Annotated in this window: 43 protein-coding genes and 3 tRNA genes (1 of these 46 running past the window's edge); 28 read left to right on the top strand and 18 right to left on the bottom strand. The window is 60.4% G+C overall.

Annotated features, from left to right (window positions below; all coding sequences use genetic code 11):
• From ftsH to C1X29_RS15690, 16 genes are all read left to right on the top strand, one after another.
• Positions 1–1,565 carry the 3' portion of an ATP-dependent zinc metalloprotease FtsH gene (ftsH, locus tag C1X29_RS15765; protein WP_011332403.1) on the top strand. Its footprint begins 343 nt before the window's first position, so the window shows 1,565 of its 1,908 coding nt (coding positions 344–1,908); its start codon lies beyond the left edge, outside the window; the stop codon is at positions 1,563–1,565.
• An 8-nt stretch (positions 1,566–1,573) separates the two neighbouring features.
• Entirely contained in the window at positions 1,574–2,425 is an 852-nt protein-coding gene (gene folP, locus C1X29_RS15760; RefSeq protein WP_102717854.1) for a dihydropteroate synthase, read from the top strand.
• Between the two features lie 16 nt (positions 2,426–2,441).
• A complete protein-coding gene (gene glmM / locus C1X29_RS15755) occupies positions 2,442–3,779 on the top strand; it encodes a phosphoglucosamine mutase (RefSeq protein ID WP_085746884.1) in 1,338 nt (445 codons plus the stop codon).
• 65 nt (positions 3,780–3,844) lie between these two features.
• Positions 3,845–4,600 carry a triose-phosphate isomerase gene (gene tpiA / locus C1X29_RS15750; protein ID WP_102687346.1) on the top strand — a complete coding sequence of 252 codons (756 nt, stop codon included), beginning with the start codon at positions 3,845–3,847 and terminating at the stop codon, positions 4,598–4,600.
• Between the two features lie 4 nt (positions 4,601–4,604).
• A complete protein-coding gene (gene secG / locus C1X29_RS15745; RefSeq protein WP_102717853.1) occupies positions 4,605–4,988 on the top strand; it encodes a preprotein translocase subunit SecG in 384 nt (127 codons plus the stop codon).
• 22 nt (positions 4,989–5,010) lie between these two features.
• Positions 5,011–5,096, top strand: a tRNA-Leu gene (locus C1X29_RS15740).
• A gap of 97 nt (positions 5,097–5,193) precedes the next feature.
• A tRNA-Met gene (locus tag C1X29_RS15735) sits at positions 5,194–5,270 on the top strand.
• 138 nt (positions 5,271–5,408) lie between these two features.
• Entirely contained in the window at positions 5,409–5,867 is a 459-nt protein-coding gene (rimP, locus tag C1X29_RS15730; protein WP_039769696.1) for a ribosome maturation factor RimP, read from the top strand.
• A 47-nt stretch (positions 5,868–5,914) separates the two neighbouring features.
• Positions 5,915–7,396, top strand: coding sequence for a transcription termination factor NusA (nusA, locus tag C1X29_RS15725; RefSeq protein WP_003221546.1), 1,482 nt, complete (start codon positions 5,915–5,917; stop codon positions 7,394–7,396).
• A 27-nt stretch (positions 7,397–7,423) separates the two neighbouring features.
• On the top strand, positions 7,424–9,940 hold the full coding sequence (gene infB, locus C1X29_RS15720) for a translation initiation factor IF-2 (protein ID WP_007953742.1): 2,517 nt from the start codon (positions 7,424–7,426) through the stop codon (positions 9,938–9,940).
• 159 nt (positions 9,941–10,099) lie between these two features.
• Positions 10,100–10,501, top strand: coding sequence for a 30S ribosome-binding factor RbfA (gene rbfA, locus C1X29_RS15715; protein WP_007953741.1), 402 nt, complete (start codon positions 10,100–10,102; stop codon positions 10,499–10,501).
• A gap of 4 nt (positions 10,502–10,505) precedes the next feature.
• Positions 10,506–11,423, top strand: coding sequence for a tRNA pseudouridine(55) synthase TruB (truB, locus tag C1X29_RS15710; protein ID WP_102717852.1), 918 nt, complete (start codon positions 10,506–10,508; stop codon positions 11,421–11,423).
• A gap of 141 nt (positions 11,424–11,564) precedes the next feature.
• Entirely contained in the window at positions 11,565–11,834 is a 270-nt protein-coding gene (gene rpsO / locus C1X29_RS15705; protein WP_011332409.1) for a 30S ribosomal protein S15, read from the top strand.
• A 194-nt stretch (positions 11,835–12,028) separates the two neighbouring features.
• Positions 12,029–14,134 (top strand): polyribonucleotide nucleotidyltransferase, encoded by a 2,106-nt coding sequence (gene pnp, locus C1X29_RS15700; protein ID WP_011332410.1) that lies wholly within the window; start codon positions 12,029–12,031, stop codon positions 14,132–14,134.
• A 130-nt stretch (positions 14,135–14,264) separates the two neighbouring features.
• A tRNA-Thr gene (locus C1X29_RS15695) sits at positions 14,265–14,340 on the top strand.
• Between the two features lie 234 nt (positions 14,341–14,574).
• Positions 14,575–14,874 (top strand): DUF6388 family protein, encoded by a 300-nt coding sequence (locus C1X29_RS15690; RefSeq protein ID WP_039769697.1) that lies wholly within the window; start codon positions 14,575–14,577, stop codon positions 14,872–14,874.
• A gap of 88 nt (positions 14,875–14,962) precedes the next feature.
• On the opposite strand, the gene nadC is transcribed toward C1X29_RS15690, so the two are convergent.
• Positions 14,963–15,811: a carboxylating nicotinate-nucleotide diphosphorylase gene (gene nadC / locus C1X29_RS15685; RefSeq protein ID WP_007953729.1), complete on the bottom strand. Its 849-nt coding sequence runs from the start codon at positions 15,809–15,811 to the stop codon at positions 14,963–14,965.
• A 255-nt stretch (positions 15,812–16,066) separates the two neighbouring features.
• Here nadC and C1X29_RS15680 point away from each other — a divergent pair, with 255 nt between their 5' ends.
• From C1X29_RS15680 to C1X29_RS15665, 4 genes are all read left to right on the top strand, one after another.
• Positions 16,067–18,256 carry a DUF1631 domain-containing protein gene (locus C1X29_RS15680; RefSeq protein WP_102717851.1) on the top strand — a complete coding sequence of 730 codons (2,190 nt, stop codon included), beginning with the start codon at positions 16,067–16,069 and terminating at the stop codon, positions 18,254–18,256.
• A gap of 64 nt (positions 18,257–18,320) precedes the next feature.
• Positions 18,321–18,881: a 1,6-anhydro-N-acetylmuramyl-L-alanine amidase AmpD gene (ampD, locus tag C1X29_RS15675; protein ID WP_064382582.1), complete on the top strand. Its 561-nt coding sequence runs from the start codon at positions 18,321–18,323 to the stop codon at positions 18,879–18,881.
• Positions 18,878–19,711: a regulatory signaling modulator protein AmpE gene (gene ampE / locus C1X29_RS15670; protein ID WP_102717850.1), complete on the top strand. Its 834-nt coding sequence runs from the start codon at positions 18,878–18,880 to the stop codon at positions 19,709–19,711. The genes ampD and ampE overlap by 4 nt, the downstream gene beginning before the upstream one ends.
• Before the next feature lie 157 nt (positions 19,712–19,868).
• On the top strand, positions 19,869–21,899 hold the full coding sequence (locus C1X29_RS15665; RefSeq protein ID WP_102717849.1) for a methyl-accepting chemotaxis protein: 2,031 nt from the start codon (positions 19,869–19,871) through the stop codon (positions 21,897–21,899).
• Between the two features lie 17 nt (positions 21,900–21,916).
• Here C1X29_RS15665 and C1X29_RS15660 read toward each other — a convergent pair whose 3' ends face one another.
• Both C1X29_RS15660 and cra read right to left on the bottom strand, forming a co-directional pair.
• Complete coding sequence (locus C1X29_RS15660) at positions 21,917–22,693, bottom strand: TatD family hydrolase (protein ID WP_102687351.1); 777 nt, start codon at positions 22,691–22,693, stop codon at positions 21,917–21,919.
• 3 nt (positions 22,694–22,696) lie between these two features.
• A complete protein-coding gene (gene cra, locus C1X29_RS15655; protein ID WP_085647662.1) occupies positions 22,697–23,692 on the bottom strand; it encodes a catabolite repressor/activator in 996 nt (331 codons plus the stop codon).
• A gap of 306 nt (positions 23,693–23,998) precedes the next feature.
• On the opposite strand from cra, the gene ptsP reads away from it, so the two are divergent.
• The 4 genes from ptsP to C1X29_RS15635 are packed head-to-tail and all read left to right on the top strand — an operon-like array spanning position 23,999 to position 31,147.
• The gene (ptsP, locus tag C1X29_RS15650; RefSeq protein ID WP_102717848.1) at positions 23,999–26,860 is read left to right on the top strand and encodes a phosphoenolpyruvate--protein phosphotransferase; all 2,862 of its coding nucleotides are present in this window, start codon (positions 23,999–24,001) and stop codon (positions 26,858–26,860) included.
• Positions 26,860–27,801 (top strand): 1-phosphofructokinase, encoded by a 942-nt coding sequence (gene pfkB / locus C1X29_RS15645; RefSeq protein ID WP_102717847.1) that lies wholly within the window; start codon positions 26,860–26,862, stop codon positions 27,799–27,801. The genes ptsP and pfkB overlap by 1 nt, the downstream gene beginning before the upstream one ends.
• A gap of 11 nt (positions 27,802–27,812) precedes the next feature.
• Positions 27,813–29,546, top strand: coding sequence for a PTS fructose-like transporter subunit IIB (locus tag C1X29_RS15640; protein ID WP_102717846.1), 1,734 nt, complete (start codon positions 27,813–27,815; stop codon positions 29,544–29,546).
• Between the two features lie 59 nt (positions 29,547–29,605).
• Positions 29,606–31,147, top strand: a complete 1,542-nt coding sequence (locus tag C1X29_RS15635; RefSeq protein ID WP_102717845.1) for an alkaline phosphatase — start codon at positions 29,606–29,608, stop codon at positions 31,145–31,147.
• Between the two features lie 54 nt (positions 31,148–31,201).
• On the opposite strand, the gene C1X29_RS15630 is transcribed toward C1X29_RS15635, so the two are convergent.
• Positions 31,202–33,730 carry a sulfite reductase flavoprotein subunit alpha gene (locus C1X29_RS15630; protein WP_102717844.1) on the bottom strand — a complete coding sequence of 843 codons (2,529 nt, stop codon included), beginning with the start codon at positions 33,728–33,730 and terminating at the stop codon, positions 31,202–31,204.
• Positions 33,731–33,862: 132 nt separating this feature from the next.
• Positions 33,863–36,184 (bottom strand): TonB-dependent siderophore receptor, encoded by a 2,322-nt coding sequence (locus tag C1X29_RS15625; RefSeq protein WP_102717843.1) that lies wholly within the window; start codon positions 36,182–36,184, stop codon positions 33,863–33,865.
• Positions 36,185–36,391: 207 nt separating this feature from the next.
• Between C1X29_RS15625 and C1X29_RS15620 the strand changes: the two genes are divergently transcribed.
• Both C1X29_RS15620 and C1X29_RS15615 read left to right on the top strand, forming a co-directional pair.
• A complete protein-coding gene (locus tag C1X29_RS15620; RefSeq protein ID WP_102717842.1) occupies positions 36,392–37,072 on the top strand; it encodes a Fe2+-dependent dioxygenase in 681 nt (226 codons plus the stop codon).
• On the top strand, positions 37,073–37,831 hold the full coding sequence (locus C1X29_RS15615; RefSeq protein WP_236191677.1) for a tetratricopeptide repeat protein: 759 nt from the start codon (positions 37,073–37,075) through the stop codon (positions 37,829–37,831). It begins immediately after the preceding gene.
• Between the two features lie 60 nt (positions 37,832–37,891).
• On the opposite strand, the gene C1X29_RS15610 is transcribed toward C1X29_RS15615, so the two are convergent.
• The 5 genes from C1X29_RS15610 to C1X29_RS15590 form a co-directional block, all read right to left on the bottom strand.
• Positions 37,892–39,055, bottom strand: coding sequence for a type III PLP-dependent enzyme (locus tag C1X29_RS15610; RefSeq protein ID WP_102717841.1), 1,164 nt, complete (start codon positions 39,053–39,055; stop codon positions 37,892–37,894).
• 858 nt (positions 39,056–39,913) lie between these two features.
• Entirely contained in the window at positions 39,914–41,068 is a 1,155-nt protein-coding gene (locus C1X29_RS15605; RefSeq protein ID WP_039769215.1) for a betaine/proline/choline family ABC transporter ATP-binding protein, read from the bottom strand.
• Positions 41,065–41,718, bottom strand: a complete 654-nt coding sequence (locus C1X29_RS15600) for an ABC transporter permease (protein ID WP_007953690.1) — start codon at positions 41,716–41,718, stop codon at positions 41,065–41,067. The genes C1X29_RS15605 and C1X29_RS15600 overlap by 4 nt, the downstream gene beginning before the upstream one ends.
• 13 nt (positions 41,719–41,731) lie before the next feature.
• Positions 41,732–42,625, bottom strand: coding sequence for a glycine betaine ABC transporter substrate-binding protein (locus C1X29_RS15595; RefSeq protein ID WP_102717840.1), 894 nt, complete (start codon positions 42,623–42,625; stop codon positions 41,732–41,734).
• 20 nt (positions 42,626–42,645) lie between these two features.
• Positions 42,646–43,335 (bottom strand): ABC transporter permease, encoded by a 690-nt coding sequence (locus C1X29_RS15590; RefSeq protein ID WP_172667905.1) that lies wholly within the window; start codon positions 43,333–43,335, stop codon positions 42,646–42,648.
• 356 nt (positions 43,336–43,691) lie between these two features.
• On the opposite strand from C1X29_RS15590, the gene C1X29_RS15585 reads away from it, so the two are divergent.
• Positions 43,692–45,275: a peptide chain release factor 3 gene (locus C1X29_RS15585; protein ID WP_102717839.1), complete on the top strand. Its 1,584-nt coding sequence runs from the start codon at positions 43,692–43,694 to the stop codon at positions 45,273–45,275.
• A 336-nt stretch (positions 45,276–45,611) separates the two neighbouring features.
• The gene (locus tag C1X29_RS15580) at positions 45,612–45,872 is read left to right on the top strand and encodes a hypothetical protein (protein ID WP_085608056.1); all 261 of its coding nucleotides are present in this window, start codon (positions 45,612–45,614) and stop codon (positions 45,870–45,872) included.
• A 107-nt stretch (positions 45,873–45,979) separates the two neighbouring features.
• On the opposite strand, the gene C1X29_RS15575 is transcribed toward C1X29_RS15580, so the two are convergent.
• The 8 genes from C1X29_RS15575 to C1X29_RS15540 form a co-directional block, all read right to left on the bottom strand.
• On the bottom strand, positions 45,980–46,960 hold the full coding sequence (locus C1X29_RS15575; protein WP_085746899.1) for a peptide ABC transporter ATP-binding protein: 981 nt from the start codon (positions 46,958–46,960) through the stop codon (positions 45,980–45,982).
• The gene (locus tag C1X29_RS15570) at positions 46,960–47,928 is read right to left on the bottom strand and encodes an ABC transporter ATP-binding protein (protein ID WP_011332433.1); all 969 of its coding nucleotides are present in this window, start codon (positions 47,926–47,928) and stop codon (positions 46,960–46,962) included. Before C1X29_RS15570 ends, C1X29_RS15575 begins: the two co-directional genes overlap by 1 nt.
• Before the next feature lie 10 nt (positions 47,929–47,938).
• On the bottom strand, positions 47,939–48,865 hold the full coding sequence (locus C1X29_RS15565; RefSeq protein ID WP_039769224.1) for an ABC transporter permease subunit: 927 nt from the start codon (positions 48,863–48,865) through the stop codon (positions 47,939–47,941).
• A gap of 11 nt (positions 48,866–48,876) precedes the next feature.
• On the bottom strand, positions 48,877–49,887 hold the full coding sequence (locus C1X29_RS15560) for an ABC transporter permease subunit (RefSeq protein WP_102717838.1): 1,011 nt from the start codon (positions 49,885–49,887) through the stop codon (positions 48,877–48,879).
• A gap of 73 nt (positions 49,888–49,960) precedes the next feature.
• A complete protein-coding gene (locus C1X29_RS15555; protein WP_102717837.1) occupies positions 49,961–51,556 on the bottom strand; it encodes an ABC transporter substrate-binding protein in 1,596 nt (531 codons plus the stop codon).
• 79 nt (positions 51,557–51,635) lie between these two features.
• Positions 51,636–53,057: an OprD family porin gene (locus tag C1X29_RS15550; RefSeq protein ID WP_102717836.1), complete on the bottom strand. Its 1,422-nt coding sequence runs from the start codon at positions 53,055–53,057 to the stop codon at positions 51,636–51,638.
• Between the two features lie 177 nt (positions 53,058–53,234).
• On the bottom strand, positions 53,235–54,830 hold the full coding sequence (locus C1X29_RS15545; protein ID WP_102717835.1) for an ABC transporter substrate-binding protein: 1,596 nt from the start codon (positions 54,828–54,830) through the stop codon (positions 53,235–53,237).
• Between the two features lie 260 nt (positions 54,831–55,090).
• Complete coding sequence (locus tag C1X29_RS15540; RefSeq protein WP_102717834.1) at positions 55,091–56,692, bottom strand: ABC transporter substrate-binding protein; 1,602 nt, start codon at positions 56,690–56,692, stop codon at positions 55,091–55,093.
• Between the last annotated feature and the right edge of the window lie 979 nt (positions 56,693–57,671).

Below are 57,671 nucleotides of genomic sequence, written 5' to 3'. Positions count from 1 at the left end.
TGTTCATGTTCTTCATGCGCCAGATGCAGGGCGGTGCGGGCGGCAAGGGCGGGCCGATGAGCTTTGGCAAGAGCAAGGCGCGTCTGCTGTCCGAAGATCAGGTGAAAACCACCCTGGCTGACGTTGCCGGTTGCGACGAAGCCAAGGAAGAAGTGGGCGAACTGGTCGAGTTCCTCCGTGATCCGGGCAAGTTCCAGCGCCTGGGCGGCCGCATTCCTCGCGGCGTGCTGATGGTCGGCCCTCCGGGTACCGGTAAAACCTTGCTGGCCAAGGCGATTGCCGGCGAAGCCAAAGTGCCGTTCTTCACCATTTCCGGTTCCGACTTCGTCGAAATGTTCGTAGGTGTCGGTGCCAGCCGCGTTCGTGACATGTTCGAACAGGCCAAGAAACACGCTCCGTGCATTATCTTCATCGACGAGATCGACGCCGTTGGTCGCCATCGTGGTGCGGGCATGGGTGGCGGTCACGACGAGCGCGAACAGACGCTCAACCAGTTGCTGGTCGAGATGGACGGTTTCGAAATGAATGACGGCATCATCGTCATCGCTGCGACCAACCGTCCTGACGTGCTGGACCCTGCGTTGCTGCGACCTGGTCGTTTCGACCGTCAGGTGGTGGTTGGTTTGCCGGACATCCGTGGTCGTGAGCAGATCCTCAAGGTTCACATGCGTAAAGTGCCAATGGGTGACGACGTTGCTCCGGCCGTTATCGCACGTGGTACTCCGGGGTTCTCCGGTGCCGATCTGGCGAACCTGGTCAACGAGGCTTCGCTGTTCGCCGCCCGTGCCGGCAAGCGCATCGTCGAAATGAAAGAGTTCGAACTGGCCAAAGACAAGATCATGATGGGCGCCGAGCGCAAATCCATGGTCATGTCCGAGAAGGAAAAGCAGAACACCGCTTATCACGAAGCAGGCCACGCCATTGTTGGTCGCGTCGTGCCCGAGCATGATCCGGTCTACAAAGTGTCGATCATCCCGCGCGGTCGTGCGCTGGGTGTGACCATGTTCCTGCCGGAAGAGGATCGCTACAGTCTGTCCAAGCGTGCGCTGATCAGTCAGATCTGCTCGCTGTACGGCGGCCGTATTGCTGAAGAGATGACTTTGGGCTTCGACGGTGTGACCACAGGTGCTTCCAACGACATCATGCGCGCGAGTCAGATTGCGCGGAACATGGTGACCAAGTGGGGCCTGTCGGAAAAACTCGGTCCGTTGATGTACGCCGAAGAAGAGGGTGAAGTATTCCTCGGTCGCGGTGGTGGCGGTCAGAATGCGAGCTTCTCCGGTGAGACAGCGAAGCTGATCGACTCCGAAGTGCGCAGCATCATCGATCAGTGCTACGGCACCGCCAAGCAGATCCTTACGGACAATCGCGACAAGCTCGATGCCATGGCGGATGCCCTGATGAAGTACGAGACGATCGATGCCGAACAGATCGACGACATCATGGCCGGTCGTACACCTCGCGAGCCTCGCGACTGGTCGGGCGGTACCGGTACTGGTACACCTCCTGTCATTCAGGGCGAGCGTCCGGAAACACCGATTGGCGGTCCGGCTGCCGACGTTTAAGGTTTGAAATGACTTCTGTACAGTCCCTGACCCGGTTGCCTTGCGGCAACCGGGTTCTTGATTTGGCCCGGACGCATGTCATGGGCATTCTCAATGTCACTCCCGATTCATTTTCCGACGGTGGCCGATACAGCCAGCTTGATGCGGCCTTGCGTCATGCCGAAGCCATGGTTGCGGCGGGTGCAACGCTGATCGATGTGGGTGGGGAGTCAACCCGGCCCGGCGCGCGGGCGGTTTCTCCATTGGAGGAGCTGGAACGTGTCGCTCCTGTCGTTGAGCTGATCAACCGCGAGCTGGATGTGGTCATATCGGTCGATACGTCCACTCCGGCGGTCATGCGCGAAACAGCGCGGTTGGGTGCCGGTTTGATCAACGACGTTCGTTCGCTACGGCGGGATGGCGCGTTGGATGCTGCTGCTGCCACCGGGTTGCCTGTATGTCTCATGCATATGCTCGGCGAGCCTGGCGACATGCAGGATGATCCGCGTTATCAGGATGTCACCCGGGAAGTGGGCGAATTTCTCGCCGAGCGCATGGCTCAGTGTGAGATGGCAGGTATTCCGGCCGAGCGGATCATTCTTGATCCGGGCTTCGGCTTCGCCAAAACCCTGCAGCACAATCTAAGCTTGTTCAAGCATATGGAAGCCCTGCATGCGCTGGGGCGGCCACTGTTGGTGGGCGTTTCGCGCAAAAGCATGATCGGTCACGCATTGAATCGCCCGGTGGGCGAGCGTCTATACGGTGGTTTGGCACTGGCTGCACTGGCGTCGGTGAAGGGTGCGCGTATATTGCGCGTCCATGATGTGGCGGAAACGGTGGACGTGGTGCGAATGCTCGCAGCCGTGGAATCAGCCGAATAAGAATGATGGAGCACTTATGAGCAAGAAATATTTTGGTACTGACGGCATTCGTGGTCGTGTCGGGGAATATCCGATTACTCCTGACTTCATGCTCAAGCTCGGCTGGGCTGCCGGCATGGCCTTTCGCAAGATGGGCGCCTGCAAGGTGCTGGTCGGCAAGGACACGCGGATTTCCGGCTACATGTTCGAGTCGGCTCTTGAGGCCGGCCTGACTTCCGCAGGTGCTGATGTGATGCTGCTCGGTCCGATGCCGACTCCGGCCATCGCCTATTTGTCGCGTACATTCCAGGCCGAGGCCGGAATCGTGATCAGCGCATCGCACAATCCGCATGACGACAATGGCATCAAGTTTTTCTCCGGTAGAGGTACCAAGCTGCCTGATGAGCTGGAGCTGATGATCGAAGAGCTGCTCGACACGCCGATGACGGTCGTTGAGTCGAGCAAGATCGGCAAGGTTTCGCGAATCAATGATGCGTCCGGTCGCTATATCGAGTTCTGCAAGAGTTCTGTACCGACGGGTACCAGTTTTTCTGGCCTGAAAATTGTCATCGACTGCGCACACGGAGCGACCTACAAGGTCGCACCGAGCGTTTTTCGTGAGCTGGGTGCCGAAGTCGTGGTGCTGTCCGCGCAGCCCAATGGTCTGAATATCAACGACAACTGTGGCTCCACTCACATGGGGCAGTTGCAGGCGGCGGTGCTGTCGGAGCACGCTGACCTCGGGATCGCATTCGACGGCGATGGCGACCGGGTGTTGATGGTTGATCACACGGGTGCGATTGTTGATGGCGATGAGCTGATCTTCATTATTGCGCGCGATCTGCATGAGCGAGGCAAGTTGCAGGGTGGTGTGGTCGGTACGCTGATGAGCAATCTGGGTCTGGAGCTGGCTCTGGCGGATCTGGGTATTCCTTTTGTGCGTGCAAATGTCGGCGACCGCTATGTGATTGCCGAATTGCTGGAGCGTGATTGGCTGGTCGGGGGCGAGAACTCCGGACATGTCGTCTGCTTCAATCACACGACGACTGGCGATGCGATCATCGCGGCGTTGCAGGTGTTGATGGCGTTGAAAGCCCGTAACGAAGGGTTGGCGCAAACGCGCCAGGCCCTGCGCAAGTGTCCTCAGGTGCTGATCAATGTACGTTTCGGCGGTGGCGACAGCCCGCTTGATCATCCGGCTGTCAAGGAAGCCAGCAAGCGTGTGACCGAGGCGATGGCGGGTCGTGGCCGTGTGCTTTTGCGCAAGTCCGGGACAGAGCCTCTGGTGCGTGTGATGGTCGAAGGTGAGGACGAAACCCAGGTTCGTGGCTATGCCGAAGAACTGGCAAAACTGGTAACTGAAGTTTCTGCCTGATTCGGCTTGCCAGCCATGATTGTGTTGGGTAACATCTGCGCCCACTTTGACCGACGAGGTACAGCATGCGTCGCCCTATGGTAGCTGGTAACTGGAAGATGCACGGTACCCGCGCCAGCGTCGCTGAGCTGATCAACGGCCTTCGTCATCTGGCCTTGCCAAGCGGTGTTGATGTCGCGGTATTCCCGCCTTGCTTGTATATCAATCAAGTGATTGATGGCTTGAAAGGCAAATCGATTTCGGTCGGTGCGCAGAACTCTGCGGTGGAATCCATGCAAGGTGCGTTGACGGGCGAGATTGCGCCGAGTCAGTTGGTGGATGCAGGTTGTTCCCTGGTGCTTGTCGGGCACTCCGAACGCCGTCAGATCATGGGCGAGCGAGACGGAATGCTGAATCGCAAGTTCGCAGCGGCACAGGCATGTGGCTTGATTCCGGTGTTGTGCGTAGGGGAGACCCTGGAGCAGCGTGAAGCCGGAAAAACTCTTGAGGTTGTCGGGCGTCAGCTGGGCAGTATCATCGAGGAGCTGGGTGTCGGTGCTTTTGCCAACGCAGTGATCGCTTACGAGCCGGTCTGGGCGATTGGTACTGGACTGACTGCAACGCCGCAACAGGCTCAGGATGTGCATAAAGTCATTCGCGAGCAGTTGGCGGCAGAGAATTCTGAAGTGGCACGAGGTGTGCGGCTTCTATACGGCGGCAGCGTGAAGGCGGCCAATGCGGTCGAACTGTTCGGCATGCCGGATATCGATGGGGGGCTCATTGGTGGAGCTTCCCTGAATGCAGATGAGTTCGGTGCGATTTGTCGCGCCGCGGGAAACTGAAAAAATGCTGGAAACAGTCGTAGTCGTTTTTCATCTGCTGGGTGCATTGGGCGTAGTTGCTCTGGTTTTGCTGCAGCAGGGTAAAGGTGCGGATGCTGGCGCGTCTTTCGGAGCAGGTGCTTCAAATACTGTGTTCGGAAGCCAAGGTTCCTCTACCTTTCTTAGTAAGTTTACTGCTATACTTGCCGCCGGTTTCTTCATAACCAGCTTGGGGTTAGGATACTTTGCTAAAGAGAAGGCTCATCAGCTGACTCAAGCAGGTTTGCCAAACCCGGCAGTGTTGGAAGTTCCAAAGCAACAACCGGCTTCTGATGATGTCCCGGTGCTTCAAGAGCAAAAGTCGGCTACTCCAGCGGCTGACGTACCTCCAGCTCAAGAGCAGAAGTAAGAAGAGTTTCAAACGTAGTATTGCCGAGGTGGTGGAATTGGTAGACACGCAACCTTGAGGTGGTTGTGCCCATAGGGTGTAGGGGTTCGAGTCCCCTTCTCGGTACCAATTAGTCAGGAGAGCCCGCTGTTGCGGGCTTTCTTGCAGGTGGAAGGTTACATTGACCCTATAAGGGATCGGTCGTATACTTCCGCCCCAGCTTTGTCGCGGGGTGGAGCAGTCTGGTAGCTCGTCGGGCTCATAACCCGAAGGTCGTCGGTTCAAATCCGGCCCCCGCAACCAGTTTAAGGAGCCCCTTTTAAGGGGCTTTTTGTTAGCTGGACACTTTCGACGCCGCTGTTCGACGGCGTTTCAAGGATGGGCGTTTCGCCCATTTTTTTATTTTGCATAGCATGCACATACATGCACGAGGGGGTTCAGGTGTCGAGCAAGCTAGAAGAGTTGCAGGCCTTGCTGGCCCCGGTGGTCGTGGCCCTAGGCTATGAATGCTGGGGTATTGAGTTTTCGGCTCAAGGTCGCCACTCAATGTTGCGCGTTTATATCGATAAGGAAGGCGGCGTACTGGTGGACGATTGCGCCATCGTCAGCCGTCAGATCAGCGGTGTGCTGGATGTTGAAGATCCGATCTCCGTTGAATACACCCTTGAAGTTTCCTCGCCAGGCATGGAACGCCCACTGTTCACTCTTGAGCAGTTTGCCAAATATGTCGGTGAACAAGTGAAGATCAAGCTGCGCTCGCCTTTCGAAGGTCGACGCAACTTTCAGGGCCTTCTGCGCGGTGTAGAAGAGCAGGACGTCGTGGTGCAGGTAGATGACCATGAGTTCCTGTTGCCGATCGATATGATCGACAAGGCCAACATTATTCCCAGTTTTGACTGAGACGCGGATCCCGCGGATCCAATGGCTTGCGAAAGGCGAGGCGTACGATGAGCAAAGAAGTACTGCTGGTTGTTGAGTCGGTATCCAATGAAAAGGGTGTACCGGCAAGCGTAATTTTTGAAGCGCTGGAGCTGGCTCTGGCCACTGCTACCAAAAAGCGTTTTGAAGACGAAGTTGATCTGCGTGTGGAAATCAACCGCCACACCGGTTCTTACGAAACTTTCCGTCGCTGGACGGTCGTCGAAGAGAATGATCTCGATGATCCGGCCATCGAAACCTGGCCGAGCAAGGTTGCTGAAACGCACCCTGGCGCCAAGGTTGGCGACGTCGTTGAAGAAAAGATCGAGTCCATCGAGTTCGGCCGCATCGCTGCGCAGACCGCCAAGCAGGTCATCGTGCAGAAAGTGCGCGAAGCCGAGCGCGCTCAAGTGGTTGACGCTTATCGCGAGCGCCTGGGAGAAATCATCTCCGGCACCGTGAAGAAAGTGACCCGCGACAACGTGATCGTCGACCTGGGTAATAACGCTGAAGCGTTGCTGGCCCGTGAAGACATCATCTCTCGCGAAACCTTCCGTGTTGGCGTGCGTCTGCGTGCGCTGCTCAAGGAAATCCGCACCGAGAACCGCGGCCCTCAGCTGATCCTGTCGCGTACCGCGCCGGAAATGCTGATCGAGCTGTTCCGTATCGAAGTGCCGGAAATCGCTGAAGGCCTGATCGAAGTCATGGCCGCATCCCGTGATCCGGGTTCGCGTGCCAAGATCGCTGTCCGCTCCAAGGACAAACGCATCGACCCGCAAGGCGCGTGCATCGGTATGCGCGGTTCGCGCGTCCAGGCCGTGTCGGGCGAGTTGGGTGGCGAGCGTGTCGATATCGTCCTGTGGGACGACAACCCGGCTCAGTTCGTGATCAATGCCATGTCGCCGGCAGAAGTGGCGGCCATCATCGTTGACGAAGATGCCCATGCCATGGATATCGCCGTTGGCGCAGACAATCTGGCTCAGGCCATCGGTCGTGGTGGTCAGAACGTGCGTCTGGCGAGCCAGCTGACTGGCTGGACCCTGAACGTGATGACCGAATCGGACATCCAGGCTAAGCAACAAGCGGAAACCGGCGACATCCTGCGCAACTTCATCGACGAGCTGGAAGTCGACGAAGAGCTGGCTCAGGTGCTGGTAGACGAAGGCTTCACCAGCCTGGAAGAGATTGCCTACGTACCGTTGGAAGAAATGCTCAACATCGACGGCTTTGACGAAGACATCGTCAACGAGCTTCGCGCTCGTGCCAAGGATCGCTTGTTGACCAAAGCCATCGCTACTGAGGAAAAGCTGGCAGACGCCCATCCGGCCGAAGACCTGCTCTCGCTTGAGGGTATGGACAAGGATTTGGCGATGGAACTGGCGGTGCGCGGCGTAATTACCCGCGAAGACCTGGCCGAGCAGTCTATTGACGACCTGCTCGACATCGACGGCATTGACGATGATCGTGCCGGCAAGTTGATCATGGCCGCCCGAGCCCACTGGTTCGAGTAATTAGGCGCGGCCTGAGGAGAGAAGTGCATGACGCAAGTCACGGTGAAACAACTGGCCGATGAGGTCAAAACACCGGTAGAGCGCCTGTTGCAGCAGATGCGTGAGGCAGGTCTGCCGCACACCGCCGCCGAAGAAAATGTGACTGACAGTGAGAAGCAATCCCTGCTGACCCACTTGAAAAGCAGCCACAAGGCGAAAGTGGAAGAACCACGCAAGATCACGCTGCAGCGTAAAACCACCAGCACCCTGCGTGTGGCTGGCAGCAAAAGCATCAGCGTTGAAGTCCGCAAGAAGAAAGTTTTCGTACAGCGTAGCCCGGAAGAAATCGAAGCCGAGCGCAAGCGTGAACTGGATGAACGTCGCGCAGTAGAAAATGCTGCCCGTCAGAAGGCTGAAGAAGAAGCCCGCGTTCGCGCCGAAGAAGAAGCGCGTCGCCAGCCTGCTGCGCCGTCCGCTCCTGCCGAAGCCGTCGCTGCACCTGCGCCAGTGGCCGAACCAGTGCGCGAAGCCGCGCCGGTTGTGGCTGCTGCCCCAGCTGCCGACACTCGCAAGCGTGACGAACAGCGCCGTCCAGACAAACCACGTGCCGACGACAACAACCGTCGTGGCGGTGGTGATGGCGAGCGCAAAAACGCTCCGCATCGCGCATCGGTCAAGGAAAAGGCTCCGGCTCCACGTGTGGCGCCACGTACTACCGATGAAGAAAGCGATGGCTTCCGTCGCGGCGGTCGCGGCAAGGCCAAGCTGAAGAAACGCAACGCCCACGGTTTCCAGAGCCCTACCGGTCCTGTCGTGCGTGAAGTGAAGATCGGCGAAACCATCACTGTTGGCGATCTCGCTCAGCAGATGTCGGTTAAAGCTGCCGAAATCATCAAGTTCATGTTCAAACTGGGTACTCCAGCGACCATCAACCAGGTGCTTGATCAGGAAACTGCTCAACTGGTAGCCGAAGAACTGGGCCACAAAGTGACCCTGGTCAGCGACACCGCTCTGGAAGATTCCCTGGCCGAGTCCCTGAAGTTCGAAGGTGAAGCAGTTCCTCGTGCGCCGGTTGTGACCGTAATGGGTCACGTTGACCACGGTAAGACCTCGCTGCTCGACTACATCCGTCGTGCCAAGGTAGCTGCTGGCGAAGCCGGCGGTATCACCCAGCACATCGGTGCATACCACGTTGAAACCGAACGCGGCATGGTCACCTTCCTCGACACCCCTGGTCACGCCGCGTTTACCGCCATGCGTGCCCGTGGTGCCAAGGCGACGGACATCGTGATCCTGGTGGTTGCGGCGGACGACGGCGTGATGCCACAAACCATCGAAGCTGTTCAGCACGCTGTTGCTGCTGGCGTTCCGCTGGTAGTTGCGGTGAACAAGATCGACAAGCCGGGTGCAGATCTCGATCGCATCCGTAGCGAACTGTCGGCCCACGGCGTGACCTCCGAAGACTGGGGTGGCGACACTCCATTCGTTCCGGTTTCCGCGAAGATGGGTACCGGCGTCGACGAACTGCTTGAAGCTGTATTGCTGCAAGCCGAAGTTCTCGAACTGACTGCCACTCCATCGGCTCCTGGCCGTGGTGTCGTGGTTGAATCGCGTCTCGACAAGGGCCGTGGCCCGGTGGCGACTGTTCTGGTTCAGGACGGTACGCTGCGTCAAGGCGACATGGTGCTGGTCGGCTCGAACTATGGCCGCGTGCGCGCCATGCTCGACGAGAACGGCAAGCCGATCAAGGAAGCGGGCCCGGCCATTCCGGTCGAGATCCTCGGCCTGGACGGTACGCCTGACGCTGGCGACGAGATGAGCGTGGTTGCCGACGAGAAGAAAGCCCGTGAAGTGGCTCTGTTCCGTCAAGGCAAGTTCCGCGAAGTCAAACTGGCTCGCGCTCACGCCGGCAAGCTGGAAAACATCTTCGAAAGCATGGGTCAGGAAGAGAAGAAGACGCTCAACATCGTCCTCAAATCCGACGTCCGTGGTTCGCTGGAAGCCTTGCAGGGCGCTCTGAACGGCCTGGGCAACGACGAAGTGCAAGTGCGCGTGGTCGGTGGCGGCGTCGGTGGTATCACCGAATCCGATGCCAACCTGGCACTGGCTTCCAACGCTGTACTGTTCGGCTTCAACGTGCGTGCCGATGCCGGCGCACGGAAGATCGTCGAGCAGGAAGGTCTGGACATGCGTTACTACAACGTGATCTACGACATCATCGAAGACGTCAAGAAAGCCCTGACCGGCATGCTTGGCAGCGACGTTCGCGAGAACATCCTCGGTGTGGCCGAAGTCCGTGACGTGTTCCGTTCGCCTAAGTTCGGCGCCATCGCCGGCTGCATGGTGATCGAGGGTACTGTTCACCGTAACCGTCCGATCCGTGTACTGCGTGAAGACATCGTTATCTTCGAAGGCGAGCTGGAATCCCTGCGCCGCTTCAAGGATGACGCTTCCGAAGTACGTGCCGGCATGGAGTGCGGTATCGGCGTGAAGAGCTACAACGACGTCAAAGTCGGCGACAAGATCGAAGTCTTCGAGAAGGTTCAGGTTGCTCGCAGCCTCTGACTCGCGCACTTCAAGGGCCACGTCGGGCCGCCGCATGCAAGTGCGCGGCACGGCGTCAGGACTCTAAACGCAACGCCCGGTCTGGCTTTTGTCAGGCCGGGCGTTTGCCGCTTTCAGACCTTGCGGGTTTCACCGCGGGGCAGTAACAGGTAACAAATCATGGCAAAAGAATACAGCCGTACCCAACGTATCGGCGATCAGATGCAGCGTGAGCTGGCCCAACTGATCCGTCGTGAAGTCAAAGACCCGCGCGTCGGTCTGGTCACCATTACCGCTGTGGAAGTCAGCCGTGACGTCGGTCACGCGAAGATCTTCATCACCGTGATGGGGCAGGATAACGCTGAAGACATCGCGCAAAGCATCAAGGTGCTCAACGCTGCCGCCGGTTTCTTGCGCATGCAGCTGGCCCGCGAAATGAAGCTGCGCAGCGTGCCGCAATTGCACTTCCACTACGACGAAAGCGTCGTGCGGGGTGCGCACCTGTCGGCCCTTATCGAGCGCGCCGTGGCTGAGGACAATCAGCACGTGGCTGCGGCAGAACCCGAAGACACCAAGGAGTAACTCGGTGGCTCAGGTCAAACGTATCCGTCGTAACGTCAGCGGCATCATCCTGCTGGACAAGCCGCTGGGGTTCACCTCCAACGCCGCGTTGCAGAAGGTCCGCTGGTTGCTCAACGCCGAGAAGGCCGGTCACACCGGCAGTCTCGATCCCCTGGCCACCGGCGTTCTGCCGCTGTGCTTTGGCGAGGCGACCAAGTTCTCGCAGTATCTGCTCGATTCCGACAAGGGTTACGAAACCCTGGCGCAACTGGGCAAGACCACCACCACGGCGGACGCCGAAGGTGAGGTTTTGCAGGAGCGTCCGGTGACCGTTGGTCAGGCCGACATTGAAGCGGTTCTGCCGAAATTTCGTGGGCAAATCAGTCAGATACCGCCGATGTACTCCGCTCTCAAGCGTGATGGCCAGCCGCTGTACAAGTTGGCCCGTGCAGGCGAAGTAGTGGAGCGCGAACCGCGTTCTGTTACTATTGCGCGCTTGGAATTGCTGGCCTTCGAAGGCGATACTGCGCGTCTTGCGGTGGATTGCAGCAAGGGCACCTATATTCGCACCCTGGTGGAGGATATCGGTGAGCAACTCGGTTGTGGTGCGTACGTCGCTGAACTGCGTCGTACCCAGGCCGGGCCTTTCACCCTGGCGCAGACCGTGACTCTCCAAGAGCTGGAAGCGGTACATGCCGAAGGCGGCAACGAAGCGGTCGATCGCTTCCTGATGCCATCGGACAGCGGCCTGCAGGATTGGCCGTTGCTGCAGTTCTCGGAAGCGAGCGCGTTCTACTGGCTCAACGGCCAGCCGGTACGTGCCCCGGATGCTCCGAAGTTCGGCATGGTGCGGGTACAGGATCACAACGGTCGCTTTATCGGTATTGGTGAAGTGAGCGAAGACGGGCGCATCGCGCCGCGTCGACTGATTCGGTCAGAATGACCGGAAACCGGTCTGTGTAACAGCAGGCCGGCGAGTGTGGCTGTCAACAGGCACGGTCACTACTCATTTATAGATACAGGGATTTGTCCCTGGCCTGTTGAAACTGTTTTTGAAACGGTTTCCTGATAAAAGGATTGCCTCATGGCTCTCGACGTTCAAGAAAAAGCTCAAATCGTTGCCGACTACCAGCAAGCTGTTGGTGACACTGGTTCGCCAGAAGTGCAAGTTGCACTGCTGACCGCCAACATCAACAAACTGCAAGGTCACTTCAAGGCCAACGGTAAAGACCACCACTCCCGTCGTGGTCTGATCCGCATGGTTAACCAGCGTCGCAAGCTGCTGGACTACCTGAAAGGCAAGGACGTGAGCCGTTACAGCGCTCTGATCGCTCGCCTGGGTCTGCGTCGCTAATCAGCGATTGCGCTATGAGGTTGGTTGTCTGTCAGATGTCAGCGGGTTTCCGCCAGCGTCCGGCAGGCTCCCAGCCTCAAGTTTTATCTGGATACACGTTTTACCCTGGACAGGCGTCGGGCCGATTCCCGGCATTGCCCAAGAATTTCGCAAGAAACCAGTTCCCCCAAGAGCCACAAAGAAGGTAGGACACCGTGAACCCGGTAATCAAAAAATTCCAGTTCGGTCAGTCGACCGTTACCCTCGAGACTGGCCGTATCGCCCGTCAGGCCTCCGGCGCAGTATTGGTCACCGTTGACGACGACGTCAGCGTATTGGTGACCGTAGTTGGTGCCAAGCAAGCCGATCCGGGCAAGGGCTTCTTCCCTTTGTCCGTTCACTACCAGGAAAAGACTTACGCTGCCGGTAAGATCCCTGGCGGTTTCTTCAAGCGTGAAGGCCGTCCTTCCGAGAAGGAAACCCTGACTTCCCGACTGATCGATCGTCCGATCCGTCCGCTGTTCCCGGAAGGTTTCATGAACGAAGTGCAGGTTGTCTGCACCGTCGTTTCCACCAGCAAAAAGACCGATCCGGACATCGCTGCGATGATCGGTACCTCGGCAGCCCTGGCGATCTCCGGTATTCCTTTCGACGGCCCGATCGGCGCCGCTCGCGTTGCTTTCCACGAAAGCACCGGCTACCTGCTGAACCCGACCTACGAGCAGCAAGCTGCCTCGAGCCTGGACATGGTTGTTGCCGGTACTTCGGACGCCGTGCTGATGGTTGAATCGGAAGCCAAAGAGCTGACCGAAGACCAGATGCTGGGCGCAGTACTGTTTGCTCACGACGAGTTCCAGGTCGTAATCAACGCCGTTAAAGAACTGGCTGCCGAAGCTGCCAAGCCAACCTGGACCTGGGCACCTGCTCCAGAAGCCACCGAGCTGCTGGCTGCTATCCGTTCCGAGTTCGGCGAAGCGATCTCCCAGGCTTACACCATCACCATCAAGGCCGACCGTTATGCGCGTCTGGGCGAGCTGCGTGATCAGGTTGTTGCCAAGCTGTCCGGTGAAGAAGGCCAACCTTCGGCTGCCGACGTCAAAGCCGCTTTCGGCGAAATCGAATACCGCACCGTTCGCGAAAACATCGTTAACGGCAAGCCACGTATCGACGGTCGCGACACCCGCACCGTACGTCCGCTGAACATCGAAGTCGGCGTTCTGCCGAAGACCCACGGTTCGGCACTGTTCACCCGTGGTGAAACCCAGGCTCTGGTCGTCGCGACGCTGGGCACCGCCCGTGACGCACAACTGCTGGACACTCTGGAAGGCGAGAAAAAAGACCCGTTCATGCTGCACTACAACTTCCCTCCGTTCTCGGTGGGCGAGTGTGGTCGCATGGGTGGCGCCGGTCGTCGTGAAATCGGTCACGGCCGTCTGGCCCGTCGTTCGGTTTCGGCGATGCTGCCAGCCGCTGACGTGTTCCCGTACACCATCCGTGTGGTATCGGAAATCACCGAGTCCAACGGTTCGAGCTCGATGGCTTCCGTTTGCGGCGCTTCCCTGGCCCTGATGGACGCTGGTGTTCCGATGAAGGCGCCGGTTGCCGGTATCGCCATGGGTCTGGTTAAAGAAGGCGAGAAATTCGCTGTTCTGACCGACATCCTGGGTGACGAAGACCACCTGGGCGACATGGACTTCAAAGTTGCCGGTACCGCCAAAGGTGTGACCGCGCTGCAGATGGACATCAAGATCAAGGGCATCACCGAAGAGATCATGGAAATCGCTCTGGGCCAAGCCCTGGAAGCGCGCCTGAACATCCTCGGTCAGATGAACCAGATCATCGGCCAGTCGCGTACCGAACTGTCGGCCAACGCTCCGACCATGATCGCGATGAAGATCGACACCGACAAGATCCGTGACGTTATCGGTAAAGGTGGCGCGACCATCCGTGCGATCTGCGAAGAGACCAAGGCTTCGATCGACATCGAAGACGACGGTTCGATCAAGATCTTCGGTGAAACCAAGGAAGCGGCTGAAGCAGCACGTCAGCGCGTTCTGGGTATCACCGCAGAGGCCGAGATCGGCAAGATCTACGTCGGCAAGGTTGAGCGCATCGTCGACTTCGGCGCATTCGTCAACATCCTGCCGGGCAAGGACGGTCTGGTTCACATCTCGATGCTGAGCGACGCTCGCGTAGAGAAAGTGACCGACATCCTGAAAGAAGGCCAGGAAGTGGAAGTGCTGGTACTGGACGTGGACAACCGCGGCCGTATCAAGCTGTCCATCAAAGACGTGGCAGCTGCCAAGGCTTCGGGCGTTTAATCACCCCGCAGCTCTAGCGCAATGAAAGATGCCCCGCCGTGAAAACGGCGGGGCATTTTTTTGTCCATGAAATATCGAGTCATTCGGCGAAGTTGCCGACCTGCAAGACCAGTGCTAGGTTTAGCCCACCGCCCGTGTAGCTCAGCCGGTAGAGCAGCGCACTCGTAACGCGAAGGTCGCAGGTTCGATTCCTGTCTCGGGCACCACCTCTTCCTAATCCTTTTGAACCGGCATTTATGTTCCACAGGTCAACTTTTTGTGGGAGAGATGTAAAGAGCCGTGTAATTCGTCATGCAAACGTCCTATATTCGGTGCCTGCATGAGCATCGCTTAGCAGTTTTCAGATGATCCCGAATGGTTCCGAAGGCCGGACAGTCCGCGTCAGAGAGATCCTTGATGATCCAGATCCATCCTCCATTCCCATGATCAGCGAGAACGCCATGACCGAATTAACTCAAGAGCAACGTCACGAAGAAGCGCTAAGAAAATACATCCTGGATGTTCCGGATCTGAAGGAAGAGATCAAGGACCTGAGTCCCGATGATCAGAAAGACCAGATCCAGTGGGCGTTCGAAGACGAAGCCGAAGCCCAGGGTCTGCAGCCTTGGGAATTGACCCTCAAGTACACCAGCACCCCTGAAGAGTTCGAGGCCAAGCGCCTGGAGCTGCACAAGGAAGCGGCTGAGGTGTTGGGCGTCGAGTGGGAAGAGTACTGCGAGATGAACAATCTCGTCGTTTGACGAGAGCTGCCAGCTACAAGCCGCAAGCTACAAGTAAAAGCACAACCGCTTTGGCTTGCAGCTTGTAGCTCGCATCTTGCCGCTGCCCTTAAATGCTCAGGCGCATCGACAGGTCCACGGCCTTCACATCCTTGGTCATCGCGCCGATCGAGATGTAGTCCACCCCGGTCTGAGCGATCGGCAGCAGCGTGCTTTCGTTGATGCCGCCACTGGCTTCCAGTTTTGCCTTGCCGCCGTTCAGGCGCACGGCTTCGCGCATGTCATCGAGGCTCAGTTCGTCGAGCATGATGATATCGGCACCGGCGGCCAGCGCCTCCTTCAGCTCCTCCAGACTTTCCACTTCGATTTCCACCGGTTTGCCCGGGGCGATCTTGTGCGCGGCGGCAATGGCCTGCGGGATGCCACCGCTGGCGGCGATGTGGTTTTCCTTGATCAGGAACGCGTCGTACAGGCCGATGCGGTGGTTATGGCAGCCGCCGCAGGTGACCGCATATTTCTGCGCCAGACGCAGGCCCGGCAGGGTCTTGCGGGTGTCGAGCAGTTTCACCGACGTCTCGGCAACGAAGTCCGCAAGGTACTGCGCGCGGGTCGCTACGCCCGACAGCAATTGCAGGAAGTTCAGGGCGCTGCGCTCACCGGTCAGCAGCGAACGGGCAGGGCCTTCCAGATGAAACAGCGGCTGATTCGGCGAAACCCGTTCGCCATCGCGCACCTGCCAGTGCACCGCCACCCGTGGATCGAGCTGGCGGAACACGGCATCAACCCAGGCCGTACCACTGATGACGGCGGCGTCGCGGGTGATGATGGTGGCTTTGGCCAGACGTTCGGCCGGGATCAGTTGCGCGGTGATGTCGCCGCTGCCGATGTCTTCGAGCAACGCACGGCGCACGTTGGCTTCGATTTCGGCGGTCAAATCGGCGAGACGTAGATTCGGCATAACGGGCTCCACAAACTAAGTGGCCCGATTATAGGGGCATGGCGTCGGCCAACCCAAGGCGAGAACAGCCACGCAGCGCTGCATCCGGTCGATTTTCTTTGAGCAAACCCGTTTCTGTCGTGGTCACTGCAAGGTGTCGGCGTATAGGGGAAACCCTGACGGCTCTGGCGCCGGGGACATCTTTTGCAAGATAATCCGCCTTGCATTTGACGCCATGACTTTGACGTCGGCGAATCACCGTTTCAGGAGGCTTGGATGCACAACGACGGGAATGTAGTGCCTCTGCACAAGGCCACTACCGATCAGGCGACTCACTCGCCGCTCGCCCGCCTGCCTGTGATTCTGCTTCAGGTTCGCGACAAGGCTGCCCAGCGCCTGCGCAACGGTTTGCAGGAACTGTTCGATAACGCCGACGACACCCTGTTCGAAATGGCCGACCGGGCACGCAACGACGTCGAACAGAACATTTTCTTCGAAGCCATGCGCGACCTGCGCCTCAAGCGCAAGAACATCGAGCGCGGCTTTCTCGAGCAATTTTTCGAAGCCTTTGTCGGCCTCACTCAATTCGATCCCGTCCCCACCGTCCTCTCTCATGCCTTGCAGAATGAGGACACTACCGCGCGCACCGACGACATGGAGCGCAACGTCGCGGTCGAAACCATGGTCGGCCGCGTGCTGAATCGCGACGGGTTCGCCCTCGACCAACTGACCGCGCGATTCAATGCGCTGTTGGGCAAGACCCTGGACGATCAATACAACCCGCTGGGCCCGGCGATGCTTTGCGAATACTTCCTGCAGGCCGGGCGCAATCTGGGCGTGGAGATCAAGGTCAAACTGATCCTGCTCAAACTGTTCGAGCGCTATGTGCTGGCCGATACCGATCAACTTTACGCCGAAGCCAATCAACTGCTGATCGCCACGGGCGTGTTGCCCGAGCTCAAGCCGGCGCCGGCCCGTCGCGCCCTCGATCAGGCTGTGGCCAGCGTGCAGAGCGAATTCGAGGGCGTCGACAAAACCCAGACCGATGCCGGCGTGCAGGAAGTCTTCACCGCGTTGCAGGAGTTGCTGCTGCACGTGCGCGGCACCGTTGCGCCGACCCTTGAACCCAGCGCTCCCGCCCAACCGATTTCCACCCGCGACCTGCTGCGCCTGCTCTCGCACCTGCAGCAATACGTGCCGGCGCTGGCGGTGCAGGACGATTTCGATCTGCGCCATCAGCTTGAACAATTGCTGACCCGAGTGAGCGTACGCAGCGGCAAATCACGAATCGTCGGCGGGGCGGACGAGGACGTGATCAATCTGGTGGCGATGGTATTCGACTGCATCCTGGATGATCGCAATCTGCCGGATTCGCTCAAGGCACTGATCGCCCGGTTGCAGATCCCGATGTTGAAGGTCGCGGTGATTGACAAAAGCTTCTTCAGCCGCAGCAGCCACCCGGCGCGCCGCCTGCTCAATGAAATCGCCGAAGCGGCGATGGGCTGGGGCGAGTGTGACGGCAATGCGCGCGACAGCCTGTACCTGCGCATCGAGCAAGTGGTGCAGCGCCTGCTGACGGATTTCGTCGATGACCCGGCGATTTTTTCCGAGTTGCTGGCGGACTTCCTCGCGTTCACCAGTGACGAACGTCGTCGCAGCGAATTGCTTGAACAGCGTTTACGCGATGCCGAAGAGGGCCGGGCGAAAACCGAACTGGCCCGCCAGCGTGTCGAGCAGGCGCTGAACCAGGCCCTGCTGGGCAAAGTCCTGCCACCGTCGGTGGTGACGTTCGTGCAGGAGGTCTGGAGCAAGGTATTGCTGCTGACCTGCCTCAAGCACGGCGATCAGTCTGCCGAGTGGCAGGCCGACGTGCAGACAATGGAGCAATTGATCTGGAGCGTGCAGCGCCACGACGACGCCGAAGCCGGTCTGCGTCTGCTGGCACTGGTGCCGGGGTTGCTCAAGTCATTGCGCGACGGCCTGAGCAGTTCGGCCTTCGATCCGTTTGCCACCAGCGGCTTCTTCAGTGAACTGGAAGCGCTGCATGTGCGCCTGCTCGAACCGTCCAGCGAGCCGGATCAAACCGCATTGCCGGAAATGATTGAAGTGTCGCAGGCGATTGTCTTGCAGATGGCCGACGATGGCCTTCAGCCACGCACGCCGGCGCGTTTGCCGGCCGACGACGCAGGTTTGCGTCAGGTCGATCAGTTGCGCCTGGGCAGTTGGGTGGCGTTCGAAGAAGACGAAGAACACACCCTGCGCTGCAAGCTGGCGGCGATCATCGAGGCCACCAACAAGTACGTGTTCGTCGACCGCACCGGGATGAAAGTGCTGGAGCGCGAGCGCACTGAACTGGCCCTGGCGTTTCGTCGCGGCGCGGTGCGGGCGCTGGACGACACCTTGCTGTTCGACCGGGCACTGGAGTCGGTGCTCGGCAATCTGCGGCGGCTCAATCGCGGCAAGTGATCGCGCGCCGGGGGCCGATCACGGCATACTGGTCGTCAACACAGTCGGCGTTGAAGGAATCGGTATGCAGTTGGATCCCGCAAGCGGGTGGTGTCACGGGGTGCAGGTCTGCCCTTCGCCCAACTTCAATGAACGCCCGGCGGGCGAAGTCTCCCTGTTGGTCATCCACAACATCAGCCTGCCACCGGCGCAGTTCGCCACCGGAAAGGTGCAGGAATTTTTCCAGAATCGTCTGGATGTCACGGAACATCCCTACTTTGCCGGGATCGCCGACCTGCGCGTGTCTGCGCATTTTCTGATCGAACGTGACGGCAAGGTCACCCAGTTTGTCTCCTGTCTTGAGCGTGCTTGGCATGCCGGCGTTTCGGTGTTCGAGGGACGGGAAACCTGTAACGATTTTTCCGTGGGCATCGAGCTGGAAGGCACCGATGATCTGCCGTTCACCGATGCGCAGTACCAGGCGTTGACCGTGCTGACCCGGCAGATACAGGCGGCGTTCCCGGCGATCACGCTCGAGCGTATCTGCGGGCACAGTGACATCGCCCCCGGTCGCAAGACCGACCCCGGACCCGCATTCGACTGGGCACGCTATCGCGCCGCCCTGGCACAAGAGGAAGGACAATGAGTTTTCTGGTGTTACTGCTGGCGGTCTGGATCGAGAAGTTCTCGGCCCTGCGCCAACGGGTTCAACGCGATGGCGGATGGATCCGCGAATTACACAAGCTTGAAACCGGCGGGCTGGCCAAACAGCCGTGGCTGGTGCTGACCGTCCTGGTGTTGCTTCCGGTGGCGCTGCTGGGATTACTGCTGGTGGTGCTGGACCCGGTGGCCTACGGTCTGCTGGCGTTACCGGTGCATTTGCTGGTGGTGATTTACAGCCTGGGGCGCGGCGATCTGCTCGGCGAACTAGGGCCGTTCCGCGACGCCTGGCGCCGTGAGGATCTGCAGGCCGCCGCCCATGTGGCCAAGCGTGATCTGAACATCTGCGCCGAAAGCGGCGAACAATTGCTGGAGCAAGTGCAACGGCATCTGTTGTGGCAGGCCTACCAGAGTTTCTTTGCGGTGATTTTCTGGTACTTCCTGCTCGGCCCGGTCGCGGCGCTGAGCTATCGCTTGCTGGCGCTGGCGGAAGAAAACGCCCAGAACCCGGCGGTGGCCGAACGGGCAGGGCAACTGCGCCACGCCTTCGACTGGGTGCCGGTACGCCTGCTGGCGGCGAGTCTTGCTCTGGTGGGCAATTTCGTCGCGGTCAGCCGGGTGATGCTGCACGAGCTGCTGAACTGGAACATCAGCGCTGCGCAACTGACCAACAAGGTCGGACTGGCTGCCGGGGAAATCCCGCCGGCCGCTGTCGGTCCCGAAGGCATCAACACCCTCGACTGCCTGTGGGAACTGCTGCTGCGGGCGGCGGTGTTGTGGTATGCCGGATTTGCCCTGTGGACAGTGCTGGCGTAGGCCGTTCGCGTGACGAGGGGGGCAATCCCCCTCGTTAACCTTAAGTTACAAAACCTCCCTTCGATTTGAGCTATACAGAGATGGCGCCCGATAGTGGCTATCTGCTGTCGCCCCGCGCCTGCCAATAAAAACAAGAAAAAACCAAGGGAGACTTCCAGTGAAGAGCTTGCTCTATCCCGCCGTCTCGCTGATGAACCGCTTGAGCTTCGGCATGAAGTTCAGCCTGATCAGCGTGCTGTTCCTGGTGCCGATGCTGGTGACCAATTTCTATCTGGTGCGCGATTCCTACCGTGAATTCCAGGGCACCCGGGTGGAGCTGCAGAGCCTCGATCTGCTGGGCAGCAGCCTGACCCTGCGCCGGGATCTGGAAACCCTCAACAATCTGGTGCAGATCAATGTCACCCTCGGCCAGTCCGGCAAGGCCGGCAATGTCGAGGCGCAGATCACCAGCCTTGAGCAAAACGTCCTGGCGCGCCTGCAAGGGCTGACGCCCATGACGGAGGATCCGGAGCAGATCAAGTTCTTCGAGACCAAGCGCGATGAAATGATCGCCGCCTTCAAGGCCCAGCAAGCGGAAAACTCCCTGCAAAGCAAAAGTGCGCTGATCGGCAAACTGCTGGGCAATGCGCAGATTTTCAGCCAGATCGTGGCCAGTCAGGCCGGATTGAGTCGCGACAATCAGAGCGACATACGCCAGCTCAGCGAGCTGATCACCGCGACCACGCCGGCCGTCACCCAGGCCTTGGGCGAAGGTCGGGCGATGGGCTCGTATTCATTGGGCCAGGGCTTTCTCAACAGTTCGTCGAGCACCCGCTTCGACGAGTTGCTGGTGCAGATCGAAAAACTTCAGGCCGAATATGGCCTGAAATTGCAGGACGCGCTGGGCTCCAGCAAAGCCGCCCGTGATTCCCTGAGTGCACCGGCCGATGCCAGCAAGGCATCGCTGAAACAGGCCGGCACACTGATCGAAGAACAAGTGGTGATGGCCGAAACCCTCGACGCTCCATGGCAGGGGTTTTATGACCAGGTCACCGGGCTGATGGACCAGACCTATCAGCTCAACGACGCCACCCTGAAATTCCTCGACACCCAATTGCAACAGCGCCTGGGGCAAAATCGTACGCACATGGTGCTGCAAGCCGTGGCGTTGTCGCTGGTGTTCGTGCTGATTTTCTATCTCTACGGTGGCTTCTATGCCTCGACCCGCGCCACCCTGAAAAACCTCGGCGCAATGATGGACAAGGTGGCGGCAGGCGACATGACGGTGAATTTCCGCGCCAACAGCCGCGATGAACTCGGCGAGTTGGGCGAAGTGTTCAACGGTACGGTGAGGAAGATCCATGACCTGATCGAACGGGTCGGCCACACCGTTGGCGAGGTCGAGCGGCAGGCGGGGCAGGTGGAAAACGTTTCGGCGCAAAGCAATCAGGCGGTCGCCGGGCAACGCACACAGATCGAACAAGTGGCGACGGCGATGAACCAGATGTCGGCAACGTCGCTGGAGGTGGCACGCAGTGCGGCGGCCGCGGTCAGCAGCGCCCACAGCGTGAACGACGAAACCATCAGTGGTCGCGGACTGGTGGAATCGCAGCAGGGCAGCATCGCGGCACTGGCGAGCGAAATCGATCAGTCGGTGCTGGTGATCAACCAGTTGGCCAGCGACAGTCAGTCGATCAGCCGCGTTCTGGAAGTGATCAAGAGCATCGCCGAACAGACCAATCTGCTGGCGCTCAATGCCGCGATCGAGGCTGCGCGGGCGGGCGAACAGGGGCGCGGTTTTGCCGTGGTCGCTGACGAAGTCCGGACGCTGGCCAAACGCACTCAGCAATCGACCGAAGAAATCGAGCAGATGATCGCCAAGCTTCACGGTGGCGTCGGTGCGGCGGTGAAGGCCATGGGCGTCAGCCATCAGATGGCCAACGGCACGGTGGGGCAGTCAGAAAAGGTCCAGCAGGCGCTGGAAAACATCCTCGGCGCTGTCGGCATGATCGTCGACCAGAATCAGCAAATCGCCGCCGCCGTCGAGCAGCAGACCGCCGTGGCCCACGACATTGACCAGAACATCGTCGAGATCAACCGTGCCGGCGAGCGCACCGCAGAAGGTGCGCATCAGACCGAAGATGCCAGCCGCGCGTTGTCGGCGCAGGTGGTCGAGTTGAAGCAGTTGATCAGCGCGTTCCGGGTTTGACGTGTCCTGCCGACTGTTTACCAGTGAAACAGTTGGCAAGCGTTAGCCGTACTGGCGGCGGCCAGTTGTTCCGGATCGATGTTCATCAAAGCGGCGAGTGACGTGCAGATCGCCGGCAAATGCGCCGGCGTATTGCGCACGCCGGGGAACATGGCGGGTGCCATGTCCGGTGAGTCGGTTTCCAATACCACCGAATCCAGCGGCAAGTCGGCCAGCACCCTATGCATGCGCAACGCCTGCGGCCAGGTCGGTGCACCTCCGAGGCCGAGTTTGAAACCGAGCTTGATGTATTCCCGCGCTTCTTCACGGCTGCCTGCGAAGGCGTGAATGATGCCGGCGCGTTTGAGCTTGAAGCGCTTGAGCGTGGCGATCACCGCCGCATGGCTGCGCCGCACATGGATCAATGCCGGCAGTTCAAAATCTGCCGCCAATTGTAGTTGTGCCTCGAAAAGCGCTTGCTGGCGTTCGCGGTCGAGGGTTTCGATGAAGTAGTCCAGGCCGATTTCGCCGACCGCACACAGCTGCCGATGACCCTTCAGCCGTGTCAGCCAATCGCCCAGTGCATGCAGGTCTTCAGGCCGATGCTGATCGAGATAGACCGGATGCAATCCGAACGCAGCGTACAAATCGGCGTCGCTTTGCACCAGATCCCACACCCGCTGCCAGTTCCCCTCGTAGACCCCGAGCACCACCATTCGCCGCACCCCGAGGGCGCGGCTTTCGGTGAGCAGCGCCGCGCGGTCGGCGTCGAAGTCGGGGAAGTCCAGATGGGTGTGGCTGTCGATCAGCTCCACGGCTCAATCCCGGTGAATACGCTGCTTGAAGGTACGGGCAATGGCTTGCACGCCAGGCTGATAGTCCGATTGCTCGACCGCTGCGAGTGCCAGTTCCAGCGCCTTGTCGGCGATCAACTGGTGCTGCTGGGCCATGGCGTTGACCGGCAGCGGCAGGAAGTCGAGCAACTGGGTGTCGCCGAATGTGCCGAGGCGCAGCGGACGGGATTTGAGCGGGAAGTCATGCAGCGCGTCGAACACGCCCTGCAACAGTACGTAGGACGTGGTCACCAGCGCATCCGGCAAATGCCCGAGGCGTTGCAGGAGTTCTTCCATCAACTGCTTGCCGCACTCGCGGCTGAAGGACTCGGCGTGCTCGATCAGCACTTCGCCCTTGAAACCGGCCAAGGCTTGCTTGAACCCGGCCGCACGTTCCTGGCTGATGCTCAGTTCCGGGCGGGCGCCCAGCAGCACGATCTGTTTCGGCTGCGGGTCGAGCAGGCTTTCGGTCAGGTGCAGGCTGGCTTCGCGGTCATCGCTGACCACCGAGCAGAAATGTTCGGCATCCATCACCCGGTCGATGGCAATGATCGGCAAACCCTTGGCCTGCAACTGACGATAACTGTCGTCACCGGCCGGCAGGCAGCTGGCGACGATCAACGCATCGCAGCGCCGCGCGCGGAACAGTTGCAGCAGTTGCCGCTCGCTGTCCGGTGCATCGTCGGAGCTGGCGATCAGCAATTGATAGCCGCGTGCCCGGGCGCCTTGCTCCAGCAGTTTGGCGATCCGCGCGTAACTGGGGTTTTCCAGATCCGGCAGGATAAAACCCAGGGTCCGGGTGTGCCGACTGCGCAGACCGGCTGCCTGTGGATTGGGGGTAAAGCCGTGCAGATCGACCACCGCCCGCACCCGCTCGACGGTGGCGGTGCTGATGCGTTGCTGTTCGGCCTTGCCGTTGATGACGTAGCTGGCGGTGGTCACGGACACTCCGGCCAACCGCGCGATATCACTGAGTTTCAACCCGGGATTTCCTTGTTTTTTCGAGCTTGCCGCGACATTTTCGCCAATCCTACCCGATTCAGGCAGGCGACCATTGTCTCAGCGTATCCGACAAGTTGGACTTCAAGGATGGGACATTATCGAGTAACGTGCCGATCAATCTAGATTAAACGTTTCAGCAAGCGTATTTTCTACGTTTTAGACGCCTTTGGCCGGTTCTGCCGTGAAACCGCCAAAACAGCCTCCTGAAAAGGATGGCTCACAGCGCCTAAGCTGCAACCATTCAAAACAATACCTGGCGTCACACGACGCCAAAAAGGAGATCGCATGCTCGAGCTCACTGTAGAGCAGATATCCATGGGCCAGTCGGCTGTGGATAAACCCGCCGCTTTGCAATTGCTGGCCAGTCATCTGGTCGCCGATGGTCTGGTCGCCGACGGATACCTCGCCGGCCTGCAGGCCCGGGAGGCTCAGGGTTCGACCTTCCTCGGCCAAGGCATTGCGATCCCCCACGGCACGCCCGAAACCCGCGATCAGGTGTTCGCCACCGGCGTGCGCCTGATGCAGTTTCCCGACGGCGTGGACTGGGGCGATGGCCAGATCGTTTATCTGGCCATCGGCATCGCCGCCAAATCCGACGAACACCTGCGCCTGCTGCAACTGCTGACCCGCGCCCTCGGCGAGACCGATCTGGGTCAGGCCCTGCGCCGCGCGAGTTCGCCCGAAGCGCTGCTGAAACTGCTGCAAGGCGCGCCGCAAGAGCTGGCGCTGGATGCGCAGATGATTGGCCTCGGGGTTTCCGCCGACGATTTCGAAGAATTGGTCTGGCGCGGGGCACGTCTGCTGCGCCAGGCCGATTGCGTGAGCAACGGTTTCGCAGGGGTGTTGCAGCAAGTTGAAGCGCTGCCGCTGGGCGATGGCCTGTGGTGGCTGCACAGCGAACAGACCGTGAAGCGTCCGGGGCTGGCGTTCGTCACGCCGGACAAACCGATGCGCTACCTCGGCCAGCCGCTCAGCGGTCTGTTCTGTCTGGCCAGTCTGGGTGAAGCGCATCAGGCGTTGCTTGAGCGGTTGTGCGCGTTGCTGATCGAAGGTCGCGGCCATGAACTGGGCCGCGCCACCAGCAGCCGCAAAGTCCTCGAGGTGCTCGGCGGTGAGTTGCCGGCCGACTGGCCGAGTGCGCGTATCGCATTGGCCAACGCCCATGGTCTGCACGCGCGGCCGGCGAAGATCCTCGCGCAACTGGCGAAGAGTTTTGACGGCGAAATCCGTGTGCGCATCGTCGACGGTCAGGACAGCGCGGTATCGGTGAAAAGCCTGAGCAAACTGCTGAGCCTCGGCGCCCGTCGCGGGCAGGTGCTGGAAATTATCGCCGAACCGAGCATCGCCGCTGACGCATTGCCGGCGTTGCTGGCCGCCATCGAAGAAGGCCTCGGCGAAGAAGTCGAACCGTTGCCCGCAGTCAGTCAACAGCGTGAAGTGATTACGGACATTGCAGAAGTGCTGACTGCCCCGGCCTCCGGCAGTCTGCTGCAAGCGATCCCTGCCGCCCCCGGCATCGCCATCGGCCCGGCGCACATTCAGGTCCAGCAAACCATCGATTACCCGTTGCGCGGCGAGTCCGCTGCCATCGAGCGCGAGCGTCTCAAGCAAGCGCTGGCCGACGTGCGTCAGGACATTCAGGGCCTGATCGAACGCAGCAAGGCCAAGGCAATCCGCGAGATTTTCATCACCCACCAGGAAATGCTCGACGACCCGGAACTCACCGACGAAGTCGACACTCGCCTCAAGCAGGGCGAAAGCGCCGAAGCAGCCTGGATGGCCGTGATCGAGGCCGCCGCGAAACAACAGGAAGCGTTGCAGGACGCGTTGCTCGCTGAACGTGCCGCCGATCTGCGTGACATCGGTCGCCGGGTGCTGGCGCAACTGTGTGGCGTGCAGACGCCCGCCGAGCCAGAGCAACCGTACATTCTGGTGATGGACGAAGTCGGCCCGTCCGACGTAGCGCGTCTGGATCCGGCGCGGGTCGCGGGGATTCTCACCGCCCGTGGCGGCGCCACCGCGCACAGTGCCATCGTGGCTCGCGCGTTGGGGATTCCGGCGCTGGTCGGCGCGGGCGCTGCGGTATTGCTGCTGAAACCGGGCACGCCGCTGCTGCTCGACGGCCAGCGCGGTCGCCTGCATGTGGACGCGGATGCCGCGACCCTGCAACGCGCCAGCGAAGAACGCGACACCCGCGAACAACGCCTGAAAGCCGCCGCCGAACAACGCCATCAACCGGCGCACACTACCGATGGCCACGCCGTGGAAGTGTTCGCCAACATCGGTGAGAGCGCCGGTGTGATCAGCGCGGTGGAGCAGGGCGCCGAAGGCATCGGCCTGCTGCGCACCGAACTGATTTTCATGGCTCATCCACAGGCACCGGACGAGGCGACTCAGGAAGCCGAATACCGCCGCGTCCTCGACGGCCTCGCCGGTCGCCCGCTGGTGGTGCGCACCCTCGACGTCGGCGGCGACAAACCGCTGCCGTATTGGCCGATCGCCAAGGAAGAAAACCCGTTCCTTGGCGTACGCGGCATTCGCCTGACCTTGCAGCGTCCGCAGATCATGGAAGCGCAGTTGCGCGCCTTGCTGCGTTCTGCGGACAACCGTCCATTGCGGATCATGTTCCCGATGGTCGGCAGCGTCGAAGAGTGGCGTCAGGCTCGCGACATGACCGAACGCTTGCGTCTGGAAATACCGGTTGCCGACCTGCAACTGGGGATCATGATCGAGGTGCCGTCTGCCGCGTTGCTGGCGCCGGTGCTGGCCAAAGAGGTGGACTTCTTCAGCGTCGGCACCAACGATCTGACCCAGTACACGCTGGCGATTGACCGTGGTCATCCGACCCTGTCCGCCCAGGCTGACGGCCTGCACCCGGCGGTGCTGCAACTGATCGACATCACCGTGCGCGCGGCCCATGCCCATGGCAAATGGGTCGGTGTGTGCGGCGAGCTGGCGGCGGATCCGCTGGCGGTGCCGGTGCTGGTCGGCCTCGGTGTGGATGAATTGAGCGTCTCCGGGCGCAGCATCGCCGAGGTCAAGGCACGCATCCGCGAACTCAGCCTGACCCAGGCTCAAACCCTTGCTCAACAAGCCCTGGCCGTGGGCAGCGCCAACGAAGTGCGCGCATTAGTGGAGGCCCTGTAATGGCCAAGATTCTCACCCTGACCCTCAACCCGGCGCTGGACCTTACGGTGCAGTTGCCACGTCTGGAGGCCGGTCAGGTCAACCGCAGCGACGAGATGCACACCCACGCCGCCGGAAAGGGCGTCAACGTCGCACAAGTGCTGGCCGACCTCGGTCATGAACTGACGGTCAGCGGCTTTCTCGGCGAAGACAATCTGCAAGCCTTCGAAACCCTGTTCGCCAAACGTGGCTTCACCGATGCGTTTATCCGGGTGCCCGGCGATACCCGCAGCAACATCAAGGTCGCTGAGCAGGATGGACGCATCACCGACATCAACGGCCCGGGGCCGGTGGTCGGCGTAGTGGCGCAACAGGCGTTGCTGGATCGACTGGTGCAGATCGCGCCGGGGCATGACGCGGTTGTAGTTGCGGGCAGCTTGCCGCGCGGAGTCACTGCACAGTGGTTGCGCGAACTGGTCGGACGCTTGAAAACGTTGGGACTGAAAGTCGCTCTGGACACCAGCGGCGAAGCTTTGCGCGCAGCGCTCAAGGCCGGTCCATGGTTGATCAAACCGAATACCGAAGAGCTGGCCGATGCGCTGGGTTGTGAAGTGGTGTCCCACGCGTCTCAGGCTGAAGCGGCCAATCGGTTGCACGCCCAGGGCATCGAGCATGTGGTGATTTCCCACGGCGCCGACGGTGTGAACTGGTTCAGCGTCGGCTCGGCGCTGCATGCGACGCCGCCGAAAGTCAGCGTCGCCAGCACGGTCGGGGCCGGCGATTCGTTGCTGGCCGGCATGCTCCACGGTCTGCTCAGCGCCGACACGCCGGAGCAAACCCTGCGCACGGCCACCGCGATTGCGGCGCAGGCGGTGACCCAGATCGGTTTCGGTATTCACGATGCCGCGCAACTGGCGCAGCTCGAACAGGGCGTGCGCGTGCGCCCCCTGACAGAACAATAAGAGGGTTTGTCATGAAGTTAGCCATTGTCACGGCCTGCCCGAACGGCATGGTCACCAGTGTGCTGTGCGCCCGGCTGCTGGATGCCGCGGCCCAGCGTCAGGGCTGGAGCACCAGCGTCGAAGTGGTGGACGCGGCGCACCCGGAACGTGAATTGTCGGCGGCCACCATCGAGGCTGCCGAGTGGGTGTTGCTGGTGGCCACGGGACCGGTGGACATGACCCGGTTCATCGGCAAGAAAGTCTTTCGGATTGCACCGGCGCAAGCCCTGCAGGATGTCGAAGAAGTACTGCGGCGTGGCGCCGTCGAGGCCGAGGTTTACGTCGCTGCCGAAGCGCCGCCGGTGGTTGCCAGCGCGCAAGCGCCGCGACTGGTCGCGGTCACTGCGTGCCCGACCGGCGTCGCCCACACCTTCATGGCCGCCGAAGCCTTGCAGCAGGCTGCCAAGCGTCTGGGCTACGACCTGCAAGTCGAAACCCAAGGCTCGGTCGGCGCGCGAAATCCGCTGAGCGCGACAGCCATCGCCGAGGCTGACGTGGTGCTGCTGGCGGCTGACATTGAAGTCGCCACCGAGCGTTTCGCCGGCAAGAAAATCTACCGCTGCGGCACCGGGATTGCGTTGAAGCAGTCCGAAGCCACGCTGAAAAAAGCCCTGGCCGAAGGTGTCGTGGAAAACGCTGCCGGCGACGGCAAGGCCCCGGCCAAACAGGAGAAAAGCGGCGTCTACAAACACCTGCTGACTGGCGTTTCTTTCATGCTGCCGATGGTGGTGGCGGGCGGCCTGATGATCGCCTTGTCGTTCGTGTTCGGCATCACCGCGTTCAAGGAAGAGGGCACGCTGGCGGCGGCGCTGATGCAGATCGGTGGCGAGACCGCGTTCAAGTTGATGGTGCCGCTGCTGGCCGGTTACATCGCCTGGTCGATTGCCGACCGCCCCGGACTCGCGCCGGGCATGATCGGTGGTTTGCTGGCGAGCACCCTGGGCGCCGGCTTCATCGGCGGGATCGTCGCCGGTTTTATCGCAGGCTACGCGGCCAAGGCGATCAGCCGGTATGTGGCGCTGCCGCAAAGTCTGGAGGCGCTGAAGCCGATTCTGATCATTCCGTTGTTCGCCAGTCTGTTCACCGGGCTGGTGATGATTTACGTGGTCGGCAAACCGGTGGCCGGGATGCTCGCGGCGCTGACGCATTTCCTCGACAGCATGGGCACCACCAACGCTATTCTGCTCGGTGTGCTGCTGGGCGGCATGATGTGCGTCGACCTCGGCGGGCCGATCAACAAGGCTGCGTATGCGTTCTCGGTGGGGCTGCTGGCCTCGCAGAGTTATGCACCGATGGCCGCGACCATGGCTGCCGGCATGGTGCCGCCGATCGGTCTCGGTATCGCCACGTTCATCGCCCGTCGCAAGTTCGCCCAGACCGAACGCGAAGCCGGTAAAGCGGCGCTGGTGCTCGGGTTGTGCTTCATCTCCGAAGGGGCGATTCCGTTTGCCGCGAAAGACCCGCTGCGGGTGATTCCGGCGAGCATTGCCGGCGGTGCGTTGACCGGTGCGTTGTCGATGTACTTCGGATGCAAACTGATGGCGCCCCACGGTGGCCTGTTCGTGCTGGCGATTCCGAATGCGATCAACCATGCGCTGTTGTACCTGCTGGCAATCGTCGCGGGGAGCCTGCTGACGGCGGTGGTGTATGCGCTGGTCAAGCGGCCGGAAGCCGTGGAGCTGGCGCTGGAGCCCGCGAAGGCGTGAGGTGTCACACCCCTTTCATCTAGCAGTGCTTAAGTTTTCCTTTTTTCAGGGAGAACACCATGAGCGATTTCAATCCCGGTCGCCGGCGCGTGATGCAAGCCGTCGGCGCCGGACTGCTGATGCCGGGGCTGGCGCCGGCCGTGATCGCGTCGGTCAAGGATCGACCGCAACTCACTGACGGCGTGCAATCCGGCGACTTGCAGGGCGACCGCGCGATGATCTGGAGCCGCGCCGACCGCCCGGCGCAGATGGTGGTGGAGTGGGACACCCGCAGCCAGTTCCGCCATCCACGTCGTGTCGTTTCCGCGCTGGCTGATGCCCGCAGCGATTTCACCGCTCGCGTCGAACTCACCGGGCTGCCCGCCGATCAGGCGATTTTCTACCGCGTGTATTTCAAGGACGCCCGCACCGGCGTCGCCAGCGAACCGTGGCTCGGTCACTTGCGCAGTGCACCGACCGCGCGGCGCAATATCCGCTTCGTGTGGAGCGGCGACACCGTCGGCCAGGGCTTCGGCATCAACCCCGATATCGGCGGCATGCGCATCTATGAAGCCATGCGCATGCGCCTGCCGGACTTCTTTATCCACAGCGGCGACACCATCTATGCCGACGGCCCGGTGCCGGCGCAACTGACCACGGAGGGTGGCCGGATCTGGCGCAACCTCACCACGGAAGCCAAGAGCAAGGTCGCCCAGACCCTCGACGATTATCGCGGCAATTACCGCTACAACCTGATGGACGAAAACGTCCGCCGCTTCAATGCCGAAGTGCCGCAGATCTGGCAGTGGGACGACCATGAAGTGGTCAACAACTGGTCGCCGGGCAAACAGCTCGACGAACGTTATCAGGAAAAAAATATCCATACCCTGGTCGGCCGTGCGCGCCAGGCCTGGCTCGAATATTCGCCGATGCGTTTGCAGGCTGCCGATGGCGGCGGGCGGATCTATCGCAAGCTCAGTTACGGGCCGATGCTCGATGTGTTTGTGCTCGACATGCGCAGTTATCGCGGCGCCAACGACGACAATCTCGGGGCGGAAAAACCGTTCCTCGGGCGCGAGCAACTGAACTGGCTCAAGCGCGGACTGAAGACCTCGAAAGCCCAGTGGAAAGTGATTGCCGCCGACATGCCGATCGGTCTCGGCGTGCCCGACGGTGAAGTCAGTCCCGGTGTTGCGCGCTGGGAAGCGGTGGCCAACGGCGACCCAGGTCCGGCGCAGGGACGTGAGCTGGAAATCGCCGAACTGCTGGGCTTTTTGCGCGCGCAGCAGGTGCGCAATTTCGTGTTCCTGACGGCGGACGTGCATTACTGCGCGGCGCATCACTATCACCCTGATCGCGCGGCGTTCCAGGATTTCGAACCGTTCTGGGAGTTTGTCGCGGGGCCGTTGAACGCCGGCAGTTTCGGGCCCAATCCGCTGGACAAGACCTTTGGCCCGCAGGTGGTATTCGAGAAGGCGCCGGCGGTACAGAACGCCTCGCCGTTTGCCGGGTTTCAGTTTTTCGGTGAGGTGAACATTGACGGCCAGAGCGGGGAGATGAGCGTGGTGTTGCGGGATCTGGAGGGTGTTGCGGTGTTCGAGCAGAAGCTGCAGCCGGTCTGAATGCAGCGCTGAACCTGTGGGAGCAAGGTTGCTCCCACAGTGACCCAAGGTGAATCAGTAAACGTCGCGGCGATAGCGACCCTGTTCGATCAGGCGTTCGACTTCAGCGGCGCCCAGCACTTCATTGAGCACCTGATCCACGCCCGACGCCATGCCTTGAAGGCTGCCGCAGATGTAGATCACTGCACCGTCCGCCAGCCATTTCTTCAACTCGCCGGCCGATTCGCGCAGACGATCCTGCACGTAAATCTTCTCGGACTGATCCCGCGAGAACGCCAGATCGAGGCGTTCCAGATCGCCATTGATCAACCACTCTTCCAGCTCCGCACGGCAGAGGAAATCGTGCTCGCGATTGCGCTCGCCAAACAGCAGCCAATGACGCTGCTGATTGTCGGCGATCCGTGCCTTGAGCAAGCTGCGCAGCCCGGCGAGGCCAGTGCCGTTGCCCAGCAGGATCATTGGCACCGGAGCGTTCGGCAGATGGAAACCGCTGTTGCGGCGGACCCGCAGGCTGATGCTGCCGCCGACCGGAGCATGCTCGGTCAGCCAGCCGGAACCGATGCCGAGGCTGCCGTCGGCGTGTTGTTCCTGACGCACGATCAGCTCCAGCACGCCGTCGGCGGCAATCGAGGCGATCGAGTACTCGCGCATCGCCAGCGGCACCATCGCATCGACCAGGGCCTGAGCGTGCAGGCCCACCAGATGCGCGCGGTGCTCGGGCAGCTGGCGAGTAGCGAGGGCGACCTCCAGCGACTCTTCCAGGCCGTTGACCTTGACGCTGGTTTCACCACGGATGCCGAGGCCGTCGAGGAAATGCTCGATCGCCCACGGGCAGTTGCGTGGCAGTACTTCCACCAGATCGCCGGCCAGCCAGCTGCGGGAGGTCGGCGCGGTCAGGCCGAGCAGGAAGACGGGGGATCCGCTGCTGTCCGGGTTCATCAGGTCGCGGCGCACCAGCGTCCAGTTCTCGTAGCTCGGCGCCTGCCAGGTATCGACCGGTGCTTGCCCGGTGATCAGGCCGAGCTGGGTCTGCCAGTGACGCAGGGCGTAAGGATCGCCGCTGTCGACTTCCACCGGGGCGAACAGGGTCTTGCCGCCGTGTTCGCCCAGCCATTGATGCAGGCGTCGGGCGAAACCGCAGAAGTGCTGATACTGACGGTCGCCGAGGCCGAGCACCGCGTAATTGAGGCTGTCGAGGGTCGAGGCGTTCTTCAGCACTTCGCGCTCGAAACCGCGAGCGCTGTCCGGCGCTTCGCCGTCGCCGAAGGTGCTGACCACGAACAGCGCGTTGTTCGATTCGCGCAGATCCTGCTCGCTGACATTCGCCAGCGGCTGCACCTTCACCGGCAATCCGGCCGCCTGTAACTGGCCGGCGGTCTGCCACGCCAGTTGCTCGGCAAAACCGCTCTGGCTGGCGAAACCGATCAGCCACGCCGGTGTATCGCCGGCCGGTTGGTCGAGACCCTTGCGGGCATCCTTGATCTGCTTTTTCTTGCGGCGGCGATCCAGATACAGCAACCAGCCGGTGATGAAGAACAGCGGCATCAACACCGCCGCGACGGTGACGATGATCCGTCCGACCAATCCGAAATAGCTGCCGACATGCAGCGCGTAAATGCTGGTCAGCAATTGCGCCTTGAAGCTCTTGTCGGCATAGCGGTCGACACGTTTGACGACGCCGGTGGCCGGGTCGAGGGTGATCTGGTTCAGCGCGCGGTCATGGGGCGAGCTGTCGAGCAGATAGAACACGGTCGCCGGTTGGCCAGCCACGGGCGGCATGCGGATGTTGTAGGAGGCGAGGCCCGGACCTGCGGAACTGTAGATGCTGACCCACATCGCGGCGTAATCGGCAGTCGGCGCCGGGCCTTCGGGGGCCGGGCCACGACCGCCGCGCACGCGCTCGTTTTGCGGCGCATCGGAAAGCAATTTGGTCAGGCCCTTGTTGTACCACTCGTAGGACCAGGACAGTCCGGTCAGCGCCAGCAGCAGGTAAACCAGCATGCACCAGGTGCCGAACACCGAGTGCAGATCCCAGTTGAAGCTGCGGCCCTTTTTCTTCCAGTCGAGGGTCAGCCACACGCGCCAGCTGTTCCACTGGCGCGGCCAGCGCAGGTACAGGCCGGACAGGCAGAAGAACAGCAGCATCAGGGTGCAGGCGCCGGTGATGTTGCGGCCGGTATCGCCCATGGCGAGGAACCGGTGCAGTCGCAGCATCAGGCCGAAGAAGTCCTGGCCGGTGGCGTCGCCCTTGAACTCGGCGGTGTAGGGATCGAAGTAGCGCATCTCGCCCCGGCGCTCGCCTTTGGGCGGGGTGAACCAGACGCGCCCGGCGCTGCCGCTTTCCGTCTCGACCGAGAGCATCGAGACTTTCTTGCCCGAGGCCGCTTCGATCTGCGCCACCAGGTCGGCGGGCGGCAGGACGCCAGCGACCTGCTTCTCGACCTGCAACACGGAAGGGTTGAGGGCTTTGAGAATTTCGTCCTGAAACGAATAGGCAGCACCGGTGATGCCCATCAGGGCCAGCACCAGCCCGGCAGTGATGCCAAAAAACCAGTGCAACTGGAACAGGGTTTTCTTCAACACGTCGCTTGCCTTGTCCGTTCGGAAATTGTGTTCACGGCGTGCATTATGCCGTGGCCTATCGAGAAACGTTCTTTATTACGCACAAAAGCCCCGCTCAAATGAATGAACGGGGCCCGGTACTTCCCTCTTCGATCAGAAGTGGAAGTTGGTGCTCAGCAATGCCGTACGGCCCGCCGCCTGGTTGGCGAAGTGAGTCGAGAAGGCCTTGTCGTAGTAGGTTTCGTTGGTCAGGTTCTGCACGTTCAGTTGCAGGTCGACGTTCTTGCTCAGCTTGTACGCAGCCATCGCGTCGTAGCGAACGTAGGAATCGACCATGGTGGTGTTGGCCACGCTGCCGAACACGTCATCCACGTAGAACGCACCGCCACCGATAGTCAGCTTCGGCGTGACCTGGTAAGTGGTCCACAGGCTGGCGCTGTTTTTCGGCGTGTTAGGCAGCTCGTTGCCGTTGTTGGCCTTGTTGGCCGGCAGGTCGCCACCGTCAACCTGTTCGCTGTCCATGTAGGCGTAACCGGCGAACACTTGCCACTTGTCGGTGATCTTGCCGCTGGCGGACAACTCGATACCTTGTACACGCGTCTTGCCGGCGTTTTCGTACGAAGTGGTATCAACCTGGACACGCGCGTTTTCTTTCTCGGTGCGGAAGATGTCGGCGGTCAGCGACAGGCGATCGTTCAGCAGATCCCACTTGGTACCGATTTCGTAGTTCTTGGTGGTTTCCGGCTCCATGTCGCTCTTGAGCAGGTTGCCGTTGCGATCCGGCGTGCCGCCCAGCGGGTTGCCTTCCTGACCTTCACCCAGGGTGTTGCCCGGCGGAGTGGCGGAGGTGGCGTAGGACGCATAGATGCTGCCATTCTCTGCCGGTTTGTAGACGACGCCGAACTGGCCGGTGACGAACTCGCTGGTGTCCGAACCCTTGGAGGTGGTGCGGCCAGCGTTGTTGTAAGTCTTGTAGCCGGTTTCGAAGTGGTCGTAACGCAGGCCCATGTTCACCAGCCATTGCTCGGACAGCTCCAGGGTGTCGAACGCATACAGTGCGTAGGTATCGGACTGGGTGTCGGTGCCGGCGTAGTTGCGCGAAATGGCGCCGTTCCACGGATCGTTCGGGGTCGGGTTCGACAGCGAGGTGCAGTTGTAGCCGCTGGCGGCGCCGATCAGACCCGGGTTGCAGTTGGTGGTCACGGCCGAGGTGCGCGGCGTGGTATCGGTGTTGACGTTGTACGAGGATTTGCTGCTTTCCTCACGGGTGTACTCGACACCGGTGGAGAAGCTGTTCTTGAAGCCGGCAACGTAGAAGTTGCCGAACAGGTCGGTCTGGTTGGTGGTGGTCTCGGTGTTGCTCACGCGAGTGTTCGCGCGACGCCAGACGCTGCCGTTGTTCACGTTGCCTTTGCTGTCGTCGGGCTGGGTCAGGATGTAATCCTGCATGCTGGTGCCGTGACGCAGGGTGTTCTTGATCGTCAGCGAGTCGCTCAGGTCATGCTCGATGGCGAAGGTCGCGGTGTCGGTGCGGCCCTTGCGGAAGTCGCGATCCAGACCGTAGAAGTTGCTGTGATCGCCGCCGGCGTACGGCTTGTCCGGGTTGGACTTGGTGCGCGCCGCCGAGCCACCGGCCGGAATCGTGTAAGGGATGCCCGAGTCCGGGGTGTCGTTGCTTTCGAGATGGTAGTAGTCGAGGTTGACGCGGGTGTCGGTGCCCAGGCCGAAGGCAAGGGACGGCGCGATGCCCCAACGGTCGTAGTCGACTTTGTCGCGACCGGCGACGTTGCTCTCGTGGCTCATCAGGTTCAGACGGCCGGCAGCGGTGTCGCTGAACTGGTAGTTGCCATCCATCGTGTAGCGTTGGGTCTGGTCGGAGCCCCAGGTGAAACCACCGTCGAACGAGTTGCCCAGGTGCGCTTTCTTGCTCACCAGGTTGATGCTGCCGCCAGCTGCGCCGCGACCGCCGATGGCGGAGTTCGGGCCCTTGCTGACTTCGATGTTTTCCACGGCGAAGATTTCGCGGCTCTGGGAACCGGTGTCGCGCACGCCGTCTAGGTAGGTGTCGCCTTGGGCGTCGAAACCACGGATGAACGGACGGTCGCCCTGCGGGTTACCGCCTTCACCGGCACCGAAGGTGATGCCCGGCACGGTGCGCAGCGCGTCCTGCATGTTCAGGGCGCCGGTGTCCTTCAGGACTTGTTGCGGGATAACGGTGACCGAGCGCGGGGTATCAACCAGTGGCGCGGTGTACTTGGGCGAGGAGGCTTTCTCGACCTGGTAGGACGTCGAGTCCTGGGCTTCGCCGGTGATGGCGGTGGCGTCCAGGGCGATGGCATTGCCGGTGGCTTTGCTGTCGGTTTTTTCGGCGGCGAACACCATGTGGCCTGCGGAGCCGGCGGTGATTGCCACGCCGATGGCGGAAGCGAGCAGACGTGGTGAACTGACCGGTACTTGTGCTGGTTGACGTGCCATTTTTATTCCCCTCCCCAAGGATTTGAGGCGGCGGAATATAGGGTAAACAGGTATTCGTATCAATTGCGAAACATTACTATTCGCGACAAATTTACATTCTTTACAATTTAACCTTACGGTTTTTACCAGTTCATTCGTCTAGCGGGTTTTACACAGTCAATAAGAATCAATACCATTGCCGCCTCTTTGCCATCAGGTGACATTGCCATGCTGCTGCACATCCCCGGGCTGTTCGCGAAAGACGAAGTGCAGCGTATTCGCGAGGCGCTGGAACAGGCCGACTGGGCCGATGGCAAGATCACCGCCGGCTATCAATCGGCCAAGGCCAAGCACAATCTGCAACTGCCGGAAGGCCATCCGCTGGCCAAGGAAATCGGCGCCGCGATGCTTGAACGCCTGTGGAAAAACCCGCTGTTCATGTCGGCCGCGCTGCCGCACAAAGTATTCCCGCCGTTACTCAACTGCTACACGGCGGGCGGCAGTTTCGATTTCCATATCGACAACGCGGTACGCCAACCCAAGGGCAGCATCGAGCGGGTACGCACTGATCTGTCGGCCACGCTGTTCTTCAGCGAGCCAGAGGATTACGACGGCGGCGAGCTGGAGATCCAGGACACCTTCGGCACCCAGCGAGTGAAGCTTCCCGCCGGCGACATGGTCTTGTATCCCGGCACCAGCCTGCACAAGGTCAACGCAGTCACTCGCGGCGCGCGTTATGCCTCGTTCTTCTGGACCCAAAGTCTGGTGCGCGAAGACAGCCAGCGAGCCTTGCTGTTCGAGATGGACGGGGCGATCCAGCAACTGACCCAGGACATGCCCGATCACCCTTCGCTGATCCGCCTCACCGGCACTTACCACAACCTGCTGCGTCGCTGGGTCGAGGTGTAAGTGGCGGATTTTCGGTTACGTCGCGAAGAAGTCCTCGACGGCGAACGCCTCACCGCCATGCTCGAAGAGAGTCCTGCCCGCGCAGCGCAGGCAATTCTGCTGGCGGCGGGTGAGGGCGTGCTGGAAGCGCAGGCGCTGCTCGGGCAGATCCTGCTCGATGGCCACGGGATCGCTCAGGATCAGCCGCTGGCCTTGCGCTGGTTTGAGATTGCCGCCGGGCAAGGTCATCTGATGGCGCGCAACATGCTCGGCCGCTGTCATGAACACGGTTGGGGTTGCGTGGCGGACGCAGCGGTTGCCGCCCAGCAATATCGCGTTGCAGCGGATGCCGGGTTGGATTGGGCGATGTATAACCTCGCCAATCTTCTGGCGACCGGGCGCGGTGTAGCGGTCGATCATCTTCAGGCCATCGCGCTGTATCAAAGCGCGGCCGAGGTCGGGCATGCCAAGTCGATGAACCTGCTCGGGCGTTATCTGGAGGAAGGGCAGGTGTGTGCGGCGGATCCCGCAGCGGCTCGTGACTGGTATCGACGTTCGGCCGAGGGCGGGGACTTTCGCGGGCAATTCAGCTATGCAGCGGTGTTGGCAGATGAGGGGCGGATCGATGACGCGCTCACCTGGCTGGAGAAAGCGCTGGCCGGCGGCAACCTGAATTTCCTGCGCGTGGCCAGCCAGACGCTGGCGAGCGCAACCGATCCGCGAATCCAGGCGCTTGCGCAGGCCTACGCTCACCGTTGCACCGAGTTACAGAGTGCCTGAATCGCAGCCGTAAAAAAGCCCATGACACGTCATGGGCTTTTTGCATTACGCCAGCATCGCTTACACGTAGAACGATTTCAGCGGCGGGAAGCCGTTGAACTCTACCGCGCTGTAACTGGTGGTGTACGCACCGGTCGACAGCCAGTACAGGCGATCACCGATCGCCAGGTTCAGCGGCAGGCCGTACTTGTAGTTTTCGTACATGATGTCGGCGCTGTCGCAGGTCGGGCCGGCGATCACGACTTCTTCCATCTCGCCTTTCTTCTCGGTCCAGATCGGGAACTTGATCGCTTCGTCCATGGTTTCGATCAGGCCGGAGAACTTGCCCACATCGGTATAAACCCAACGCTCGACGGCGGTACGGGATTTACGCGCAACCAGCACCACTTCACTGACCAGGATGCCGGCGTTGGCGATCAGCGAACGGCCTGGCTCCAGGATGATTTCCGGCAGGTCATCACCGAAGTCTTCCTTCAGGAAGCGGATGATTTCTTCGGCGTAGGTTTCCAGGCTGTTGGTGCGGGTGATGTAGTTGGCCGGGAAGCCACCGCCCATGTTGATCAGCTTCAGGTGGATGCCGTCTTCTTCTTTCAGGCGTTCGAAGATCACTTTGACTTTGGCGATCGCTGCGTCCCAGACGCTGATGTCACGCTGTTGCGAACCGACGTGGAACGAGATGCCGTACGGCACCAGGCCCAGATCGCGGGCGAGGATCAGCAGGTCCATGGCCATGTCGGTCTGGCAGCCGAACTTGCGCGACAGTGGCCAGTCGGCCGTGGTCGAGCCTTCGGTCAAAATGCGCACATAGACTTTGGCGCCCGGTGCGGCCTTGGCGATGTTGCGCAGGTCGGCTTCCGAGTCGGTGGCGAACAGACGCACGCCCTTCTCATAGAAGTAGCGAATGTCCTTGGATTTCTTGATGGTGTTGCCGTAGCTGATCTGATCCGCGCTGACGCCTCGGCTCAGCACTTTGTCCAGCTCATAGATCGAGGCGATGTCAAAGCTCGAACCTTTCTCTTTGAGCAGGTCGATGATCTCGAAGGCCGGGTTGGCCTTGACCGCGTAGTAGACCTTGGCGAATTCGAAACCGGCGCGCAGGTCATCGTAGGCCTGGGCGATCATCGCGGTGTCGATCACCACGAACGGGGTTTCCTGTTTGTCGGCGAACGCCTTCATTTTCTGAAAGGTTTCGCGCGCGAAATAGTCTTCGACCTGGATCGACATACTTGGGAGCTCCTATGGGCAAACTCGTAAAAACAATGGGTGCGAGGGTGTGTCATCAATGAATTCGCGAGTGCGTTGCGCCTGAGCGCGTGCCAGGCAAGGCGCAGGCCGCCGCTAATGGTCGCTCCCTTCGCAAGGCCTGCAACGCAGCATGGCGCGCGCTCAGGCACAACCCGAAGGGCCGGGCCTGCTTTTGCGCAGGGCTGCGTTGCTCGTCCCTTATTTGGAACAACCAAACTGCGGGCCTCGCGCCTTGCCCTGCGCAAAAGCAGACCCGGCGCACTCGTGAATTCATTGATGACACACCCTCCTGAACGCCCTCCGTATCCCCACTTTGGTTCGCCTACTTCCCAAGGCATGTCGCCGAAAGCAAAAAGGCCATGGGAAATGTAGTCTTTCTTTCCCTTGGCCTTGCTGTCTCGTCGTCAGTACTTGAGCCGGATGGATCGTTTCCAGCATGGACGTTCGGCGCGAACTTTAGGGCGTGAGGGGCCTGAGATCAACTAAAAATGTCGCGTTTTTGCACGCTTCTGACGTGCGTCGCGGATATCACTCTTTGTAGCCGACCGAGATGACGGTCAGATGTTCCGCAATAATTTTCAGGTGTTAAAAATACCTGCACGTTCGAAGCTGATGCGCGCCAAGTCATGGATAAGTACGATCACTTCAACATCGGCGACGTTGGCGGCGAGAAGGGGAAATGAGGGGGAAGTTGCTGGTTAATGCTGACATTCGCGGACAGGGTCAGCTTTCTCACGTGTTGATATTTCTTGTCGGCACTTCGCTTGCAAAAAAATCACGACTTTCAGGTTCCGGTGGTCGAAAAAAAGGGCTGTCGAACAGCCCTTTTGCGTTTGATCAGGCCACCGCTTCGGCCGGTGACACGATATTGGTCTTCATTCCGCGCGATCTACCCGAACTCAGGTATGCCGCAATCGACTCCTGGGTGACTTCGCCGAGGAACACACGCTCGGCATCCATTACCGGCAGCCATGAGCGATTGAACTCGTACATGCGCGACAGCAGGATGCGCAAATGCTCGTCGTATGCCGCCGTGGCGTTGAATTCGCGCAGGAACTGCGCACAGGTGCCGGTCTGACGATGCAGGTCTCGACGGCGCACATAACCCAGTGCCTTGTTCTCAGCGTCAGTGACGACGACATAGCGACGGTCATGTTCGTCCATCAACTCCAGCGCATCGGCCACCGGGGTTTCCGGGCTGACTGACGGCGCGTTGTCTGCTGCGTCTTCGGCTTTCACCAGCAGCAGGCGTTTGAGGGTGCTGTCCTGGCCAACGAAGTTGCTGACAAAGTCGTCCGCCGGATGGGCGAGCAGGGTGTCCGGATGATCAATCTGCAACAGTTTGCCGGCACGGAAGATCGCGATCTTGTCGCCCAGCTTGATCGCTTCGTCGATGTCGTGGCTGACCATGATCACGGTCTTGTTCAGCGCACGCTGCATCTCGAAAAATTCGTTCTGGATCATCTCGCGGTTGATCGGGTCGACCGCGCCGAATGGTTCGTCCATCAGCAGCAGCGGCGCATCCGCCGCCAGCGCGCGGATCACGCCGATCCGTTGCTGCTGGCCGCCGGACAGTTCACGCGGGTAACGATGCAGATACTGCTTGGGCTCAAGCTTGATCATGCTCATCAGTTCGCGGGCGCGGTCGTGGCATTTCTGTTTGTCCCAGCCGAGCAGTTTCGGCACCACCACGATGTTCTCTTCAATGGTCATGTTCGGGAACAGACCGATCTGCTGGATCACGTAACCGATGTTGCGGCGCAGGGTCACTTCGTCGAGGTCGGTGGTGTCTTCGCCGTTGATCAGGATCTTGCCCGAGGTCGGCTTGATCAGGCGGTTGATCATTTTCAGCGTGGTGCTTTTGCCGCAACCCGATGGCCCGAGGAACACGCAGATTTCGCCTTCATTGACGGTCAGGCTTACCGAGTCCACGGCTTTCACATCCTTGCCGTTGCTTTGGAAGGTCTTGCTGAGGTTTTGAAGTTCGATCATTTGAGGAGTCCTTTTGGAGTCAGCGAACGTTGCAGCCACTGCAAAATGAGGTCGGCGAAGATCGCCAGAAGACTGACCAGCAGCGCGCCGACGATGAGCATCGACATGTCGCTGCGGCTGATGGAGGCGAGGATCAGCACGCCGAGGCCGCCGGCGCCGATGGTTGCGGCAATGGTCATCACGCCGATGTTCATCACCACGGCGGTGCGCACGCCGGCGAGGATCACCGGCACTGCGATTGGCAACTCGACCATGCGCAGGCGCTGGCCGAAGGTCATGCCGATGCCGCGTGCGGCTTCACGAATGCCCGGTTCGACGCCGGTCAGGGCGAGGTAGGTGTTGCGCATGATCGGCAGCAGTGAATAAAGGAACACGGCGGTGATCGCCGGCATCGGGCCAAGGCCCTGGCCGAATTTCGAATAGAACGGCAGCAGCAGGCCGAACAGCGCAATCGACGGCACGGTCAGCAGCACCGTGGCGCTGGCCTGCAAGGGGCCGGCGAGGCTCGGGAAGCGCGTCATCAAAATGCCCAGCGGCACGCCGATGAGGATCGCCAGGCTGACGGCGATGCCGACCAGGGTGATGTGCTGCCAGGTCAGGTGCATTACCTGCTGCCAGTCGAGGTGGGAAAAGGCGTTCAAAAATTCCATGACTTTTCCTCCTTTAGTTCAGTGGATGCTGGCGCAGGAAATCGGCAGCGACTTTCGACGGGCTCTCGTGATCGACATCGACCCGCGCGTTGAGCTGGCGCATGGTTTCGTCGTCGAACAGTTCGGCCAGCGGCTTGAGTTGCTCAGCCAGTTTCGGGTGCGCGTCGAGGTAGGCCTGACGTACCACTGGCGCGGCGGTGTAGTCCGGGAAGTAATGCTTGTCGTCTTCCAGCAGCTTCAGTCCGAACGCGTTGAGGCGACCGTCGGTGGTGTAGACCAGACCGGCGAACACCTGACCGTTACGCAGCGCGGTGTAGACCAGCCCTGCGTCCATCTGCCGAATGTTCTTGCGGGTCAGGTTCATGTCGTAGAGCTTGACCATGCCGTCCAGACCGTCGGAACGGTTGGCGAACTCGGTGTCCAGCGCGACCAGATGATTGGTTTTGGCTTCAGCGCGCAGCACTTCGTTCAACTGGCTGATGGTGTGGATCTGCGGATATTCCTCGGCCACAGTCTTCGGCAGGGCGAGGGCGTAGGTGTTGCTGAATTTCGACGGCGTGAGCCAGACCAGCCCCTTTTTCGCATCGAGTTCTTTGACCCGGGCGTAGGACTGTGCACTGTCGAGTTTTTCAGTCACGTGGTTGTAGGCCACCAGCGACACACCGGTGTATTCCCAGAGCATGTCCAGTTGCCCGGTTTCGTGGGCGCTGCGGGCCAGGTTACTGCCCAGGCCACCGGTGATCTGCGCGTCGTAGCCTTTGCTGCGCAGGTATTGCGCGGTGATTTCCGCGAGCAGGGTCTGCTCGGTGAACACCCGGGCGCCAAGGCGAATCACCGGTTTGTCGGCGGCTTGGGCGATGCCTGCGAAGAGCAGCACGCAGCCCAGAATCAAACTAAGTCTTTTCATAAATATTCCTTCGCAAAGCCTCAAGACGGGCGCAAACCGCGTTCCAGCCAGAGGCGGCTGGCGAGGGTGACCACGCCATCGAGCAGCAGGGCCAGCAGCGCGGTGCACGCGGCGCCGAGCAGCAGTTGCGGCTGATTGTTCAGGGCGATGCCGGGGAAGATCAGGCTGCCGAGGCTGTTGGCGCCGATAAGGAAGGCCAGCGGCGCGGTACCGACGTTGATCGCCAGCGCCACCCGAACACCGCCGACGATGATCGGCACGGCGTTGGGCAACTCGACTTTCCACAGCACCTGGCGCGGAGTCATGCCGATCCCGACGGCGGCTTCTTTCAGCGAGCCCTGAACGTTTTTCAGGCCTTCATAGGTGTTGCGCACAATCGGCAAAAGCGAGGCGAGGAACAAAGCGAAGATCGCCGGACCGCTGCCGATGCCGAGAATCCCCAGGGCAATCGCGAGCACGGCCAGCGGCGGCACGGTGTTGCCGATATTGAAGATCTGCATGAAGCGTTCGGCGCGGCCGACCATGGTCGGGCGGCTCAGGAAGATGCCGGCGGGAATGCCCACGACCAGGGCGGCCAGCATTGAGGCGAGGACGAGAATCAGGTGAGCTTGCAGGTAAAACAACAAATCGTCGCGGTAGTGTTCGATCGTGTTGATGCCGATCCAGTGGACCAGCAGGGCCAGGAGCGCGATCACCACCGCACCTCCCATCAGCCCTTTGCCATAGCGGATAGCCACAGGCGGACTCCTTTTTTTTAGTCGGCGACCGCTGCTCCGTGTGGCATGCCATGCCTGGCTGCCGGAGTCAGTGTTCGCGAGAAGCAGCTTTTTTTCAGCCCGGCAAAAGCGGTCTGAAAGCCAGCCATGAGCGCAGCCTCGTCAGGCTAACTTGCTGATTTTTCAGCCCCTGACGAAATGTCGTTACAGGGGATGGACGTCTCCGTGCTTTAAAAGGTTCCCATCTGAGGCAGCATTTGGCCACCCTTAATGTGCTCAACGGTTCGGTTATTGAATCGAGTTGGGCTATAATCGCCGCCCTTTTTTGAATCACCGCCAGGCGATTTCCCATGACCAGACAGGCCGCCGAAGTCGCGAAACGCCGCACTTTCGCCATTATTTCCCACCCCGATGCCGGTAAAACCACCATCACCGAAAAGCTCTTGCTGATGGGCAAGGCGATTGCTGTGGCCGGTACGGTGAAATCCCGTAAATCCGACCGCCACGCGACATCCGACTGGATGGAGATGGAAAAGCAGCGGGGCATCTCGATTACTACGTCGGTCATGCAGTTCCCGTATCGCGAACACATGATCAACCTGCTCGACACCCCGGGCCACGAAGACTTCTCCGAAGACACCTACCGCACCCTGACTGCGGTGGACTCGGCCCTGATGGTTCTCGACGGCGGTAAAGGTGTTGAGCCACGTACCATCGCGCTGATGGACGTCTGCCGTCTGCGTGACACGCCGATCGTCAGCTTCATCAACAAACTCGACCGTGACATCCGCGACCCGATCGAACTGCTCGACGAAATCGAAGCCGTCCTGAAGATCAAGGCTGCGCCGATCACCTGGCCGATCGGTTGCTACCGCGACTTCAAGGGCGTGTACCACCTGGCGGACGACTACATCATTGTCTACACCGCCGGTCACGGTCACGAACGCACCGAAACCAAGATCATCGAGAAGCTCGATTCCGACGAAGCCCGCGCACACCTGGGCGATGAGTACGATCGTTTCCTCGAGCAGCTGGAACTGGTGCAGGGCGCCTGCCACGAGTTCAACCAGCAGGAGTTCCTCGACGGTCAACTGACCCCGGTGTTCTTCGGTACCGCGCTGGGCAACTTCGGTGTCGATCACGTACTCGACGCTGTTGTCGACTGGGCCCCGCGCCCGCTGCCACGCGTAGCCAACGAGCGCACCGTTGAGCCGGTGGAAGAGAAGTTCTCGGGCTTCATCTTCAAGATCCAGGCGAACATGGACCCGAAACACCGCGACCGCATCGCCTTCATGCGTATCTGCTCCGGCAAGTACGAAAAAGGCATGAAGATGCGCCATGTGCGTACCGGCAAGGACGTGCGCATCGGCGACGCCCTGACGTTCTTCTCCTCCGAGCGTGAACAACTGGAAGAGGCGTACGCCGGCGACATCATCGGTCTGCACAACCACGGCACGATCCAGATCGGCGACACCTTCAGCGAAGGCGAAACCCTGGGCTTCACCGGTATCCCGCACTTCGCCCCGGAACTGTTCCGCCGCGTACGCCTGCGCGACCCGCTGAAATCCAAGCAACTGCGCCAGGGCCTGCAACAGCTCGCCGAAGAAGGCGCGACCCAGGTGTTCTTCCCGGAGCGCAGCAACGACATCATCCTCGGCGCCGTCGGTGTGCTGCAGTTCGATGTGGTCGCCAGCCGTCTGAAAGAGGAATACAAGGTCGAGTGCTCCTACGAGCCGATCACCGTGTACTCCGCGCGCTGGATCGAATGCAGCGACAAGAAGAAGCTGGAGGAATTCTCCAACAAGGCTGTGGAAAACCTGGCACTGGACGGCGGCGGTCACCTGACCTACCTCGCGCCGACCCGCGTCAACCTGGCCCTGATGGAAGAGCGCTGGCCGGACGTGAAATTCCGTGCGACGCGCGAGCACCACTAAGCGCTGATTGGCTGCACCCAAAACCCCGTCGCGAAAGCTGCGGGGTTTTTTATTGCCGGAAAATACCTGCGGGAGCGAGCCTGCTCGCGATAGCGGATGGTCAGCCGAAGTTGAACGGGCTCATAAATCGCCATCGCGAGCAAGCTCGCTCCCACAGGAGACCTTCCACATTAGATGGATTGGGTATAGGCGTTATTTCCAACCAGTCTCTACAGCCACGGCATTTCCAGCTGCTCCACAACGTCCTATCTGGTGAACCCGGCTGTTCGGAACTAGATTTCACAGAGGGCATCAGCCAGGCATTTGTGTTTCACCTGCGAAGGGATGGAATCGACTATGAAAAACAGGTTGCTACGCGTTTTGCTGCTGTTAAAAGTGATGGTGATGCTGTCCCTCGGCACCGCGACGGCCTGGGCCGAGTGCGAGGATCACGATACCCAGGCATCGAGCGGGCAGGTGGGGCACAGCGCGCTGATGCTGGCCAAGTCCGAGTCCGAGCCGGGCGATCAGGGCCAGGGTGGCAGCGCCGACGATGACGACTCGACCACCGATGAGCCGGACTCCGACGATGCGGACGAAGGTGATAGCCAGACGTAGATTCCGCGCAAAAGAAAACCCCTTCTTTCCCGATCGATGCGCAATCGGGGCAGAAGGGGTTTGGTCAACTCATCAACAACCCGTCCCGGGAAACGGGGCGGGTTTTTTCATGCCGCGCCGTCGAGGAACTGCTCGGCGTAGTGGCATGCAACCTGACGCGTGTCGAGCTGGCGCAGGACCGGCTCTTCGCTGCTGCAACGCGCGGTGGCGTACGGGCAGCGCTTGTGGAACGCGCAGCCAGGCGGCGGATTCAGCGGGTTGGGCAACTCGCCGACGATCTTGATTTTCGGCTTGTCCGGATCCGGGTGGATGGTCGGAGTCGCCGACAACAGCGCCTGGGTGTACGGGTGCAGAGGACGGGCATAGATGTCGTGCTTCGGACCGATTTCCACCGGGCGACCGAGGTACATCACCATCACGTCATCCGCCACGTGCTGCACCACCGCCAGGTTGTGCGAGATGAACACGTAACCGGTGTTGAACTCCTGCTGCATGTCCATGAACAAGTTCAGCACCTGCGCCTGGATCGACACATCCAGCGCCGAGGTCGGCTCGTCCGCCACCAGCACTTTCGGTTGCAGCATCATGGCGCGGGCCAGCGCGATACGCTGACGCTGACCGCCGGAGAACATGTGCGGATAACGCTGGTAGTGCTCGGGACGCAAGCCGACCTGCTTCATCATCGCCTGGACTTTCTCGCGACGTTCGGCGGCCGACAGGTTGGTGTTGATCAGCAGCGGCTCGGCCAGTTGATCACCGATTTTCTGCCGTGGGTTCAACGACGCGTACGGGCTCTGGAACACCATCTGCACGTCTTTGCGCAGTTGTTTGCGCTGAGCCTTGTCGGCGCCGGCCACTTCCTGCCCGGCGATTTTCAGCGAGCCGGATGATGGCTCCTCGATCAGGGTCAGGGCGCGGGCGAGGGTGGATTTGCCGCAGCCCGATTCACCGACGACGGCGAGGGTCTTGCCGGCTTCCAGCTCGAACGACACGCCGTTGAGGGCGCGCACGGTGGCATGGCCCTTGAACAGGCCACGGGAGACTTCGTAGTGACGGGTCAGGTCGCGGGCGGTAAGTACGACGGCCATTACGCCACCTCCTGGTTCAACGGATAGAAGCAGCGGGCGAGGCTGTGGCTTTTCGGGTCAAGGGTCGGACGTTGCGCGCGGCAGCTGTCCTGCACGTACGGGCAGCGCGGCGACAGCAGGCAGCCTTGCGGGCGGTCGTAACGGCCGGGAACGATGCCCGGCAGAGTGGCCAGACGCTCGGCCCCTTGGCTGTGTTCCGGAATCGCCTTGAGCAGCGCTTCGCTGTACGGGTGCGCCGGGATGTCGAACAGCTGCGGCACCTGGCCGACTTCAACGGCTTGACCGGCGTACATCACGCACACGCGCTGGGCGGTTTCGGCTACCACGGCGAGGTCGTGGGTGATCAGCACCAGGCCCATGTTCTGCTCTTTCTGCAACGCCAGCAGCAGGTCCATGATCTGCGCCTGAATCGTCACGTCGAGTGCAGTGGTCGGCTCGTCGGCGATCAGCAGTTTCGGCTCGCCGGCAATCGCCATGGCAATTGCCACACGCTGGCTCATGCCGCCGGACAGTTGGTGCGGGTAAGCGTCCATACGGCTGGCGGCGCCCGGGATTTCGACTTTTTCCAGCAGTTCGATCGCACGCTTGCGCGCTTGCTTGCCGGACATTTTCAGGTGCAGGCGCAGCACTTCTTCGATCTGGAAACCGACGGTGTAGCTTGGGTTCAGCGCGGTCATCGGGTCCTGGAACACCATCGCCAGGTCTTTGCCGACGATCTGCCGACGCTGGCGGTTGTTCAGCTTGAGCATGTTTTTGCCGTCGAAGCTCAGCGAGTCGGCGGTGACGATGCCTGGGTGCTCGATCAGGCCCATCAGCGCCATCATGGTCACGGACTTGCCGGAACCCGACTCGCCCACGATCGCCAGGACTTCGCCCTTGTCGACTTTCAGGTCGAGGCCGTCGACAACCGGGGTGGCGTTCTTGTCGCCGAAGCGAACGTTGAGATTCTTGATTTCTAACAGTGACATGGGAATCTCCTCAGGCGGCGTTCTTGAGTTTCGGGTCCAGCGCATCGCGCAGGCCGTCGCCCATCAAGTTGATTGCCAGCACGCTGAGCAAAATGGTCAAACCAGGCAGACTCACCACCCACCAGGCGCGTTCGATGTAGTCGCGGGCCGAAGCCAGCATGGTGCCCCACTCAGGGGTTGGCGGCTGGACGCCGAGGCCGAGGAAGCCCAGGGCGGCGGCATCGAGGATCGCCGAGGAGAAGCTCAAAGTCGCCTGAACGATCAGCGGTGCCATGCAGTTCGGCAGCACGGTGATGAACATCAGGCGTGGCAGACCGGCACCGGCCAGGCGCGCGGCGGTCACGTAGTCGCGGTTCAGCTCACCCATCACGGCGGCACGGGTCAGACGCACGTAGGACGGCAAGGACACCACGGCAATCGCGATCACGGTGTTGATCAGGCCTGGGCCGAGGATGGCGACGATCGCCACGGCCAGCAGCAGCGACGGCAGGGCCAGCATGATGTCCATCAGACGCATGATGGTCGGGCCGACCACTTTCGGGAAGAAACCGGCGAACAGACCCAGCAGGATCCCCGGGATCAGCGACATCACCACCGACGACAGACCGATCAGCAGCGACAGGCGCGAACCCTGGATCAGGCGCGACAGCAGGTCGCGACCCAGTTCATCGGTGCCGAGCAGGAATTGCATCTGCCCGCCTTCGAGCCACGCCGGCGGCGTCAGCAGGAAGTCGCGGTATTGCTCGCTCGGGTTATGCGGGGCGACCCACGGCGCGAAGATCGCGCAGAAAATCACCAGCAGCATGAACAGCAGGCCGGCGACGGCGCCCTTGTTCTTGGCGAAGGCCTGCCAGAACTCTTTGTACGGGGACGGGTACAGCAGACTTTGATCCACGGCGGTGGCGGCGGTGACTACTGAGGAAGTTGGAGTGCTCATGGGTATTGACCTCAGCGCTGATGACGGATGCGTGGGTTGGCAAAGCCGTAGAGGATGTCCACCACGAAGTTGACCAGAATCACCAGGCAGGCGATTAACAGGATGCCGTTTTGTACAACCGGGTAGTCCCGGGCGCCGATGGCTTCGATCAGCCATTTACCGATGCCGGGCCAGGAGAAAATGGTTTCGGTCAGGACCGCACCGGCCAGCAGGGTGCCGACTTGCAGGCCGACCACGGTCAGTACCGGAATCAGCGCGTTGCGCAGGCCGTGCACGAACACCACGCGCGACGGCGACAGGCCTTTGGCCTTGGCGGTGCGGATGTAGTCTTCACGCAGTACTTCGAGCATCGACGAACGGGTCATCCGCGCGATCACCGCCAGCGGAATGGTACCCAGCACGATGGCCGGCAGGATCAGGTGGTGCAGGGCATCGAGGAAGGCGCCCATGTCATCGGCCAGCAGGGTGTCGATCAGCATGAAACCGGTGCGCGGCTCGATGTCGTAAAGCAGGTCGATCCGCCCGGACACCGGGGTCCAGCCCAGGCTCACCGAGAAGAACATGATGAGGATCAGACCCCACCAGAAAATCGGCATCGAATAACCTGCGAGGGAGATGCCCATCACCCCGTGGTCGAACAGGGATCCTCGCTTGAGGGCCGCGATCACCCCGGCCAGGAGGCCCAGGATGCCGGCGAACAGCAGGGCGGCCATGGACAGTTCCAGGGTCGCCGGGAAGAGGGAGGTGAACTCGGACCATACGCTCTCACGGGTGCGCAGGGATTCGCCGAGATCGCCGTGGGCCAGTTTGCCGATGTAGTCCAGGTACTGGGCGTACAGCGGTTTGTTCAGACCGAGGCGTTCCATTGCCTGAGCGTGCATTTCGGGGTCGACCCGACGTTCGCCCATCATCACTTCCACGGGGTCGCCGGGAATCATGCGAATCAACGCGAAAGTCAGCAAGGTGATGCCGAAAAACGTGGGGATCAACAACCCCAGTCGGCGGGCAATAAAACTAAACATCGTGTGTGGTACCTCATCAGCCGGTTAGGCGTGCCCGAAGTCCCTGGGGTCAGGGACTTCGGGAGTTTCTTATCTACTTCACCTGGGTGGTGGCGAAGTTATTGGTTGTCAGAGGGCTGATGTGATAACCCTCTACGTTGTTGCGCATTGCGGTGAACATGCGGGTGTGGGCCATGCTGATCCACGGTTGGTCCTGATTGAAGATGACTTGCGCCTCTTCATACAGCTTGGCGCGTTCGGCCGGATCTACTTTAGCCCGTGCTTCGTCGAGCAGGGCCTGGAATTTCTCGTTGCACCAGCGAGCGTAGTTTTCGCCGTTCTTGGCCGCTTCGCAACTGAGCATAGGCGTCAGGAAGTTATCCGGGTCGCCGTTGTCGCCCGCCCATCCGGCCGAAACCATGTCGTGCTCGCCGGCCTTGGCGCGTTTGAGCATCTCGCCCCATTCCATCACGCGGATGTCGATCTTGATCCCGACTTTCGCCAGGTCGGCCTGCATCATCTGCGCGCCGAGCATCGGGTTCGGGTTGGTCGGGCCGCCGCCGTTGCGGGTGAACAGAGTGAACGTGGTGCCTTCCGGTACACCGGCTTCCTTGAGCAGGGCGCGGGCCTTGTCGAGGTCTCGTGGCGGGTTTTTCAGCTCGTGGTTGTAGCCCAGCAGGGTCGGCGGGTACGGGTTGACCGCCACGCTGGCGTTGCCTTTGCCGAACAGGGCGTTGACGTAGGCTTCCTTGTCGAAGGCGATGTCGATCGCTTTGCGCACCCGCACGTCGCTGATGTACTTGTGCTGGGTGTTCATGGCGATGTACGAGACGGTCATCGCGTCCATTTCATCGACTTTCAGGTTGCTGTCTTTCTTGATGCTCGGGATGTCATCCGGTTTCGGGTACAGCGCGATCTGGCACTCATTGGCCTTGAGCTTCTGCAAACGCACGTTGTTGTCGGTGGCAATCGCCAGGATCAGCGCGTCAGCCGGCGCCTTGCCGCGGAAGTAGTCCGGGTTGGCCTTGAAGCGTACCTGGGCGTCCTTGGCGTAACGCTGGAAGATGAACGGGCCGGTGCCGACCGGTTTGCTGTTCAGGTCGCCGGTCTTGTTGGCCTTGAGCAACTGGTCGGCGTATTCGGCCGAATAGATCGAGGAGAACGCCATGGCGATGTCGGCCAGGAACGGCGCTTCGCGACGGGTCAGGGTGAACTTGACGGTGTTGTCGTCGACTTTCTCAACGCCTTTCAGCAGTTCCTTGAAGCCCATGCTTTCAAAGTACGGAAAGCCCACGCTCGACAGCTTGTGCCACGGGTGATTCGGGTCCAGCTGACGCTGGAAACTCCAGACCACGTCGTCGGCGTTCATGTCGCGGGTCGGCTTGAAATATTCGGTGGTGTGAAACTTGACGCCTTTGCGCAGGTGGAACGTGTAGGTCAGGCCGTCTTCGCTGATGTCCCAGGACTCGGCCAGCGCCGGAATCACTTCGGTGGTGCCGGGCTTGAAGTCCGCCAGACGGTTGAAGATGGTTTCGGCCACCGCGTCGGCAGTGACTGCAGTCGTGTACTGGACCATATCGAAGCCTTCCGGACTGGCTTCGGTGCAGACCACCAAGGGTTTGGCCGAGACGCCGACAGCGACACTCAGCAACGCAGCCGCGATGGCCGCTCGTAGGGGAAGCATTTTCATCAAGAACCCTCTGCAATCGGTTGAAGACAAAAAGCCGAACGGCCGACTCGTCACTGAGTCAGCCGTCGGCTGGCGGTTTTTACAGGATGTTGAATGGAATGGTGGTCACGAGACGGAACTCGTTGATGTTGCCGTCAGCCTGGTGTTCGCTGGCGCGGTGAGTGGTGTAGGTCGCGCGGATGGCGGTGGCCTTGAGTGGACCGCTCTGCACGGCGTACGACGCGCCGATACCGTATTCGTAGTGGCTTTCGCCGTCCATCAGGCTCAGGTCGCCGCGTTTGGCGCCCGGATCGGTGTAAGCAGTGCCGGTGTAGTGAGTACCGTCGATGCCCCAGCCGCGAGCCTGATAGATGTTGAACTTCAGGCCTGGTACGCCGTATTCGGCCATGTTGATGCCGTAGGCGATCTGGAAGGATTTCTCGTTCGGGCCGTTGAAGTCCGACAGCAGGGAGTTGGCCAGGTAGATGCCGTTGGTTTCATGCAGGTAGTCGAAGTACTCGTTACCGTTCACTTCCTGGTAGGAGAAGGTCAGGCTGTGGGCCTGGTGAGTCAGGCCGAGGGACAACGAGTAGGTGTCGTTGTCGATGTTGCCCATCAGCTTTTTGCCTTCATCGACGGTCTTGTAGTAGTTCAGACCGGTGGTCAGGCTCAGGACCTGGCTGTCACCCAGCTCGTGGGTGCCGCCGAAGTAGTACTGATTCCAGAAGTCTTCGACGTTGGCGACGTACAGGCTGGTTTTCAGGCTTTTGAGCGGCTGATAGTTCACGCCCGCGGTGTAGACCTTGTCGGTTTCTTCGCCGTTGGCGCCGTATTCGGAACGGAATTTCGACAGGCTCTGCTCGGTACGTGGCGAGACGCGGTCGAAACCGGCGAGGTCGAACGACAGGTTGTTGAATTCTTCACTGTGCAGGCTGATCCCTTCGAAGCTCGAAGGCAGCGGACGGTTGCCGATGACGTCGACGATCGGCGTGCTGAAGTTTTGACGACCGGCGGTCAGCGTGGTGTTCGACACGCGGAACTTGACGTTGGCCAGACCCAGTTTGCTCCACTGGTCTACCGCGTCACCGTCGGAGTGAGCCAGGGTGCGGTTGGAGCCACCGGCGATGTCCTTGCGGTCGCGATCCAGCACGATGGCGTTGTAAGCGGCCACTTCAGTGCTGACGCCCACGGTGCCTTGGGTGAAGCCCGAGGTGTAGTTGACGATGGTGCCCTGAACCCAGTTGATACGACGCGGGGTCGGTGTCTTGACCACTGGCGAAGTGTTTTTGTCGCTGTTTTTCACGTAGCTGAAACGGTCGTCACGACGCTTCAGTTCGTTGGCATACCAGTTACGCGTTGTGCCGCCCAGGCTTTGTCCATCGATAAAGCCTTTGGCCTCGCTTTGGGCGCTGCTGCCGGCCAATGTGGTAGGGACGAACTCCTGACTTGCAGGTTCTGCGTACGCCGTGGCGGTGATGCTGCTGATGGCCAGGGCCAGTATCGCGGTGCTGCTCAGTTTCATGGGTGAAGCTCCTTTACTTTCTTTTTATGCCGGCTTTTTTGGGTTGGCCGGTTATTGGTTTAGAACTCATTCACACATCGCAAACGTTTGCAAAAGGCCTGATTGGCGAATTTCGGCAAAGCGCTTGCGTGAGGGGGTAGACGGCCCCCTCAGCATTGCGGCTAATCGGTTTTTTGTTTAATCGATGCTGACACCCGAAAACACGTTGCGACCAAACGGGCTCACCTTGAACCCTTCGACTTTGGTGCTCAGTGGCTGGTTGACCGTCGAGTGGGCGACAGGCGTGATCGGCACTTGCTGCTTGAGCAGTTGCTGGGCCTGTTTGTAGAGCACGGTGCGCTGGTCACGGTCGGTGACGACCTTGGCCTGTTTGATCAGCTTGTCGTAAGCCGGATCGCACCACATGGAGTAGTTGTTGCCGCCGATGGCGTCGCAGCTGTAAAGCGTGCCGAGCCAGTTGTCCGGATCCCCGTTGTCACCGGTCCAGCCGATCAGGCTGATGTCGTGCTCGCCATTCTTGGTGCGCTTGATGTACTCGCCCCATTCGTAGCTGACGATCTTCACTTTCAGACCGATCTTGGCCCAGTCGGCCTGAAGCATCTCGGCCATCAGTTTGGCGTTCGGGTTGTACGGTCGTTGTACCGGCATCGCCCACAGGGTGATCTCGGTGCCTTCCTTGACGCCGGCAGCCTTGAGCAGCTCTTTGGCTTTTTCCGGGTTGTAGGCGGCGTCCTTGATAGTGTCGTCGTAGGACCATTGGGTCGGCGGCATGGCGTTGACGGCCAGTTGGCCGGCGCCTTGATAAACAGCGTTGAGAATCCCCTGTTTATTCACTGCCATGTCCAGCGCCTGACGTACTTCGAGCTGGTCGAACGGCTTGTGACGGACGTTGTAGGCGATGTAGCCGAGGTTGAAGCCCGGCTTCTCGATCAATTGCAGTTTCGGATCGTTTTTCAGTGCCGGCACATCGGCCGGGCGCGGGTGCAGGGTGATCTGGCATTCGCCGGCCTTGAGCTTCTGCACGCGTACCGAGGCGTCGGTATTGATCGCGAAAATCAGGTTCTTCAGCTTCACCCGGCTCTGATCCCAGTAGTGCGGGTTGCCGGTGTAACGGATGTTCGAGTCTTTCTGGTAGCTCTTGAACACGAACGGGCCAGTGCCGATCGGCTTCTGGTTGATGTCGCTCGGCTTGCCTTCGGCCAGCAGCTTGTCGGCGTATTCGGCAGACAGGATGGCGGCGAAGCTCATGGCGATGTTCTGGATGAACGCGGCGTCGACGCTGTTGAGCGTGAACTGCACGGTCAGCGGCCCGGTCTTCTCGACCTTGGCGATGTTCTTGTTGAGGCTCATCCCGTTGAAATACGGGAACTCGGTCGGATAAGCCTTACGGAATGGCTGTTGCGGATCGAGCATGCGGTTAAACGTGAACAGCACGTCGTCGGCGTTGAAATCGCGCGTAGGTTTGAAGTACGGCGTTGTATGAAACTTCACACCTTCACGCAGGTGAAAGGTGTACTTGAGACCATCCTCGGAAATATCCCAGCTGGTTGCCAGGCCCGGTACGACATTGGTCGCGCCTTTTTCAAACTCGGCCAGTCGGTTGTACAGCGGTTCGGCGGCGTCGTTATCGGTCGCTGTCGTGTACTGCGCGGTATCGAAACCGGCCGGACTGCCTTCGGAGCAGAACACCAGGTTAGTCGCAGCGGTGGCGAAAGGTGCGGAGGCTAACAAGCCTGCGCCGACTAAAAACGGAATGACCGCGTGTTTAAGCATGTTGGCCTCATGATTTGTTGTCATTTTTTAGTTGTGAGGTACGACCTCGTGAGTCGTGCCTGCGGATACTTATGCAGGGCCCATACCCAATGCAAGATCCAGAGCGCTCGGCGGCGTCAAAGCGTGGCACGAACGTACCTTAATGTCGCATCCGTATAACTTCTGACGCATTTGACCGTTTGCGGACGGTTTTTACGGTGCAAATGGAGCCCCAAAACGGTGCATTGGTCACGCTGTGCGCGCCGGATTGGGGCCGGGTGTTACTTATTTATACCCACGCCATAGAAGGGGGTTAGACCGAACGGGCTGATCTTGAAGTCAGTGACTTCCTTGCGCAGCGGCTGGAACACCGTGGAGTTGGCGATCGGCGTGATCGGTACCTGCTGTTTAAGGATGAGTTGCGCCTGTTGATACAGTTTTACCCGCTGCGATTTATCGGTGGACACCTTGGCCTGCTGCACCAGCTTGTCGTAGGCCGGGTCGCACCATTTGGCGTAGTTGCTGCCGTTCACCGCCGCGCAGCTGTAAAGCACGCCCAGCCAGTTGTCCGGGTCGCCATTGTCACCGGTCCAGCCGTAGATCATCGCGTCGTGTTCGCCATTCTTGGCGCGCTTGATGTACTCGCCCCATTCATAGCTGACGATGTTGGCCTTGATACCGATCTTCTCCCAATCCTGCTGGATCATCTGTGCCGACATCCGCGCATTCGGGTTCGAGGCGCGCTGCACGGTCATGGCCCAGAGGTTGATGGTTGTACCCGGTGCAACCCCGGCTTCCTTGAGTAGCGCCCTGGCTTTCGCAGGGTCGTGCGGTGCGTCTTTTATGTTCGGATCGAACGACCATTGCGCTGGCGGCAAGGCGTTTTGCGCCAGCTGCCCGGCACTCTGGTAAACCGCCTTGATGATCGCCGGTTTGTCGATCGCCATGTCGAGTGCCTGGCGCACTTTGAGCTGATTCAGCGGCGGATGGGTGGTGTTGTAGGCGAGGAAGCCGAGGTTGAAACCGGCCTGTTTCAGCACCCGCAGATTCGGGTCTTTTTCCATCACTTCGATGTCGGCCGGGCGCGGGTAGCCGCTGACCTGGCATTCGCCGGTCTTGAGCTTTTGCAGGCGAACGGCGGCATCCGGGGTGATCGAGAACACCAGGTTGTCGAGCTTCACGTCCTCGGGTTTCCAGTAGTCCTTGTTCGCCGCGTAGCGGATCTGCGCGTCCTTCTGATAGCGCTTGAACACGAACGGGCCGGTGCCGACCGGTTTCTGGTTGAGGTCTGCTGCTTTGCCTTCCTTCAGCAATTGGGCGGCGTATTCGGCCGATTGCACCGAGGCGAAGCTCATGGCGAGGTTTTGCACGAAGGCGGCGTCGACGTTGTTCAGGTTGAAGCGCACGGTGTTTTCGTCGAGCTTTTCCACGGATTTGATCGTGGTATTGAGGCCCATGTCGGTGAAGTACGGGGATTCGGCGGGGTAGGCCTTGCGGAAGGTGTTTTCCGGGTCGAGCAGGCGCTGGAAGGTGAAGAGGACGTCGTCGGCGTTGAAGGTTCGGGTCGGGGTGAAGTAGTCGGTGGTGTGGAATTTTACGTTTTGGCGCAGGTGGAAGGTGTATTGGAGGCCGTCCGGGCTTACGTCCCAATTGGTCGCCAGGCCGGGTTCGATTTCGGTGCCGCCGCGTTTGAATTGGGTGAGGCGGTTGAAGACTGTTTCGGCGGAGGCGTCGAAGTCGGTGCCGCTTGTGTACTGGCTGGGGTCGAAGCCTGCGGGGCTGGCTTCTGAGCAGTAGACGAGGGTTGTTGCGGCGTTGGCGATTGGGGTTATGGCGGTCAGGGCCAGGGTTATTAGAAGTGGTTTGAAGGTGAATCGATCCATGGAGTCCCCGGGTGCACTGGAGGTAGTTGTGGGGAGGAGGGTAGCCGGGGTTTCGGTGGGCGCGGAAATATCGTTTTTCTAGGTGAGGTGTCTATCTCGGTATATCTGGGGTGATTGTGTGCATATCCGATGCTGCGGTAACGGCTTCTTATGGTTCCGCCCTTACGGCGGGTCACTTTTTACAAACGCCTAAAAAGTAACCAAAAACGCTTGCTCCTGCGTTCGGCCCCTCGCTAAGGCTCGGGGTTCCTTCGCTCCGGGATTCATCCGGGGGGCATCGCCTACGGTTTGCTTCGCTGCACCTCCTCTCGATGTGTTTGGCTTCGCCAAACGGTCGCTGCGCTCCCACCCCCGGATAAATCCCTCCACTCAGCCTTCCGACGTCGCCCGTGGATCAAGATCAAAAGCTGCAGCCGAGCTAACGCTCATCCTGTTGAGTGGTGGTGGGGCAACAGCTAGAGCGGTTTGTGTGCTTTTCGGATTTTGAATTCACCTTCGATATCTCACGTCGGCGTATTTCATTTAAACGACGCGGTCAGTTCCCTCTCCCTCCGGGAGAGGGCAGCTTTTGATCGTTCCCACGCTCCGCGTGGGAATGTAGCCGGGACGCTCCGCGTTCCATTTTCGAATGTTTAAAGATGTGTGGGATTCACCGAACCTTCCCACAAGTTTTTCAGGTTGTCCGTCGGAACCACGATCCCTAGTCTTTGGTTGTCGCAGAAAACTCTGTGATTGGGTGTGAGAACCCAGGCAAGCGAGTGTTATTCGAACGCCAGTCCGACCATAATTGCCGCCAGCTTTTCTGCTGCCTGTAATTGATTTATGGCGGCCGTGTGCGGGCAGACTTCGGTCTGGCCGGAATCTCCTTGCCCGGTTTCTCACCCCGCACATAGCTGCCACCTCTTCGCCGCGTGAGAACGGCATTTGGTGGCTTCAAGTCAGCAAGGAGTTAATCAATGAACAAGGTTGTCCCCGACCC

Origin of the sequence: Pseudomonas sp. GW456-12-10-14-LB2, from assembly GCF_002884345.1 — a bacterium.
Taxonomy (GTDB): Bacteria; Pseudomonadota; Gammaproteobacteria; order Pseudomonadales; family Pseudomonadaceae; genus Aquipseudomonas; species Aquipseudomonas paraglycinae.
The sequence above is the reverse complement of the archived record's forward strand: the minus strand, read 5'-3'. Positions and strand labels throughout refer to the sequence as shown.

What these genes read in the sequence shown, in the direction of transcription:
- folP (WP_102717854.1), top strand. Translation starts at nt 1,574, where the DNA reads ATGACTTCTGTACAGTCCCTGACCCGGTTGCCTTGCGGCAACCGGGTT.
- glmM (WP_085746884.1), top strand. Translation starts at nt 2,442, where the DNA reads ATGAGCAAGAAATATTTTGGTACTGACGGCATTCGTGGTCGTGTCGGG.
- tpiA (WP_102687346.1), top strand. Translation starts at nt 3,845, where the DNA reads ATGCGTCGCCCTATGGTAGCTGGTAACTGGAAGATGCACGGTACCCGC.
- secG (WP_102717853.1), top strand. Translation starts at nt 4,605, where the DNA reads ATGCTGGAAACAGTCGTAGTCGTTTTTCATCTGCTGGGTGCATTGGGC.
- nusA (WP_003221546.1), top strand. Translation starts at nt 5,915, where the DNA reads ATGAGCAAAGAAGTACTGCTGGTTGTTGAGTCGGTATCCAATGAAAAG.
- infB (WP_007953742.1), top strand. Translation starts at nt 7,424, where the DNA reads ATGACGCAAGTCACGGTGAAACAACTGGCCGATGAGGTCAAAACACCG.
- rbfA (WP_007953741.1), top strand. Translation starts at nt 10,100, where the DNA reads ATGGCAAAAGAATACAGCCGTACCCAACGTATCGGCGATCAGATGCAG.
- rpsO (WP_011332409.1), top strand. Translation starts at nt 11,565, where the DNA reads ATGGCTCTCGACGTTCAAGAAAAAGCTCAAATCGTTGCCGACTACCAG.
- C1X29_RS15690 (WP_039769697.1), top strand. Translation starts at nt 14,575, where the DNA reads ATGACCGAATTAACTCAAGAGCAACGTCACGAAGAAGCGCTAAGAAAA.
- nadC (WP_007953729.1), bottom strand. Translation starts at nt 15,811, where the DNA reads ATGCCGAATCTACGTCTCGCCGATTTGACCGCCGAAATCGAAGCCAAC.
- C1X29_RS15680 (WP_102717851.1), top strand. Translation starts at nt 16,067, where the DNA reads ATGCACAACGACGGGAATGTAGTGCCTCTGCACAAGGCCACTACCGAT.
- ampD (WP_064382582.1), top strand. Translation starts at nt 18,321, where the DNA reads ATGCAGTTGGATCCCGCAAGCGGGTGGTGTCACGGGGTGCAGGTCTGC.
- ampE (WP_102717850.1), top strand. Translation starts at nt 18,878, where the DNA reads ATGAGTTTTCTGGTGTTACTGCTGGCGGTCTGGATCGAGAAGTTCTCG.
- ptsP (WP_102717848.1), top strand. Translation starts at nt 23,999, where the DNA reads ATGCTCGAGCTCACTGTAGAGCAGATATCCATGGGCCAGTCGGCTGTG.
- pfkB (WP_102717847.1), top strand. Translation starts at nt 26,860, where the DNA reads ATGGCCAAGATTCTCACCCTGACCCTCAACCCGGCGCTGGACCTTACG.
- C1X29_RS15640 (WP_102717846.1), top strand. Translation starts at nt 27,813, where the DNA reads ATGAAGTTAGCCATTGTCACGGCCTGCCCGAACGGCATGGTCACCAGT.
- C1X29_RS15635 (WP_102717845.1), top strand. Translation starts at nt 29,606, where the DNA reads ATGAGCGATTTCAATCCCGGTCGCCGGCGCGTGATGCAAGCCGTCGGC.
- C1X29_RS15625 (WP_102717843.1), bottom strand. Translation starts at nt 36,184, where the DNA reads ATGGCACGTCAACCAGCACAAGTACCGGTCAGTTCACCACGTCTGCTC.
- C1X29_RS15620 (WP_102717842.1), top strand. Translation starts at nt 36,392, where the DNA reads ATGCTGCTGCACATCCCCGGGCTGTTCGCGAAAGACGAAGTGCAGCGT.
- C1X29_RS15610 (WP_102717841.1), bottom strand. Translation starts at nt 39,055, where the DNA reads ATGTCGATCCAGGTCGAAGACTATTTCGCGCGCGAAACCTTTCAGAAA.
- C1X29_RS15605 (WP_039769215.1), bottom strand. Translation starts at nt 41,068, where the DNA reads ATGATCGAACTTCAAAACCTCAGCAAGACCTTCCAAAGCAACGGCAAG.
- C1X29_RS15600 (WP_007953690.1), bottom strand. Translation starts at nt 41,718, where the DNA reads ATGGAATTTTTGAACGCCTTTTCCCACCTCGACTGGCAGCAGGTAATG.
- C1X29_RS15595 (WP_102717840.1), bottom strand. Translation starts at nt 42,625, where the DNA reads ATGAAAAGACTTAGTTTGATTCTGGGCTGCGTGCTGCTCTTCGCAGGC.
- C1X29_RS15590 (WP_172667905.1), bottom strand. Translation starts at nt 43,335, where the DNA reads ATGGGAGGTGCGGTGGTGATCGCGCTCCTGGCCCTGCTGGTCCACTGG.
- C1X29_RS15585 (WP_102717839.1), top strand. Translation starts at nt 43,692, where the DNA reads ATGACCAGACAGGCCGCCGAAGTCGCGAAACGCCGCACTTTCGCCATT.
- C1X29_RS15580 (WP_085608056.1), top strand. Translation starts at nt 45,612, where the DNA reads ATGAAAAACAGGTTGCTACGCGTTTTGCTGCTGTTAAAAGTGATGGTG.
- C1X29_RS15575 (WP_085746899.1), bottom strand. Translation starts at nt 46,960, where the DNA reads ATGGCCGTCGTACTTACCGCCCGCGACCTGACCCGTCACTACGAAGTC.
- C1X29_RS15570 (WP_011332433.1), bottom strand. Translation starts at nt 47,928, where the DNA reads ATGTCACTGTTAGAAATCAAGAATCTCAACGTTCGCTTCGGCGACAAG.
- C1X29_RS15565 (WP_039769224.1), bottom strand. Translation starts at nt 48,865, where the DNA reads ATGAGCACTCCAACTTCCTCAGTAGTCACCGCCGCCACCGCCGTGGAT.
- C1X29_RS15560 (WP_102717838.1), bottom strand. Translation starts at nt 49,887, where the DNA reads ATGTTTAGTTTTATTGCCCGCCGACTGGGGTTGTTGATCCCCACGTTT.
- C1X29_RS15555 (WP_102717837.1), bottom strand. Translation starts at nt 51,556, where the DNA reads ATGAAAATGCTTCCCCTACGAGCGGCCATCGCGGCTGCGTTGCTGAGT.
- C1X29_RS15550 (WP_102717836.1), bottom strand. Translation starts at nt 53,057, where the DNA reads ATGAAACTGAGCAGCACCGCGATACTGGCCCTGGCCATCAGCAGCATC.
- C1X29_RS15545 (WP_102717835.1), bottom strand. Translation starts at nt 54,830, where the DNA reads ATGCTTAAACACGCGGTCATTCCGTTTTTAGTCGGCGCAGGCTTGTTA.
- C1X29_RS15540 (WP_102717834.1), bottom strand. Translation starts at nt 56,692, where the DNA reads ATGGATCGATTCACCTTCAAACCACTTCTAATAACCCTGGCCCTGACC.